The sequence below is a fragment of the Halomicrobium sp. HArcht3-1 genome (genome assembly GCF_058933345.1).
Genome location: NZ_JBZYDM010000002.1, coordinates 389,145 through 433,545, shown reverse-complemented (window position 1 = coordinate 433,545; position 44,401 = coordinate 389,145). Strand labels below are relative to the sequence as shown.

The window sequence follows — 44,401 nt, the reverse complement described above, 5'->3', positions numbered from 1 at the left end:
AAACTACACGAGTCCAGTGGACGCCTGGATCGCACGTACATACGGTGTCATGCACACAGCCGGTGCGAACCGGTCTGCATGTCGACCCTTCCTACTCGCGCTTGCACGGAGTAGTGCACTGGTCTTCCGTATCACGTCCGAGCGCCGTCCCACACTTAAGGGGCACGGTTCGGATGTGATCCGGGGTATGGACCCACTGGGATTTGAACCCAGGGCTTCCTCCTTGCAAAGGAGGTGCTCTGCCGCTGAGCTATGGGCCCGACGCCGAATCCGCAATTGTTAGCCCTAGTAGTTCAAAGGTGCCCGGTCGACGGGTGTCGTCGGACGCTGTGAAAGGTGGGTCAGGCGCGTCGGCCTGATCCCGATCGTTAGGAGGTGATCCAGCCGCAGATTCCCCTACGGCTACCTTGTTACGACTTAAGCCCCCTTGCGAAGCCCAGATTCGACCATCGCATGATGGCCTCATCCGGACCTCACTCGGGTGCTTTGACGGGCGGTGTGTGCAAGGAGCAGGGACGTATTCACCGCGCGCTTATGACACGCGATTACTACCGAATCCAGCTTCATGTGGGCGAGTTTCAGCCCACAATCCGAACTACGACCGAGTTTAGGGGATTAGCGCTACCTCTCGGTATTGCATCCCATTGTCTCGACCATTGTAGCCCGCGTGTTGCCCGGCACATTCGGGGCATACTGACCTACCGTTGCCCGTTCCTTCCTCCAACTTAGCGTTGGCAGTCCTTCTAGTGTACCCAACTACCACAAGGGTATTGCTGGCAACTAGAAGTGCGGGTCTCGCTCGTTGCCTGACTTAACAGGACGCCTCACGGTACGAGCTGACGGCGGCCATGCACCTCCTCTCAGCAGCGTCGAGTAAAGTCGTCAACCTGACTGTCATTACTGCTGTCGGTGCCGGTGAGATGTCCGGCGTTGAGTCCAATTAAACCGCAGGCTCCTCCGGTTGTAGTGCTCCCCCGCCAATTCCTTTAAGTTTCATCCTTGCAGACGTACTTCCCAGGCGGCTCGCTTCTCGGCTTCCCTACGGCACAGCGCAGGCTCGTAGCCTGCGGCACACCTAGCGAGCATCGTTTACAGCTAGGACTACCCGGGTATCTAATCCGGTTCGAGACCCTAGCTTTCGTTCCTCACCGTCGGGTCCGTCTTTCTGAGGCGCTTTCGCCACCGGTGGTCCGTCCAGGATTACGGGATTTCACTCCTACCCCGGACGTACCCCTCAGATCTTCCGGCCCCAAGCCAGTCAGTTTCCGCTGGACGCCGACGTGTTGAGCACGTCGATTTCCCAACAGACTTGACTGGCCGGCTACGAACGCTTTAGGCCCAATAATAGCGGCCATCACTCGTGCTGCCGGTATTACCGCGGCGGCTGGCACCGGTCTTGCCCAGCACTTGTTCCTGTACCACCTTACGGTACAGAAAAGCGAGGGCTATATGCCCTCGCACTCGGAGTCCCCCTATCGCACTGTCGTGCAGTGTAAAGGTTTCGCGCCTGCTGCGCCCCGTAGGGCCCGGTATCTTGTCTCAGATACCGTCTCCGGGCTCTTGCTCTCACAACCCGTACCGATTATCGGCACGGTGGGCCGTTACCCCACCGTCTACCTAATCGGCCGCAGCCACATCCTATGGCGCCGGAGCGTTTCCAGCTCTCGACACTCCAGTCTAAGAGCTGTATCAGGTATTAGCCTCAGTTTCCCGAGGTTATTCCTGTCCATAGGGTAGTTTGGCCACGTGTTACTGAGCTATCTGCCGCGGGTCTAAACCCGCGCGACTAGCATGGCTAAATCGGACTCCGATAGCAATGGCCTCCGGCAGGATCAACCGGAATGTCTCCCCGGAATGGGGAGGGTTAGGCGGGATCACGTCCACTGTTACCCGTGGACGTGGTCGCTATCGAAGAGCGTCCGACGACACTCGTCGACCGAGTGTCACCGAACTACTAGGGCTAACATCAGATCCCATCTTGACGGCGGACCGCAGGGGTGGAATCCTCATTTCTTCGGACCTGAACGTTGACCCGAGGGCATCATAAACCCTTCGAGTTCCGTTGGGCGAGAGGGTCTCGCCGTGTGGTCCAGATGGCCAGGGCGTGTCCCCGGCCGGGCATCGGTTGCATACTGTCCGAGCGCCCTGTTACACTTAAGGGCGTCGGATCCCAACTCGCTCCACTTCGAGGAACGAGTCGGGTGTTCGCATCCAATCCGAACACCCTGTTACACTTAAGGGCGTCGGATGGTGTCGAAGCCCGGCGGGGGCGTGCTGCCCTGCGCCGCTTCGTATTACATCCGATGGGCAGGGATTACTTAAGGGCGTCGAACGAACCCCGCTACGGCATGCGATTACATGGGTACGTGGCATCACTTTGAGTGACAGATAGTCACCACTCGATCACGGTCAGATTCAGGTTTGGCACGGCGTTCGAGCGCGTGCCCGAGAGAGGAATGTTGCGCAGCTGGAGGTCAGTCGATCATCCCGCGCAGTGGGCGTGACGGTCTGACTGAGTGTGGCCGCGCACGTGTACGTGAGCGGGCGAGAGATAAATCAGTCACGACACCGGTCGCGGTCGACCCAAGACACTGTCGGAACTCGAAGGGAGGCAAAAAAGTACAGAAGGTTGGCCGGTGTCAGATCTCGTCGAGGTGTTCGACACCCTGCTTGGAGACGTTCCCCTTCGTGATGTCGCCGGGCATCCAGCCGGGCTTGTCGTCGGGGGCTTCCTCCTCCCAGGCCCACCCTTCGTAGATGTGGACCTTGTGAGTCCCTTTCTCGCGGAGTCTGATCTTTTCGGGATCTGCGTCGTCTTCACTGCTGGCGGGATCGAGTCGTCGCGCAGCCTTGAGTGCTGCCTGACGTGGTGTGCCACCAGAGAAGACGCTCGTTTCGTCACCGTCCTGTGTTCGGAGCGCAAAATTGCGCTTGTCCTTGTCGCGTGCCATGGTTTTGACCGCTCCATGTCAATGGAACACATGACCCACCATAAATATACCCCCCAATTCGGGCAATTGTAGCCGGTAGTTTTATAAGTCCGAATTATCGGTATCGGAGTGATGTGGGGCCGGACCCACTGGACAAGACGGATCGACGAGCGGACCGACGGCCAGCGCTCAGACGAACTTGTAGAGGTAGTTGTCGTAGAGATCGGTCGCCTCTTCCTTGATACAGATCGTCGCGTACACTGCATCGTCGACGACGGCCGCGGGGTACATCGTCCAGAAGTACGCCGATTCCGAATACTGCCACCGAATGGTGCCGTCGCTCGCGTCCATGGCGACGAACGGCGTACTTCCGAAGTACAGCGTTCCGTCGGCGATTGCGGGGTTGGTCGGTGACATATCCGTGCCGACGTGCCAGTTTTGCTGACCGCTCGTAGCGTCGACCGCATAGCAGTTGCCGCGAGCGTCGACGGCATACAGCGTCTCCTCGGCGATCGATGGGGAGTCTGAGACCGTCGAAGCAGTGTCGAACGTCCACTGTTCTTCTCCGGAGGTAGCATCGAGCGCATGGATCTGGCCCGTAGTGTTCGTAACGTAGACCATACCGTTGGCGACGGTGGGTGCAGCGACCGACCGGCCGGGTGCTTTGAATATCCAGTGAGGGTCGTCAGCGCCGATATCGATTGCGTAGGCGAACGTCGTCCGTTCGCCATCGGCAGGGTCGTTGGCTGTCACGTACACCGTTCCGTCGGCGATGGCGGGCATCGCTTCGATCAGGTTCCGCTCCCCGGCTGGGACGACGAACTCCCAGCCGATCTCACCAGCTTCGTCGATTGCACGGACGCGCCCGCGGTCGTCGACGTTCTCTGCGAAATAGACCGTCCCGTCCCAGGCGGTCGGTGAGGGAACGACGTTCAGCTCTCGGGACCAGACACGCTCGCCGGTGTCGCGGTCGAGCGAGTAGAGCTTTGTCTGTTCGGAGTTCGATCCGCCGACGTAGACGCGATCTGCAGTCACCAGCGGGGAGAACGTCGCAACGCTGAGATCGAGTGGCGTCGACCAGTCGCCGTCACCGGTCTCGATGTCGACGGCATCGACGCTGGTTCCGGCTCCGGCATACGCCGTGTCGCCGGAGACCGTCGGTCCGGTGAGCGTATCGTAGCCCAGGGAGTGTTCCCACGCCATCTCCAGATCGGTGCCCGGTCCGCTCTCGACGGGGCTGTAGCGGGTGTTAGCGGGGTTAGCGTTTGCCACCGGCCAATCGACCGGGTCGTCGGCCGACGACGGAGTGTCCGACGATGCAGGCGACGATGCAGAGTCCGACGGGGACGATGCAGTCGGCGCGGTACACCCGGCGAACGCACCACCGAGGAGAGAGAGGACGGCACGGCGATCGAGGGAGGGAAGTTCGCTGTCCATGATGAGCGGTTTCTACGGTGGTAAAGGAATCTATCTATTTAATCTTCGGGGTCTTTGTATGAACAGAGAGTGAATCCTGTGTCAAGCGGATCCCGGCGTCAATCGCCGGTCTGGCCCGGGAACAGGCACGAGAAGGTCGAGACGGTCGTCGGTCCGCGACTCGCACGGTAGACTTAAGTATATCCTACGGCGAAGCACGGAGTAGGATAGCGAGATGGTGCGAAAGAAGAAGCTCAGCCCAAGTGGCGCCAAAGACGAAGATGGCGAGTACCACAACGTTCACATCAACATCCACGAGGACGAACTCGCAGTCGCTGGGATGGAGATCGGCGACGAGGTGTTCGTCCGTGTCAGGGACAACAAGATCATAATCCAGAAAGCAGATCCAGAGGACGTCGAACACGAGTTCTAAAGGCACCATCACAGGGAACGTCCCGCCGTTTCGCGACACGACGCGGAGACACATATGAATCTCTACGACATCGCACGCCCGTTGTTGTTCCAGTTACCAGCAGAGACAGCCCACAGTACAGTCCACGAGATGCTCTCGCTGGCCGATGACACCCCCATCGCATCGGCGATGAGTCGTCACTACGCCGTCGAAGACGACCGCCTCGCGGTCGATGCGTTCGGCCAGCACTTCTCGAACCCGGTCGGCGTGGCGGCGGGCTTCGACAAGAACGCCGAGATTCCCGGCGCACTCGGCGCACTTGGCTTTGGCTTCGTCGAGGTCGGCGGCGTCACGGCGGAGCCACAGACCGGAAACGCACGCCCGCGGATGTTCCGCCTGCGCGAGGACGAGGGGATCATCAACCGGATGGGGCTGAACAACCACGGTGCGGACATCGTCGGCAAGCGTTTGGCAGAGACGGACACCGCAGACCCCGTGGGCGTCAACATCGCCAAGAGCGAACACGTCGGCACCGACGACGCCCCGGCGGACTACCGGTACACCTACGAGCAAGTGGCTGAGGGAGGCGATTTCTTCGTGATCAACATCTCCTGCCCGAACTCACAGGGCTTCGAGGAACTCCAGAACAAGGAGTCGATGGCGGCGATCCTCGGCGAACTGCAGGACGCAGGCGCGGGACCGCTGCTCGTCAAACTCGCCCCGGACCTCCCGGAACCGGCCATCGAAGACGCCCTTTCGATCGTCCGGGACCTCGATCTGGACGGCGTCGTCGCGACCAACACGTCGACCGAACGCCCGGCCTCGCTGCGCAGCAAGAACCGCGTCGAGACAGGTGGGCTGTCGGGCAAGCCCATCGAAGAGCAGGCCACACAGATGGTTCGGTTCGTCGCCGAGCGCGTCGACGTGCCGGTCGTCGGCGTCGGTGGCGTCTCGACGGCCGAGGGAGCCTACCGGAAGATCCGTGCCGGCGCGACGCTCGTCGAACTGTACACCGCGCTGGTCTACGAGGGGCCGTCATTGGCCCGCGAAATCAACGAAGGATTGCTCGAACTGCTCGACGAGGACGGCTTCGACAGCATCGAAGACGCGGTCGGTGCGGACCTGTAGGCGGAGTGCTTATACTGTCAACTGTAATTCTGTGAAGAACTTCGCCACCACGGAGTGGCGAATATCTTGAAATAGTTACAGCCGACAGTATTAGGCGTCGCGCCACCGTCTCTCGGACGAATGGACCCACGTCAAGCAGTGCGAGCGGCAGTGGGGCAGTACTGGAAGCGCGCGCTGGCCGTCGTCCTCGCGGTCGTCGTGGTTGCGACGGCCGGCGGGGCGTTCTACTTCAGTCAGGGATTTCACGGGAGCGACGCGAGTATCGAGCAAGTGCGCTCGAACGGGAACGTCGCCGTCGAGCGAGCCAACGGCGGCTACGTCCTCTCGCCGGCGGGGACAGCGACGGCCCGGACAGCGCTGGTTTTCTACCCGGGCGCACGCGTGGAGCCGGACGCCTACCTGACGACGTTCGCACCGGTCGTCGAACGCGGCGGTGTCACCGTCTACGTTCCAGACCTGCCCCTGAACGTCGGACTGCTGGGTATCGGTACCGCAGGTGAGATCCGAAACGCGAACCCCAGCGTCGAGCAGTGGTACGTCGGCGGTCACTCGCTGGGCGGTGTCGCAGCCTGCCGCCATGGAGCGAACAACGCCGATGCCGTCGCGGGACTGATCCTCTTTGCCTCGTACTGCGATCAGAACGTGAGCGACTCGGGACTGGCCGCACTGAGTGTGACAGGCAGCCGCGACGGTGTGCTCGACCGCGAGGCATACGCGGACGCACGGGCCAGACTCCCGGCGGACGCACGGTACCACGAGATCGAGGGCGCGAACCACACGCAGTTCGGGAGCTATCGGGGCCAGCGTGGGGACCGGTCGGCGACGATCAGCTACGAGGAGGCTCACGATCGAATCGCCGCGGTCGTCGTCGAGTGGTTCGACGAGAACAGCAGTGAGAGAACGGCTGCGACGATCCTACACCAGCGCGTCTAACCGGAACTCGAAGGCCGCAACGGGCACTTCCAGATCGTGCTGCAACCACCTTTTTACTGCACGGGTGTCCTCGCTTCGCTGCGGGCACCCGCTTGTAAAAACGTGGGCGAAAAAGCGCTCGCTCCGCTCACGGGTCACCCCGTTCCCCGTTCGCATTCGAGACCCACCTACGGCGCGCCTCGCTCCGCTCGCGGGCTACTCCAGCGCGTCCAATCTAAATTCGAAGGCCGCAACGGGCACTTCCAGATCGTGTTCGACGAGCACTTCGGGGTGGACTTCGCCGATGACGCCGACTGCCTCGCCGTCGAGTTCGACGGCGGCGGTGCGGCCGTCGATGAACGTCGGGTGGTCCGTGGGTGGCGTCGCCAGTTCTTTGTCGAAGTTCGCTGCGATGGCCTGCAGGCGCGCCTTGGCGTCCTCGTAGGTGGCGTCGTGGCGCGCGACCGCGCCAGCCACGGTGCGGTGTTCGGCGACGTTGGTGTTCTCTGTCTCGTCGACCTCGGCAGCCAGTCCGATTTCGGCGAGGTCCTGGGGATAGGAGCGGTGCGTGTTGTTCTCCAAGACGAGCATGATCGAGGGCAGCGCCCACGAGCGAAGCATCGTGTAGTCTTCGCTGTAGGGTTCCTGGATCGTGACGGGGTCGCCGCCGCCGACCACGTCCGACCCGTGTTCGACGTTGAGTCGCTCGTAGTTCTCTTCCTCGCTGATCATGTAGAAGTTCAGCAGGTCCTCGAAGCCAAGCCCGACGAGCACGTTCCGAGCGGCCCGTTCGAGTTTCGAGCGGTCGCTGCGGCCGCCGACCGTCGACACGTCGGGATAGCGGGGTTCGAGCGTATTGAAGCCGTAGGCCCGTCCGAGGTCGTCGATCACGTCGATCGGGTGGAGCACGTCGACGCGGTACGGTGGCACCTCGATGTCGTAGGCCTCGACCTCGTCGGCGTCCGGGTCAGCGCGGCTGACGCCCAGTCCGGACCGTTCGGCCAGATCGGCCACGTCCCGCTCGTCCAGATCGACGCCGAGGATCGTCTCGATACGGTCGTGATCGACGGTCTTGGTCTTGGTCTGGAAGTCGGGGCGGACGAACGAGCGGCCCGAATACTCGCCGGGCGCGTCGTCGGCATAGCTCACCTCGACGGACTCGATGGTCCCGCCGCGGGCGTCGAGCGCGTAGCAGACGATCGCGAGCATGTGGTCGATCGTCCACTGGTCGGTGCCGGTCATCTCGATGAAGAGATCCCGTGAGTCCGTCGTGACTTCCGTGCGCTTGCCGTTGATGACTGGCGGGAACGAGAACAGGCCGATCGCGTCGTAGATCGCCGGCACGGTGTCCCAGCCCGCGACCAGATCAGCGTACTCGACGCCGATGTGGTGCTCGTCGAGGACTTCGGCGGGCGTCATCGCCGCGTCGCCCTCTAGGGGCACGAACTCCTCGCTCTCGGGGTCGATCCCGGTGTAGCGGATGGACTTCTCGACACCGTCGCCGGACGTGACGCGCGCATCGTCTCGCTCCGCCTCGGTCTGGTCGCCACTGGACGCCGAGCCGCCCTTCAGCATCGTCAGGTCGTGGACGCCGATCGCACCTTTGGCGCGCTGGCGACCCATCGTCGCGTGGAGCTTCTCTTGCAACTGGATCAGCGAGTCCAGGGAATCCTCGTCGAGGTCCAGCCCGCGGACGATGGCACCGGTGACGTAGGGGCGCTCTTCGGGCGTCCCGTCGACTTCGATGGTCCAGTCGGCGTCGTTCGTGGTCGGGACGTAGACGCCCCGGTCGTCGCCGTACTGGTAGCGCAGCGAGCGGGCGATCCCCTCGACGGAGAGTCGGTCGAGACGGTCGGGCGCGAATTCGAGTTCGAAGCCGCCCTCGGCGCTCTCGCCCTCGTATTCGAGGCCGAGGTTGAACAGGTCGTCTTTGAGTTCGTCGTCTGCTTTGTCGGCGTAGCCGGTCAGTTCTCGGAGTTCGTCGGGGTCGATTTCGACAGTTGGCATCAGTAGAGCACCTCCTCGGACCGCAGGAAGTCGAGATCCACGAGCGTGCCGTGCACGTCGCGGATGTCCTCGGCACCGGTCACCAGCATGAGCAGGCGTTCGAGGGCCAGCCCCCAGGCCATCACGTCACACTCGACACCGAGCGGTTCGAGCATCTCCGGGCGGAAGATCCCCGAATTCCCGATCTCGATCAGTTCGCCCGTCTCGGGGTGGCGACCGAACAGCTCGAAGCTCGGTTCGGTGTAGGGGTTGTAGTGGGGTTTGAACTGGATGTCCGTGATGCCGAACTGCTCGTAGAACTCCGTGAACGTGCCCATCAGGTCACGCACCGACAGCTCTTCGGCCATCACCCACCCCTCGATCTGGAAGAACTCCAGCAAGTGGGTGGCATCCAGCGTGTCGTTCCGGTAGGCCTTCTCGATGGAGAAGAACCGCTGGGGCGGTTCAAGATCGCCCATCGCTTCCCCGGAGAGATGACGGGCCGTCAGCGAGGTGGTGTGACCGCGCAGCGCCAGCGCTTTCGCGAAGTCCAGATCCCACGGCGAATGATACCCCTCGCCGTCGGGACCGACCCCGTTGCGGTGGGCGGACTCGACACGTTCGACGAGGTCCTCGGGCAGGTCGTCGATCTGGGCCGGCTGGTCGAGCGCGAAGCGGTCCCAGTGGTTGCGCGCGGGGTGGTCCTGTGGCATGAACAGGCAGTCGTTGATCCAGAAGTCCGCGTCGACGGTCGGTCCCTGCATCTCCTGAAAGCCCATCCCGACGAGCGTGTCTTTGACGTTCTCGGCCTGCTGGCGCAGGACGTGGGTCTTGCCAGTGCGGACCTCGTCGGCGTCGGCTTCGACGTTGTACTCTGCGAACTCCACGTCGGCCCACTCGCCTGAGGTCAGCAGTTCCGGCGTGACCTGTCCGACGGTCTCGGCGACCTCGACGCCCTCCATCAGGGCCGTCACGCCGTCGTCGGTCAGGCGCACGGAGCGCACCGTCGACTCGGCGATCTCGACGAGACCGCGCCGTTCGAGCTGTGAGAGCACGTCCGCGTCGTCGACGGTCTCGCCGTCGGCCAGTGCTTCGAGTGCCGCGGCCTCCGCGTCGGCGTCGGGGTCGGCGTCGGGGTCGGCCGACACCTCGCCGCTGTCGATCTGGCCGTACCCCTTGCGGGCGAAGTTCGAGAGTGCGATGTCGACGGCCGCACCGTCGAGACCGGCACCGCCGATGACCGGTCCCATTCCGGCGGGTTCGTCGGCGGCCCCGGCGTCGATGGCTGCACGATAGAAGCGAACCTCGGGCAAGCCCTCGTCGAGATATTGGCGAGCCTCGTCGGTGAGTTCGGCGGACTCGACGGTCTCCTCGACGAGCGCGACCAGTCCGTCGTCTTCGAGCGCGAAGGCTGCGCCCGTGGCCGTCTCTGATTTCACACCGGCCTCGTCGGCCAGCGCGTCGATCCGTCTGGCGTCGTCTGCGTCGGCAGCCTTCAAGAGGGCCACCTGTGCCTGTGGTAATCGCATCGTGGTCGTTGTCGGATACACTGCGGGTTCGTCAGTTAACGGTTCTCACTTGCCGCCGAACGGTTTCGTCGGGAGTCCTCGCCCGAGTCGTCCCGAGTCCGCCGTCGGTCAGACGTCGAAAAAGAAGTCGAACCCCGACTGCACTGCTGGCTCGCGCGCTGCACGCCGGTTCCGGGATTCGGATGGCATATGCGAACCGTTGCCGTGGCGAGGCAAAAACGTTGTGGCGATGTGAGCGCGTTCGATAACGTCCAGTGGACGGCGCAGTCTCCACACGTTTTTGCCCGCCCGTTCCTAACGACCGTCAATGAGTCGCGCCCGCAAGCCCGACTGGCTGAAGATGCGGCCGCCGTCGGGACAGCGCTTCACGGAGATCAAGCAGTCGCTGCGCGAGCGGGACCTCCACACGGTCTGCGAAGAAGCGAATTGCCCCAATATGGGCGAGTGCTGGAGCGGTGAGGACGGCCCCGGCACGGCGACGTTCATGCTGATGGGCGATCGGTGTTCCCGGGGCTGTAACTTCTGTGACGTGGAGACCGGCGGGATGGAGCCACTCGACCCCGACGAGCCAGCGAACGTCGCCGACGCCGTCGCCGACATCGGTCTCGATTACGTCGTCCTCACGTCGGTCGACCGGGACGACCTGCCCGATCAGGGCGCGGGCCACTTCGCCGAGACGATCCGGGCGATCAAGGATCGGGACCCGTCGATCCTCGTCGAGTGTCTGATCCCCGACTTCCAGGGCGACCCCGACTGTGTCCAGCAGATCATCGATGCCGGCCCGGACGTGATCGCCCACAACATCGAGACCGTCGACCGCCTGCAGTGGCCCGTGCGAGACCGGCGGGCGGGGTACGCACAGTCGCTGTCGGTGCTGGGACAGGTGGCCCGCGAGTCCGAGATACACACGAAAACGAGCCTGATGCTGGGCGTCGGCGAGTACGCCCACGAGATCTATCAGACCCTCTCGGATCTGCGGGAGGTCGGCGTCGACATCGTGACGCTGGGCCAGTATCTCCAGCCCTCCCGCTCGCATCTGGAGGTCAGCGAGTACGTCCACCCCGACGCCTTCGACACGTGGCAGCGGGTCGCCGAGGAGGAACTGGGCTTTACCTACTGTGCGTCGGGGCCGATGGTGCGCTCGTCGTACCGGGCCGGCGAGCTGTTCACCGAGGCGCTACTGGACGGCGTCGACCCCGCAGTGGCTCGCGAGCGAGTGCGGAGCCAGTAGACAGCTACGGGGCGGCGAGAATCGTGGCCGATCCGAGGCCGAGCGATCAGCTGTTGCGGATCTTCTCGCGGACCCAGACGCCGGACTCTTTCAGGTTCTCTTTGGTCCACGGACCGCTGGGCAGCGAGCCTTCCTTCCAGGCGGCACCCGAGCGTTTGTCGTCGGAGTAGTTCCAGTTCGTCCAGCTAATGTCGTACTCGTCCATGAGGTCGACGTACTGCTGGGCCGACTCGAAGTCGTTGTCGCCGTCGCCGGTGTACTCCTGTGCGCCCCACTCCGAGACGAAGACGGGCAAGCGCTGGGCTGCCCATTCGAGTTCGTCGCGGTAGGACTGGCCGTGGGAGGCCGCGTAGAAGTGGAAGGTGTACATGAAGTTCTCGGCGTCGACGGGGTCGTCGACGATGTCCTGTGCGCTGGCACCGTCGGAGACGCCAAGCGACGCCCAGCCGTGGGTGCCACACATGACGACTGCGTCGGCGTCGTGCTCGCGGATCACGGGCACCATCTCCTCGGCGTAGCCCCGGATCCGCGACCACTCCACGTCGTTTGGTTCGTTGGCGATGTCGTAGAGGACGTTGTTCTTGTCGGCGTGTTTCGGGACCACGTCGTTGAAGAACTGCTTGGCGAGGTCGATGTTCTCCCAGGGGTCGCCCGGTGAGAGCTGGTGCCAGTCGACCAGCGCGTACATGCCCCGGTCGGTCGCTTCCTCGACGAAGCGATTGACCTCCTCGGTGAAGCCCTCGGGGTCGGTCTCGTAGCCGCCTTCCTGGACGTACAGCGAGATCCGCAGGACGTCGGCGTTCCAGTCGTCGGCCAGCGCGTCCAGCCCGGCGTCGGTGATGCAGTCCTCCCAGCCGTACCACTGGATGCCGTGCGTGCTCATCCCGGTGAGCTGGACGGGATCGCCCCCTTCGTCGACGAGCTGGGTCCCGTCGACCTGTAGCTGACCGTGGCGCCTGACCGGTGTCGCCTCGTTGCTCTCTTCGGAGACCGAGACGGTCCGGGTCGTCGTCGCGGTCGCGCCGTCGTCGTCCGTGACCGTCAGTTCGACCGGGAAATCACCCTCGGTCTCGTAGACGTGGGTCGCGGTCTCGCCCGTCGCCGTCGCCCCGCCGCCGAAGTCCCACTCGTAGCTGGTGATCGTGCCGTCGGCGTCGCTCGATGGGCTGGCGGCGACGGTGAACTCCTGGCCCGGTCGGATCTCGGAGGGGTAGCCAAAGGCCGCCGAGGGTGGGGTGTTCGGGTTCTCGACACACGATCCGACTTCGGTCCACGGTCCCCAGTCGCTGGCCCCCGGCTCGTCGCCGCTGGTCCACCACGACGCCTCCCAGAGGCTGCCGTCGTGAACCGCCTGATCGCCGCTCTGGTACGTGGCGCTGGCATCCCACGATGCGACAGCCGAACAGTCCGGGCCGCCGGGCGTGCCATCGTCCGGCGTACCGTCGTCCGGCGTTCCGTCGTCGCTCCCCCCACAGGAGCCGACCGTCGTCCAGACGCTCGCACTTTCGGACGGTTCGGTCCCCTTGGTCCACCACTCGGCGGTCCAGAGCGTGCCATCGTAGCGCACGCGGTCACCACCGGTGTAGGTCGCGCTGTCGTCCCACTCGGGGACGCCGGTACAGTCTGTGGCCGATGCGAACCCGGAGACACCGGCAAAGCCGGCGAGTCCGGGGATCGTCTTGAGAAGATTGCGTCGTTTCATGGTTCGAATCCGGTGACACCCATCCCAACACCCACGTGGCCGACACACTCGTGGCGGCCGGGTGGTCGGTGTGTCAGTACCATACATAATTTCCACGATGAAAGTTTCTACGATTTTCTAGATAGGGCATTCACTCATAGCTGGCAGATTCGAAAATAGCCAAAGTGCGAGCCGTCGCCACGGTCGTGGACTGTCGGTGGCAGACACCGGCCACCTCCAGCGATACCAGAACGGAGCCGAGAAACACTGCCAGCACACGATTTATTGTCCGTCACTGCGATGGGCGAGCATCGACAGACGAAGCGCTGACCGACCGGACGAGACGGACGATACGCCGACCGTCGAGGCACTCCTGCGCTCGGCAGATGTCCTCGAAGAGACGCCCGATGGCACCGACGTGCGGCTGACAGACGCCTTCGAGCGGGCGCTCTCCGAGCGGATCGAGCAGTTGCGCGGGGGCGACCGTGCGCTGAAGTGGTTGGCGGCCGCCCGCGGGATCGATCCCGACGAGATCACCGTGCGGAGCGACGCCGACCGCTTCGTCGTCGCTCACGACGGCGAGACGGTCGGTGCGTGGCACTCCGAAGCGGGCTTCGTGGCGGCAATCGCCGCCGAACCGACCGTCAGGGAGTGGGTCGACGAGGAACGACTGGCCGACCTCCCGGAGGAAGCGCGCGCAGAACTGGCACCACGACTGGTGATCTGCCTCGAACGGTGTCCGAGCTGCGACGGCGCGCTGGCGTTCGTCGACCGGACCGACGACGGGACAGCGGGAGTCGCCCTGACCTGTGAGGACTGTGGCGCGGTCGTGGCGACGGTCCCGAGCGTCGAGGCCGACGAATAGGGTATAAACGCTTCGGTGGTCTGCACCGGTTGTCGACTGGCAGCTTGTTTTAGCATGGCTGGCAGCCACGTACAGGGTAGATGCCATTCGACGACCACAGACACACACGTCGGGAACTGCTGCGTTCGGGGGGCACAGCACTCGCGACCGGCGCGCTGGCGCTCTCGGCTGGCTGTTCCGGTCTGCCACCGCTGGGATCGGCGGTCAGGTACGGCGCTGTCGACGCGCCGGACGCGCGAACGCCGACCTATCGGAACTGGCTCCCCGCGCCGTCGGCGTTGCCCGGCAGCGACGGCGATGGAGACGATCCCGCGGGAAACAGCGAGGACGTGATGGTGTACGCGCCGCCACCGGCCGACGCACCGGCGTGGACCAGAGCCAGTATCGCGCGGTCGCTGATCACCGTTCGCGCGGATTACGTGGGCGTCGACATCGACGACGTGGACGTGGCCTTCGCGACCGGCTTCGGCGACGAATCGGGCGGCGCGGTCCTGCTGGGCGACGTGGATCAGCCGGCGGTCAGGGAGACGGTCGAACAGACACCGTACGAACCCGCGGAAAGCGACACACATCCTGCCCTGTACACACGCTCGGACGTTTCCCGCTCGGTCGCCGTGTTCGAGAACGGACTGGTGTTCGCAGACGACCCGCACGCTCGCGAGACCATCGACGCGGTCGTGGCGGCCGGTCGCGGCGAGGCCCCGCGACTCCACGAACGGGACGACGACTTCGCCGCGCTCACCGACAGCGCCGGCCTTCGCCGCTGGGCGTGGCTCTGGCCGAGCGGGGTCGGCCACGCGACCGGTGGCGGCATCCGCGAAGACACCGTCGGCTGGGCGACCAGCTTCGATCACCGCGGAGAGACGGCGTATCTCGTCCAGACGTGGGTGTTTCCGCCGTCGTTCGATCTGACGGCAGGAAAAGTGAAGACGGCGCTCAAAGCCGAAAGCCGGGTGGGGCTACCCAGAGCCTCGGACGCCTCGGCAGTCGACGTGTCGGTCGACGGCCGAGTCGCCACCATCGAGATGCAACTGGGACGGTCGACGTTTCGGTCGGCGACGGAGACGGCGCTCGTGACGCCGTTCGTCACGTGGAGCGCGAGCCACGACGCCACGGCCGAGCGTCTGACCATCCGCCACGAGGCTGGTGATCCAGTCCGAACAGACTGGCTCTGGATCGCCGGCCTGAGCGAAGACCGGCAAAGCGTCGACACACAGGAACTGGGCGACCGCATGGAGCCGGGCGAGTCGCTGACGGTCTCGACGGCAGCGGCCCAGCAGGACGGGACCGTTCGACTCGTCTACAGACACCCAGAGGAAGACGGGAGCAAGACACTGTTTACCTACGATCTCTCATGACCGGATACCACCGCCTGTCGAAGGCTGGCCGTGCGGCCGAACACACCCGAGACGACAGCACACAGATACTTATGCCACAGGCACCCGACGAGACGGGCGTGTCCGACGAGCCGGCGCTTGCGACGCTACTCGATCTCCTCGACGACGCGCACGTCAGGACCATCCTCACGGCGACGAGCGTCGAGCCGCTGAGCGCGAAGGAACTGAGCGACCGCTGTGACGTGTCCCAGGCGACGGTCTATCGTCGCCTCGATCGGCTGACCGACGCCGACCTCGTCGCCGAACGGACGCGCCCCCGCGCCGACGGCCACCACGACACCGTCTACACGGCGACACTCGACGAGGTGTCGATCAGGCTTCGGGACGGCGACCTGACCTTCGACCTCGATCGGCGAGGCGACGACGTGGCCGACCGGCTCACCCGGCTGTGGGAGGAGTTCTGAGATGGAGGTGTTCTCCGGCTTCACGACCGTCGGGCTGGCGGCGACGGCCGCCGCGGCGGTAGCCTCGGCGGTGGGGCTGTACATCGGCTATCAGGCATATCGTGGCCTGCGCCGACACGACAGCGCCCCGATGCGCTATCTCTCCGTCGGGATGGTCCTGCTCTTTGGCGTCGCCTACGTCGTCGCCTTCTCCGGGACCGCACTGTTACGGGTCGGCCGGCTCCCACTACTGTACCAGGACTACTTCCGTCTCGTCGTGCGCCTGCTCCAGCTTTCGGGCCTGCTGTGTATCGCCTACTCCCTGCACCTGACGCGATCGGACAACGGCTCCACGGAGTGACAGGACACCAGCGGGCGGAGCAACGATCGACCCCGTTTCGGGTACATAGCAGTCGGTAGCAGACCAGTCGTCGATATATTCCACTTAGCGAGCTTCTTACACCAGACTGTCGATCGTTCGGTATGAGTGTTCTCGCGAACAGCGAATTCGAATCGACGTTGCTCGAACGGATCATCCCCGCGCGACCCCACATTCCCGAAGACCCTGCCCCGGGGAACTACGTCGTGATCGACGTGGCGCAGTTCTCGACGACGGTCCCCGAACTGTTCGCCAACGGTGCGGAGTACATCTACATCACCGAGGAGCGCGGCAACGAACCGGACTTCAGGGAGGAACACCCGCGAGCGAGGATCGGCGGCGGCTCCGGCGACGACTACGAAGGGTGGGACGACTACGACTTCTTCAACTCCCCGAGCTTCGTCCAGGACGTGGACGTGGCCGGTCGGCCAACAGCGATGACCTCCACCAACGGAGGCAACGCCGTGACGGACCTCCGACTCGCCGGCGGCGACGACGTGGACGTGTACGTCGGCGGCCTCACCAACGGGCAGGCCGTCGCCGAGTACCTCCGGGAGAGCGAGCGCGACACCTACTTCGTCGCCGCGGGGTCGAACGGCAAGCCCTCGCCGGAGGACACGGTCGGCGCGCTGTTTATTGCCCGTCACCTCCATAATCGACCACCGACTGACGAGCGCCGCGAGACCTACCGCGAGGTCGTGACATTCGGCAAGGGGCCCAAATACGAACACAAGCCCCAGATCAAGCGGACGGACCTCTACGAGTATACGCTCGCGTTCGACAGCCGCGACGTGGTCCCCAAACTCGAGGGACAGCGGCTCTACGATGTCAGCGGCGAGACACCCAACTAATGCCGACCGACGTTCACACCCACACGACGTTCTCCGACGGCTCCGACCTCGACACGATGATCGCGGCCGCCGAACGCGCCGACCTCGACGGTCTCGGAATCACCGACCATTGCATCGTCACCGACGACAGTTTCGGCCGACGGGCGCAGTACGATCTGGTCGAGACCTACGAGCGGCGCCGCGACGTGATCGACGCGGCCCGCGAGCAGACCGGCCTGCGACTGTACGACGCCGCCGAGATGAGCTACGTCGCGGACGACGAGGACGCCATCGCCGCCTTCCTCGACGAGGCAGGCTTCGCGTACACCATCGGCAGCGTCCACTTCGCCGGCCCGTACGACTACACGAGCGCCAGCCAGTACGCCGACGCGGACACCGAACAACGGCGAGCGGCCGTCGAACGCTACTACGACGCCGTCGTCGCGCTGATCGAATCCGAGCTGTTCGACGTGCTGGGCCATCTGGATCTGCCCGAGCGGATGGCCCCGCTGCGGCGTCACACCACCCGCACCGATTACGAGCGCGTGGCGGCGGCACTGGCCGATTCGACGACCGTCCCGGAGGTCAACGCCGGCCGCGTCCACCGCTCACTCGGCCGCGTCCACCCCGATCCCGCCATGTTCGACGTGTTCCGTGAGTACGACGTGGGATTCGTGCTGGGCACGGACAGCCACGCACCGATCGAGATCGAGGAGCGCGTGCCAGCGATGCGCGAAGTCGTCACGGAGCGGGATCTCGAAATCGTCGGGATCGACGCGCTTGTCGAGTAACGGGGTCGTTCAGGAGACCGGCGAGACAGCGCCAGTCAGAAGACGATCCAGACCAGCGCGACGAACAGCAACGACCCGAAGACGAACGACACGTCTCTCGGGGCGATCATCATGTGGCCGGTCCGGAGCGCCTGACTCTCCGGATCGCCCAGCGACCGCGAGAACCCCTTGGTCTCCATCGCTTCGACAGTGACGCGGGCCCGCTTGGCGACGTTGAAGATCAGCGGGTAGAACGCCTTCGCCGACAGGACGACGAGGTACTTGTAGTAGCGCCACTTCAGGAACCCCTTCTGTTCGGGGACTTTGCTGCGGAGCCGGAAGGAGTTGATTAGCGCGTGGTACTCCTCGACCAGCAGTGGCATCATCCGATAGCCGTAGGTGATCGCGAAGGTGAGCTGTCGCGGGACCCCGAGTCTGAGCAGGCCCTGGCTGATCTTCTGGGGACTCATCGCCGAGAAGACGGCGAGGCTGATGACCGAAATGATCGTCAGTTTCAGGAAGAAGGGGACGACGGCACCGACGGCGTCGATCCCGACCTCCTGACTCGTCAGGGCCGTCTGGATCCCCTGCCCGGCGGCCGTCCCGACGATGGCGAGGACCTCGCCCAGCACCGACGCGTCCAGCGCGAGCACGCCCTGGATCACACGGTCGGTGTTGGCACCCAGATACCCGAACGCCTCGACGAGTCCGCCCATCAGCGGCACCAGCACGACGAAGAAGCCGACGTTGGTGAGCTGGCCAAAGAGGAGCAGCGCCAGCAAGTACTTGCTGACCTGCGAGAGCGCCGCGAGGACGAACGTAGCCGCCAGCAGGACGGCCAGTGGAGCAGTGTCGTAGAACAGCCAGGGGACGATCATGAAGAGGACGCTCCACAGCAGGACGACCCGTGGGTCGAACGTGTTCAACAGCGCCCGGTCGTTGTCGTAGGCGGTCCGCATCAGATCGACCTTGATGTCGGCGATCGAGATGTTCGTCAACGAATCGACGTAGCTCATCGTGCCTCCGTCAGTCGCTCGACCAGCGCGTCGGTGGTCAGTGCAGGGGACTCGAACCCGAGGCGGTCGCTCAGTTCGACCACCTGAGGCGGTCGCAGATCCGTCCGAGCGAGCAGTTCGGGGTTCGAGAACACCGATCCGGGGGGTTCGTCCGCGATGATCGCGCCACCGTCCATCACGATCACCCGGTCGGCCCACGACGCCACCAGCTGGAGGTCGTGGGACGCGATGACGACCGTCTCGACGTGGCTCTCGGCTTTCCGGAGCATCCCAGTCACCTCTTTGCGGCTCTGGAGATCGAGACTCCCAGTGGGCTCGTCGAGCAACACGACCGTCGGGTCCGTCGCCAGTCCGATCCCCAGGGAGGCCCGACGCTGCTGGCCGAGGCTCAACAGTCGACCGTCCCGGTCGGCGAGGTGTTCGAGATCGAGATACGCGAGAATATCGTCGACACGCTCCCCGACGTTCTCTGCGCCGCGGTTGCGGAGGTAGTAGCCCACATCCTTCCGGACGGTGTCCTCGACGAACATCTCCTCGGGGTTCTGGTGGATGTAGACGGTCTCGTTGGCCAGCTCCTCGGGCAAAGTCGCGCTGGTGTCTCGACCCAGAACAGTTACGCTCCCCTCGTCGGGGGATTCGAGGCCGGTGATCAACCGCAGGAGCGTCGACTTCCCAGCGCCGTTCGCGCCGACGAGCGCGACTCGATCACCCCGATACAGCTCCAGGTCGAGCCCGTCGAGCACCTGTTTGTGCCCCTCGCGTAGTGTCGGGTACCCGTGGCCGACGTTCGACAGTGTGACCAGCGCCTCGTCGGTCGCGGCGCCAGCGCCAGCGCCACGGCCGTCGGCGACCGGCCGGCCATCGTCGATCCGTTTGGTCGATGGGGCGAACGCTTCTGTAGCCTCGTCGACGGTGACGGGATAGCGCCCGTCGGGGAGCGTCCCGCGATCGTCTGGGAGGGCATCGGCGATCTGGGTGACCTGCGGCGGGTGGATGTCGTGGGCCAGCAGGTCGTCGAGTCGATTGAGTCCGACCTCGACCGGTTCTTTCCAGGCGACGCCACCGTCCGAAACCAGCACCATCTCCTCGCAGTAGTCCGCGATGAACTCGGAGTGGTGTTCGATGACGATGACAGTCTTGTCCTGCTCCTCGTGGAGCCACTGGAGTTGCTCGTAGGCCTCGCGGGCGTTGATCGGATCGAGCTGGGCCGCCGGTTCGTCGACGATCACGAACTCGGGGTCCATCGCGAGGACGCTCGCGAGCGCGACGAGGTGTTGCTGGCCGCCGGACAGTTCCCAGATGAATCGGTCGTCGAGGTGTTCGAGACCGACCGTCTCCAAGGCCCGCGTGGCCCGTTCCTCGTAATCGTCGAGCCCGTGGTTCAGCGGGGCGAACTCAACGTCGTCCCGGACTGTCGACTGGACCAGCTGGTTCTCGAAGTCCTGAAACACGTAGCCCACGTGAGTCGACAGTTCCGCCACGTCTGACCCGCGCGTGTCCGTGCCGGTAACGGTCACGGACCCGTCGAACTGACCCTCGAAGAAGTGGGGGATAATACCGTTGAACGCCTTACACAGTGTCGTCTTGCCGCTGCCGTTGCCGCCGACGATCGCCGTGAACTCTCCGGCTTCGATCTCGACCGAGACGTTGCGAAGAACGGCCTCGTCAGTACCGGGGTATCGGAACGTCAACTCGTCGACGGCGATGCGAGTATCACTCATGAAGAATCAGTCGATGATCTCAGGCCTGTGCCTGCTGCTGTCGGTAGTAGACGACGCCAAAGGCAAGAAGCGCGGCGACGACGATCGGCACGAGCAGGAACACTTGCCCGTAGACCTCGACGAACTCGGGTTCGAAGACGACGAGACCACCGCTGGTCTCGCTCAGCGTCTCGAAGCCGAACGCCACCGGCAGCAGTGCGAACCACGCGAGGAGTCGCTTGGCCGCCGACCGATCGAACATCGGCCCGTCCCGTCCCTCGATCGAACTCATCCCGAGCAGCGGTTCGATCTTCCCGCGCAGGCGCGGGTAGAGGTACAGCGTCGGGATCGCACCGAAGATCAGGCCGGCGACGATGATCTGGACGAGCGCGCCCATCCCCTCTGTCGCCCAGACCGTCTCGGGGAGCCACTGGATCGCTTCGAGTTCCTCGACGCCGACGTAGAACTTCCCCACGTCGATAAACCACGCGGCGGTCTCCTCCATCGCCTTCGCGAGAAAGCCCAGCGCCGCGATCTGTTTTGGGTTCTTCGGGTTTGTCACCAGCGCCATGACGAAGAACCACGAGGCTGTGATGACGACGAGACCCTCGATCGCGCCCAGGGCACTGAAGTCGCCGATCAGGATCTCACCGAAGACGATACCACCCATCGGGATCGCCAGACACGCCCAGAACGAGCGAAAGAGCAGGACGACGGACATCGCGACGAACCAGAACGGTCCGATTTCGACGCCGAGTCCCGCCACCGAGAACTCCGGCAAGAGTTCCGTGATCATACTCTGCAGCCCGTGCAGCGACATGATGAGGATAAACGCCATCATGTCCCTGTGGCTGAAACTGAACACACCACCCTCGTTCGCGTCTGCCACTGATGTGGACATACAGGGGATCGAACACTGACAGCCATCATATTCGTTGGTATGAGGGGTCCGTAGCGCCCTGAGCGCCTGTATAGCTGGTCGTAGTACTCTTGCCGAAAAGTAAGTGAACCGAGAGGTACGGACTCGCGGGCGTGGGACCCGGAACGACCAGCGAACGCCGGGCGCTCGTCCAGAGACGATTCCTTCGAGGGCGATGTTTTACAGTAATATCGCCCGGGGCAGTATAACGCCGCAAAAACCCTAAGCCATCGGCGAGCCAAGGACTAACGTATGACACACCAGGGCAGGTGGTCACGCTGAGCGTCCTCCACCGCGACCCGGCCGATCAGGTACAGATACTCGACGAGGACGGGCAGGTCCGTGAGGGCGCGACGGTGCCCGACCTGACCGACGACGAGCTGGTCGCACTCTACCGGGAAATGAAGCTCGGCCGTCACTTCGACCAGCGCGCGGTGAGTCTCCAGCGACAGGGCCGGATGGGAACCTACCCACCGATGGCCGGGCAGGAGGGCGCACAGGTCGCGAGCGCCCACGCACTGGCCGACGACGACTGGATGTTCCCGAGCTATCGGGAACACGCCGCGCTGTACGCCCACGGCTGGCCGCTGGATCAGATCCTCCTGTACTGGATGGGATCGGAAGCCGGCAACGACCCGCCCGAGGGCGTCGCCGCCTTCGCGCTTGCGGTCCCCATCGCGACACAGATCCCCCACGCGACGGGGGCGGCGTGGGCCGACAAACTCCGAGACAAGGAGACGGTCCACCTGACCTACTTCGGCGACGGCGCGACCAGTGAGGGAGACTTCCACGAAGGGCTGAACTTCGCGGGCGTGTTCGACACCCCGACCGTCTTCTTTTGCAACAACAATCAGTGGGCCATCTCGGTGCCCAGAGAGCGCCAGACCGCAAGCGCCACGCTGGCCCAGAAGGCGGAGGGCTACGGCTTCGACGGCGTACAGGTCGACGGGATGGACCCACTGGCGGTGTATCAGGTGACGAGCGAGGCCGTCGCGAAGGCGCGCGATCCCGGCGAGAACGAACTGCGCCCGACGATGATCGAGGCCGTCCAGTATCGCTTTGGCGCACACACGACCGCGGACGACCCGTCCGTGTATCGCACCGAGGAGGAGGTCGAACAGTGGCGGCGGAAAGACCCCATCCCGCGCATGGAGCGGTTCCTCCGTGACCGGGGCCTGCTCGACGACGAACGGGTCGACGCCATCGAACAGTCCATCGCCGACGAAGTCGCAGCGGCCATCGACACGGCCGAGTCCTACGAGCGACCCGACCCCGAGGAGATGTTCGCCCACGTCTACGCGGAGATGCCCCACCGCCTGCACGACCAACTCGACTACCTCGAACGGCTTCGCGACCGCCACGGTGACGAGGTGCTACTGGAATGAGCACCCAGCGCAGTGGCCCCGACACGCAGAGTCTGACGCTCGTGCAGGCGGTCAGAGACGGGCTGTACGGCGAACTCGAACGGGACGAGGACGTGCTCGTCATGGGCGAGGACGTGGGCGAGAACGGCGGCGTGTTCCGGGCTACACAGGGCCTGATCGAGGAGTTCGGACCGGATCGCGTGATCGACACACCACTGGCGGAGTCAGGGATCATCGGCACCGCCGTCGGGATGGCCGCCCACGGCCTGCGACCGGTCCCCGAGATGCAGTTCTCCGGGTTCATGTACCCCGCCTTCGACCAGCTCGTCTCGCACGCCGCCCGCCTACGCACCCGAAGTCGAGGGCGATTCACCTGCTCGATGACCGTCCGCGCGCCCTACGGCGGTGGCATCCGCGCACCGGAACACCACTCCGAGTCCAAGGAGGCCTTCTACGTTCACGAGCCGGGCCTGAAGGTGGTCGTCCCCTCGACGCCCAGCGACGCGAAGGGGCTGCTCGCGGCGGCGATCCGTGACCCCGACCCCGTCGTCTTCCTCGAACCCAAACTGATCTACCGGGCCTTCCGCGACGACGTGCAGTCCGACACCTACACCGTCCCGCTGGGCGAGGCCGCCGTCCGCCGCGAGGGATCGGACGTGACCGTCGTCACGTGGGGCGCGATGACCCGCCCGACCCTCCAAGCGGCCGAGGAACTGGCTCCCGACGTGGACGCGGAGGTGATCGACCTCCGTACGCTCTCGCCGATGGACACCGACACCGTCGTCGAGAGCTTCGAGCAGACAGGGCGGGCCGTCGTCGTCCACGAAGCGCCCAAGACAGGGGGACTCGCCGGCGAAATCGCCGCGACCCTGCAGGAGGAGGCACTGCTGTATCAGAAAGCGCCGATCCAGCGGGTGACCGGCTTCGACACCCCGTTCCCGCTGTACGCGCTGGAGGACTACTACCTCCCCGAACCTGCCCGTATCAAAGACGGTATCACGGACGCCGTCGAGTTTTAGCCCATGTTCGATTTCGAACTCCCCGACCTCGGCGAAGGCGTCGCCGAGGGGGAGATTCTGGAGTGGCACGTCGCCGTCGGCGACCGCGTCGAGGAAGATCAGGTGCTGGCGGAAGTCGAGACCGACAAAGCCGCCGTCGACGTGCCCTCACCGGTCGGCGGCGTCGTCCGCGAACTCCACTACGATCCCGGCGACGTGGTCGAGACCGGCGCGGTGATCGTGAGTATTGCGCCAGATGAGCAGCGCGAATCTGGAGAGAGTGCGAGCGACGACGAAACCGACGTATCGGAGACAGCGGTCGCCGAAGACGACACGGACACGTCCGCGACGGGCGGCCGGGTCTTCGCTCCGCCGACGGTCCGCCGACTGGCCCGCGAACTCGGCGTCGATATCACGACCGTCGCAGGGTCCGGCCCGAGCGGTCGGATCACCGAGGGCGACGTGCGCACGGCGCGTGACGAGCGCAGCGAGGAAGGGGCCGCGAGCCGTGCGGCCGACGAGCAACGAGGCGACGAAAACGAGGACGACGGCGACGAGCCACAGATCAAGTCCGCCGTCTCACGCGTCGGCGACGACGAGAGCGAGTCACAGCTCAAATCCGCCGTCAGCCGCGTCGAGACCGAGGACACGGCCAACTCGGAACCGACAGCCGTCGAATCCGCGGTCTCGACGGTCGACAGCGCGGCCGAGCGCGACCAGACGCTGGCGACGCCGGCAACCAGAAAGCTGGCCGCCGACCTCGGGGTCGACATCGACGCCGTCCCGACCGACGAGATGCGGGACGGTCAGCCGTACGTCGACGAAGCAGCGGTGCGGGCGTTCGCCGATGCACGGGCGGCCGAACCGGGCGACAGCGAGGCCGCCGTCGCCGAGACGACCGAGACCGAGCCGGCGATCACGGACGAGTCGGCCGTCGACGAGTCCGCCGGCCCGCGGCGTGAACCGTACCGGGGCACGCGCCGGACCATCGGCCAGCGGATGGCCCAGTCACGCCGCGAGGTGCCCCACGCGACCCATCACGACCGGGCCGTCGTCGAGGGACTGGTCGCCGCCCACGAGCGCCTCGAACCGCTGGCCGAGGAGCGCGGTGTCGACCTGACCTACACCCCGCTCCTGCTGAAGTGCGTCGCGGCGGCGCTCTCGGAACATCCAATTCTGAACACTGAACTAGACAGCGAGAACGAGGAGATCGTCTACCACGACGACGTGCACATCGGCGTGGCGGCGGCGACCGATCACGGTCTCGTCGTCCCGGTCGTCGAGAACGTCGGCGAGAAAGGGCTACTCGAACTCGCTCGCGAGGTGAACGACCTCGTCGCTCGGGCGCGCGACCGCGACCTCGATCGGTCGGAGATGCAGGGCGGGACCTTCACGCTCACCAACTTCGGCGCGATCGGCGGCGAGTACGCCGACCCGATCATCAACGTCCCCCAGACGGCGATTCTGGGGACCGGCGCGCTGAAAGAGCGTGCGGTAGCGACAGACGGCGAGGTCGTCGCGAAGCAGACCCTCCCGCTGTCGCTTGCGATCGACCACCGCGTGATCGACGGGGCCGACGCCGCCCGATTTGTCAACACGCTCAAGGAGTATCTGGCAGAGCCGAGCCTGCTGTTGCTGGAGTAGGGATCGAGCAGTCCGGTGCTGTCGTCTGGTGATATCTCCGAAACTGATATACTGCAATTTCGTCTCTCTCCGGCCGATGACGGATCGTATCGTCGGCTACGACGTGGCCCGATCAGTGGCAGTCATCGGGATGGTCATCGTCAATTTCGAACTCGTCATGGGCGCAAACGCGAACGGTCCCCACTGGACGCTGACAGTCTCACAGCTGTTTCACGGCCGGGCCGCCGCATTGTTCGTGGTGCTGGCCGGTGCGGGGATCACGCTCTATACGGACAGCGCCCGGGTGCGCGACGATAGCGACCAGTTAGGCGAGAAACGCGCCGTCCTGCTGAAGCGCGCCCTGCTTCTCTTGATCGTCGGGTTGCTGTACACACCGATCTGGCCGGCCGACATCTTGCACTTCTACGCGCTCTACTTCGTCATCGGCGCATTCGTGATCTCGGCTTCGAACCGGTGGCTGTGGGCCATCGCGGCGGTCCTGACGCTCGGGTTCGTGGCCTTGCTGTTCGTCTTCGACTACGAGGCCGGCTGGAATTTCACGACGTTGACGTACTCGGGCTTCTGGACGCCGCGTGGCATGCTACGCCACCTGTTTTTCAACGGCTTCCACCCGGTGTTTCCGTGGGCGGCGTTTCTCGTCTACGGCATGTTTCTGGCGCGGCTAAATCTCCGGGACGCGGCCGTCCGAAGACGCGTCGCGACGTTGGGACTGGGCGTGGCACTGATCACGGAATCGGTCTCGTGGCTCGTCACCGAGGTGCTCGCGGCGCGCCTGTCGCCGACCGCACAGGAAGTCGTTGTCGCCCTCTTGGACACGGAACCCATGCCACCGTCACCACTCTACGTCGTGGCGGGCGCGAGCGTCGCCACCGTCGTCATCGCGGCGTGTATCGGACTCGGCAAGCAATATTCCGATGCGGACTGGCTCCAACCGTTCATCGCGACGGGGCAACTGGCCCTGACGCTGTACGTCGCACACGTCGTCGTCGGGATGGGGACGCTCGAAGTAATCGGGCGACTCACGGATCAGTCACCACAGTTCGCACTGGCGAGCGCGTTGCTGTTCTCGGCGGTCGCAGTGCTCTGTTCCCACTGGTGGCGCCAGCGGTTCCAGCGGGGGCCACTGGAGTGGCTACTGCGGGTGTTCTCGGACATCCGACTGTCCGGCCGGTTCGATAGCGGCAGGTGACGGCCCGTCCAGCGGTCGCCCGTTCCGGCGACCCGCATCGTCATCCGATCCCAAGGTTTTCGGTGGCGATGTCCGACGGTTCGTGCATGACAGGGTCCCCAGCCATCGCCACCGACGGACTGACCAAGCGCTACGGCGAGACGACGGCGGTCGCCGACCTCGCGCTGGCCGTTCCGACCGGCGTCGTCTACGGCTTTCTCGGTCCCAACGGGGCTGGCAAGACCACGACGATGCGGATGCTGACCGGACTCGTCGAACCGAGCGACGGCCACGCCACGGTCGCCGGGGTCGACAGCAGCGACCGGCGCGCACTGGTCGACCAGATCGGCCTGTTGCCCGAGGAGCCACCGCTGTACGAGGAACTGACCGGGCGCGAGCAACTGTCGTTCGCCGCCGACCTGCGAGCGATTCCCTTCGACCAGGTCGCAGACCGGGCACTGGGGCTGTGCGACGACCTCGGACTGACCGAGGACCTGGACCGGCGGATCGACGGCTACTCGAAGGGAATGCGCCAGAAGACCGCCTTCGTGCAGGCCGTCCAGCACGACCCGGCCGTGGTCTTCCTCGACGAACCTACGTCCGGGCTGGACCCCAGAGCGGCCAAGACGCTGCGGGAGTTGATCGTCGATCTGGCGGCCGAGGACACGACGGTCTTCCTCTCGACGCACATCCTCCCCGTCGTCGAGGAGATCGCGGACGAGGTGGGCGTGCTCCACGACGGCAGCCTCGTCGCCGAGGGGCCACCCAGTGATCTGATCGGCTCGGTCGAGGGCGAGGGCGACGCCGACCTCGAAGACGCCTTCCTCGCGCTGACCAGCGACCCAGAGGAGGTCTATGCAGCGGAGTGATCTGCGCGACGGCGCGGTGCTTGCCCACACCGAACTCCGGGCACAGGTCCGCCGGATCGCCGGCAACCGCCGGCAACTGATCGGCGTCGTCGTCGGAATGCTCTCCTTTGGCCTGTTTTTCCCGCTGACCTTCCTCTCGCCGGTGCTTGCCTTCGGCGCGGGTCTCGTCGGCGGCGATCCGCCACTGGCACGCTTCGGGACGGTCCTGATCGGCGCGTTCACGGTCGGCCTGTACTTCGGGGCCGCGACGGCGATCAATCAGACCCGCGTTGGCGCGGTCGGCCCGCTGGTGCGCACGTCGATCCCACCCGAAGCGGTCGTCGTGGGTCGGTTCACCAGCGAGACGCTGCAGGCGGTGGCGTTCGCCCTCCTCCCAGCGGTCGTACTGCTCGGCATGGTGACGTTCGGGGCCGGGTCGCCACTGCCGGCACTGCTCGTCGTCCTGGCGGCGCTCCCACTCGTCCTCGCCGGGCTCCTGATCGGGCGGACGCTCGGTGCGACAATCCGCTATCTCGGCGTGCTCTCGCGACTGTCGGCGTGGGCGAAGGCGGTCGCCATGATCGTCGTCGTCGGGGGCGTCTTCGTCGGCTTTCAGGCCGCCATCCCAGCGCTGGTCGGTGCGAGCGACACACCGTCGGCCTCGCTGTCGGCGCTGCTGCCGGGTGCGCCACTCCAGGCCTACGCCAGCGTCGCCGCCGCACCGCTCGGTGCGACACCGCGACCGCTCGGGATCGTCGTCGTCCTCGGAACGCTCCTGTCGATCCCGGTCGCGCTGGCGGCGACGCTCCGGATCGAGGCCGCGCTGCTGTTCGACGATCGGGGCGACCAGTCCGGTGACCAGCGCACTCGAAGCAAACGCGTCCCGCGACCGCTCACGGCGACGCTCTCGACCCGGATCGCGTGGCGCTACCTCCTGCGGACGCGGCGCAACCCCAAACTCGTCAGCCACCTCACGATGGTGCTGTTCGGCGGCCTCGCCTTCGTGGGCAGTTTCGTCACCCAGCCCAGTCTGCTGACCTCGCTCGGGCCGGGCGCGGCGGTGGTCGCCGGCGCGACGCTGTCGGGTGCGACCTACTGCCTGAATCCGATGGGCGACGACCGTGATCAGTTGCCACTGCTGCTGACGAGTACGGCCTCGACGCGCCACCTCCTGCGCGGGCGGGTGCTGGGCGGCGTCCTGCTTGGCGGCATCGTCGCCGTCGGCATCGGCCTTCCCCTCGGCGTCCTCGGCGATGCACCGCTGCGCGTGCTCGGCCGGACGCTCCTGACGCCCGTCCTCCTGTTTGGGGCCGCCGGGACGGCACTCGGCATCGGCGCAGTCGTCCCGAAGTTCGAACGCAGCGAGTACATGAACGTCGAGCGCGCCCACCCATCGACCATCGCGATGCTTGGCTACTTCTTCGGGACGATGGCCGTCGTCGCCACCGGACTCGTGCTGGTCTGGTTCACCGTCGACAACGGGATTGGGCTGGTGCTTGCCGGCGGGTGGGTCGTCTACCTCGCACTCATCTCGGCGACCGGCATCGGGGGCTACGTCTACGCCGTACGGAAGTTCGACGCGCTGACGATGGACGACGTGTAGGAACGGACAGCCGTCTTTTTCACGGGGCCGACCGAGCCACGAGTATGGTCGTCGGAGACGTGACAACCGGAACAGAACTGTTGGTCGTCGGTGGCGGGCCGGGCGGCTACGTGGCCGCCATTCGGGCCGCCCAGTTAGGTGTCGACACGACGCTGGTCGAACGGGATGCCTACGGCGGGACGTGCCTGAACCACGGCTGTATCCCGTCGAAGGCGTTGATCTCGGGAGCGGACGTGGCCCATCGAGCGGGCGAGGCCGAGCACATGGGCATCTACGCCGACCCGGCCGTGGACATGGCCGGGATGGTCGAGTGGAAAGACGGTATCGTCACCCGGCTCACGCGCGGTGTCGAGTCACTGGCGAAGTCGGCCGGTATCCAGTTGATCGAGGGGGAGGCCACCTTCGCGGGCGAACACGAGGCCCGGATCGCCCACGGCGGCGAGGGGCAAGGCTCCGAATCCATCGAATTCGAGCACGCCATCGTCGCCACGGGCAGCCGTCCGCTGACGGTGCCGGGCTTCGAGTTCGACGGCGAGCACGTCCTCTCCTCGAAGGACGCGCTGGCACTGGAATCGGTGCCCGAGCGCCTGCTCGTCGTCGGCGCGGGCTACATCGGCATGGAACTGTCGACCGTGTTCCAGAAACTGGGGGCGGAGGTCACCGTCGTCGAGATGCTCGACGAGGCGCTACCGGGCTACGAGGACGACATCGCCGAGCTGGTCCGCGAGCGCGCCGAGGACCTTGGGGTCGACTTCTACTTCGGCGAGGCCGCCGACTCGTGGGAGCAGTCGGGCGACGAAATCGTCGTCCACACGAAAAACGAAGACGACGAACTGACCCGCTTCGACGCCGAGAAGGTCCTCGTCGCCGTGGGTCGCGAGGCCGTGACTGACGGGCTTGGTCTCGACGCACTCGGGATCGAGCCAACGGACAACGGCGTCATCGACACGGACGAACAGGCCCGCACCGCGGTCGAGCACGTCTTCGCCGTCGGCGACGTGGCCGGCGAACCGATGTTGGCCCACAAGGCCATGACCGAAGGCGAGGTCGCCGCCGAGGTGATCGCGGGCGAGCCAGCGGCGATGGACCAGCAGGCGATCCCCGCCGCGGTCTTCACCGAACCCGAAATCGGAACGGTCGGCATGACCGAGACCGAGGCCGCCGACGCCGGCTTCGACCCCGTCGTCGGCCAGATGCCGATGCGAGCCAACGGCCGCGCGCTGACGGTCGACGCGAAAGACGGCTTCGTCCGCCTCGTCGCCGACGACGAAACCGGCTTCGTGCTGGGTGCCCAGATCGTCGGTCCCGAAGCCTCGGAGTTGATCGCCGAGGTCGGTCTCGCCATCGAGATGGGCGCGACGCTGGAGGATCTGGGATCGACGATCCACACCCACCCGACGCTTTCCGAAGCCGTCCACGAGGCCGCACTCGACGCACAGGGTGCGGCGATCCACACGCGATAGCGGCGGGACGGCACGCTGGAACCGCCGACCGCAGGTCGCTGGCACGTACTCGGCGACGAACCCGAAACTACCGGCGAATTTTGAAGGGAAATCGTTAAGGGCCGCTTCAAGAAAGGAGTGCCTAACAGGACGATACATGTCGACCGATCAACAGACGAACGACTCGATCACCGATGCCGTGCTGTCGGGGTCGGCCTACGAGCGCCTTCGCGTGTGCCGGCACTCGATGGTCGGCCAGCCACTCACCCGCCTGCTGAGCGTACAGAGTCTCCTGCTGGCGCTACTGGCCGCGACAGTCCCGCTGTACTGGCTCATCCCCGACGGCGTCGCCACCTACCTCCCGACGACCGATCCACTGACCGCCGCGCCCAAGATCTCGATGCTCGGCACGTTCGGCGGTGCGATCGTGTTCCTCTCCGCGATGTTGCTCGTCGGGACCGCACTCTACCGCCTCGAAAACGCACCCCTGAGTGAACGACAGGCCCACGAGGTGCTCGTCGTCGAGGACTTCACCGGCGGCCTCACCGTCGGGATGGGCGGACTCTCCATCCTGCTGACCGTCGCTTGCTTCGGGATGGGCCTGCTGGGCGGCGAGACAGTCGGGGCCTACGTCGCGACGATGGACGGCACCAACCCCTTCGCGGGTTCGCGCTACGCCCTGCCGCTTGGCACGCTCGGGACGGCGGCACTGGCCGCCAGCATCGTCGTCCTCGGTGCGCGGTGGTACGTCGGCCGACGGTTCGAGCAACTGTAGCGAGCGCGAACGACCGCGATTCTTTTCACGACGAGTGCTGTATCGGCGGACATGAAGATGCTCACGCTGGGACCGGCCGGCACCTACTCTCACCGGGCCGCCCGGGCCGTCGCCGACGACGAGGACATCGAGTTCAGGGACTCCCCGACTGCCATCGTCGAGGCCGTCGCCCGCGGCGCGGCCGACCGGGGCGTCGTCGCCGTCGAGAACAGTATCGAAGGCTCCGTCACCGAGAGCTTAGACGCCTTCGCCGACCACGAGGTCGCCGTCGTCAAGGAGATCATCACGCCCATCCGCCACGCGCTGCTGGCCCAGAGCGACGACTTCGACGTTGTCGCCAGCCACGCGCAGGCGCTCGCGCAGTGTCGCTCGTACCTCGACGGCACCTACCCCGACGCCACGCTGGAAGCCGTCGCCTCGACGGCCACGGGCGTCGAACTCGCCACCGAGGACGACAGCGTCGCCGGTATCGGCCATCCGGGCAACGCCGACGACACGTCCCTGCAGGTGGTCGCCGAGGACATTCAGGACCAGTCCTCGAACGCCACGCGCTTCGTCGTCGTCGCGCCGATGGCCGAGCGCTCCGACGCCGGGTCGAAGTCCTCGCTGATCGTCTACCCCAACGTCGATTACCCCGGCCTGCTACTGGAGATGCTCGAACCCTTCGCCGACCGCAACATCAACCTCACCCGCGTCGAATCCCGCCCCAGCGGCGAACGCCTCGGCGACTACGTCTTCCACATCGACGTGGAAGCCGGACTGTACGAAGAACGCACCAAAGAAGCCCTCGCAGACATCGAAGCCATCGCCGAGAAAGGCTGGGTCCGACGACTCGGCTCGTACGACTCCGAAACCGTTCTCGATTAGCGATTGGACGGTCACTGCTGGCTTTCTTGCCGAGACTGAAACAGAGACCCCGAACGCCCTCGTCCGAATCCGGTCTCTGATTCTGACCCGTCCTTTCACCCCACAGGACCCAGACCGTTCGGAAAGCGGCGCTCCTGACCGAGGAACGGGCGAGGACTTTCGAAGTGTGCGAAGAGATCGTATCGTCGTCTCGTGGCCGGCCAACTGTTTTTATGCCAATTGGCGATCTAACAACGAGTATGACAGACAGGGAGCGATCGGACCCGTTCGACGAGATCGAGCGCATGTTCGGGCTGATGGGCGAGCAGTTCGGGACCCACCGCACGTCGGTCCCCGTCGACGTGATCGATACGGGCGCGGCGTTCGTCGTCCACGCGGACCTGCCGGGCGTGGCGACCGACGACATCGAAGTGACCGTCGACGACGACCGCGTGCTGACGATCGCCGCAGCACGCGAGCGCTCTGAGACGGAGGGACGACACGTCAAGCGCGAACGGAGCCAGCAGGCCGTCAAGCGGACGGTCCGCCTACCGGAAGCGGTCGACGCCGAAGCGACCACTGCGAGCTACGACGCCGGGGTCCTCACGGTGGAACTGGGCAAAGCAAGCGACGACGACGGCACGTCGATCCCGGTGAGCTAGTGATGGTGCTCGAAACGGGGTCGGACGCACCACGGATCGCTGCCCGGAATCAGTGGGATGAGCGCGTCGAACCGGACTTTCGCGGTGCGGCGGTCGTCTACTTCTACCCACGGGACGACACCCCGGGCTGTACCACCCAAGCCCGGCAGTTCGACGATCTGTACGACACCGACGCCGAGACTGGCGTCGCCGTCTACGGCGTCTCGACCGACGACGTGGATAGCCACTGTGAGTTCGCCGAGCAACACGACCTCGGCTTCGACCTGCTGGCCGACGAGGACGGTGATATCGCCGCTGCCTTCGACGTGCCGGTCGAGGCGAACCGTGCCCACCGAACGACGTTCGTGATCGCCGGTGGCCGGGTCATCGGCGTCTACGAAGGTGTCAGACCGGACGGCCACGCCCGCGACGTGCTCCGAGATCTGGCCGAGATCGGACTGGTCGAGCCGTAGCGCGTGCCCGTTCCGAGCGCCTCGCGTTCGCTCGTTCCGAGGTCCCTCACTCCGTTCGGGACCCGCTCTCGCGTGTCGCTTTGCTCCCGCTCGCTCTGTTCGAGACCCCTCGCGACGCTCGGGCTCTCGTACCTACCACCCGCGCCAGAACAACAGCGCACCGGCGGTCAACACGAGTAGCTCCATCGAGGCCGCTGGCACGCCGGTGCCACTGGCACGGACGTGCCCGCGGACCCACATCGAAAGCGTTCCGACGTTCGGGAGCGCGAGGACGTGGCCGTCGACGGTCAGGGCCTGTGCGACGATCCGATCGCGCGTGACCGGTGGCTCGCCGGCCTCTTGGTCGGTGATCGGATTGGCATCGCCCTGTGTGACGAAGCCCTCGTCGGTCCGGTCGACGATCCGATGGGTGACCAGCCCGCCGGACTCGATTGCCTTCGATCGGTAGACGATCACGTCGCCACGCTCGGGCGCGTCCGAGACGGCGGCGGGGACCGCGACGAAGGCGTCACCCGTCTGGAGTGCCGGCGTCATGCTCCCGCTGTTGACGTAACTGATCGGCGCGACCTGACCGAGCGTGCTCATCAGGACGAACACGACGAGCACGAGGGCGAGCAAGCGAGAGACAGTCCGAGCGTCGGGTACCAGCGACCGTGATCCGGGGACGTACCGACTGCCCTGATCGTGTCTTGGATGACGATCGCTCACACGGCACTAGTGTGGCGCTATCATCATAATTGTTTGTGAGAGTTTGACACGCAGGGGTGATAGCTGTCGGGAGGCAAAAAGAGAGGAGTCTTTATCAGCGTCGCAAACGAACGTTCGGTCATGGCAGCCGCAAGTGACACCGACGACTCGCTACTGCGAACGGTGACGCCACTGTCCGACGAACACGAGGACAGTCAGATGAACGCCATCGGGTGGATCATCTTCGGTATCCTGGCGATCGTCTTGCTCCCACTGCTTCCGATCGCCCTATTGCTCTGGCTGTTCGATAAACTGCGGCGTTAGCGACCGGTGCCGACGAGGTCGAAGTCGGTTCCAGCCCCGTCTTCCCGTGCTGTCTCGTAGGCGACGTGGGCACACGCCACGTCCTGAATCGCCAGCCCCGTCGAGTCGAAGACAGTGACGCCGTCGATCCCCTCACGGCCGGGTCGGTCGCCGACGACCACGTCACTCAGTTCTGCGTGGATATCGTCCGCGTCGAGGATTCCCTCGCTCCACGGGACGTTGATCTCTCCAGAGTGGGTACACTGCTCCGTGTCGTCGATGACGACCGTCGCCGACTGTAACACGCCGTCTGCGATCTCGTGCTTGCCGGCGGCGTCGGCACCGATGGCGTTGACGTGGGTCTGTTCGCCGACGCTGTGGACGATCGGCTCCTCGACGGGCGTCACCGTCGACAGCACGTCACAGGCCGCCGCGTCCTCGATCGACCCCCGGCGCACCTCGAAGCGGTCGCCGAAGTGATCGAGGAATGCCTGTGCGGCCTCGTCGTTGCGATCTGCGACGACGACCGTCTCGATGTCCCTGACCAGCGAGATGGCCTCTAGCTGGGTGTAGGACTGGACGCCCGCGCCGACCAGTCCCATCGACGAGGCATCGGGTACCGCGAGGTAGTCAGTCGCGACGGCCGCGGCCGCACCGGTACGCTTGCGCGTGAGGTGCGTGCCGTCCATCACCGCAAGCGGGAAGGCGTTCGCCGGATCGGAGTAGATCAGCGTCCCCAGCACCGTCGGGAGGTCGTACTCGCGGGGGTTGTCCGGGTGGACGTTGACCCACTTGACGGCCGCTGCGTCCCAGTCGTCGGTCGCGACGTAGGCCGGCATCGACCTGAAGTCGCCGTTGTACTGTGGCAGATCGACGTAGGACTTGGCTGGCATCACGACATCACCGCGCGCGTACGCGCCGAAAGCCGCTTCGACGGCGTCGATCACGGCCGACAGTGGTGTGTGCTCGTCGACCGCGTCCGGTCCCAAGAGTAAGGTCTGCATACGTCACCCTGCGTCGTCCTCTCACTTAGTCACTGCCCGCCGTCAGCCCAGTCTCACAACGCTGTCGGGTACGCTACTCCTTACTATACCGCCACCGCCCGGAACGTCCGAAGCAGAGTCATGTACCACGTACTCATGCCGATCGACAACGACGAGGACCGTGCGATGGGGCAAGTCGAGGCCGTCCTCGACCTCCCGGCGGCGGACGACGAGGTGACGGCGACGCTACTCCACGTCTTCGACGACGAGAGCGTCGCCGAGAGCACGTCACCGACGCAGATCTCGGCCGGACGACAGGCGCAGAATCGCCTGCAGGATCACGGCATCGCCGTCGAGACGATGAGCACCAGCGGCAATCCACCGAAGGCGATTCTCGACGCCGCCGACGAGACCAGTGCCGACGCCATCGTGCTTGGCGGCCGCAAGCGCTCACCGCTTGGCTCACTGATCTTCGGCAGCGTCAGTCAGGCAGTCATGCTCGATTCGACCATCCCGGTGATGATCACCGGCGGTCTCGAAGCCCAAGAACAGCCAATGCCCGAAGAAGCCAGCGCGACGAGGTGAGCGGTCAGAGTACGACGACCGTTTCCTCGACCGAGCCGTCGACGTCGACCCGCACCGTCGTTCGCTGATAGCCCGGAATATCTGCCTCGTACACCGTCGTCCCGTCGACAGTGAGATCGACGGCACAGGATTCACTCTCCGTCTCGCGCTCGACAATAACGGTCTCGCCTGCCGGGACGGTCCGATCATCGGATCGGCAACCGAGTGACAACACGACAGTCCCCTCGAACTGTGAGGAGACGGTGACCTCGACGATGGTCGTGCCCGCACACATCTCCGGCCAGCACCCCGGTTCTGCTGGGGACGCTGTCGGCGATGGGGTGGGAGTCGCTGTCGGCGTGTCTGTCACGGTCGTCGTTTCGGTATCGGTTCCAGTCTCCGTGGCGGTCGACCCACCCCCAACGCCAGACTCACTCCGGATACACCCCCCGAGTCCAACTGTTGTAAGCGCCAGCGCACAGAAGCGTCGTCGTCGCATACCGACCGCTCCACGGCGGTCTTACAAGTGCTTTGTGAGGGAAGTTACAGGAACGGGTCGGGGACGCGATCGAGAGGACAGTACTGCCCAGAACGAATCCGAAAGCAGTACTGCGAGCATCCGGGCGACCGAGCGGTCCGAAGGACCCGGTAGGTCGCCCGGTTCACCGGACGAGCGAAGCGAGTCCGGCCTTTTTCATCGACGTTTTTGCGCGAGTAGTGCGGGACCGGAGGTCCCGCATACCATGTGAACGGGCGCTTTGCGCCCGTGAACAGATGGTGCGCCGTAGGCGCACCCGAAGCGGAAAAAGGTCGTCTTACATCATGCCGCCCATGCCGCCGCCCATGCCGCCCATACCGCCGGGGGCGCCACCGGGGCCGCCGGGGCCGCCTTCCTCGTCGCCGCCGCTGGTCGAGAGGTCGCCAGCAGCGATGATGTCGTCGATTTTGAGCACGAGGTTCGCCGCCTCTGCGGCAGAGGAGATCGCCTGACGCTTGGCGTGGGCCGGTTCGACGACGCCTTCGTCGAGGGTATTGACCACGTCGCCGGTGTACACGTCGAGACCGGCTTCCACGTCGCCACTCTCGTGGGCGGCGCGCAGGTCGACCAGCGAGTCGATGGAGTCCAGCCCGGCATTCTCTGCGAGCGTGCGCGGGATCAGTTCGAGCGCGTCAGCGAAGGCCTCGACGGCCAGCTGTTCGCGGCCCTCGACGCCGTCGGCGTAGTCACGCAGGCGGGCGGCGAGTTCGACTTCGGGTGCGCCGCCACCGGCGAGGATCTGTCCGTCTGCAACGGTCGAGGCGACCACGTCGAGTGCGTCCTGCACGCCGCGTTCGAGTTCGTCGACGACGTGTTCGGTCGAGGCACGCAGGAGGAGCGTGACGCCGTGGGCGTCGTCGCTCGCACCTTCGACGTAGAACAGGCCCTCGTCGGTGTCGCGGCGGATCGAACCGTGGCCGAGATCGTCGGCACTGGCGTTTGTCACGTCGGAGACGATGGTGGCCCCGAGGACCTCACGCAGGAACTCGATGTCGGATTTCTTGGCGCGACGGACGGCGAGGATACCTTCCTTGGCGAGGTAGTGCTGGGCCATGTCGTCGATGCCCTTCTGACAGAAGACGACATCGGCACCGGAATCAGCGATGGCGTCGACCATCTCTTCGAGCTGTTCTTCCTCCTTGTCCAGGAAGTTCTGGAGCTGGCTCGGGTCGTCGACGGACAGCTGTGCGTCGACTTCGGTCTCGTCGAGTTCGATCGGCGTGTCCAGCAGGAGGACATCGGCGTCGTCGAAGTCGGTCGGCATCTCCTCGTGGACGGGGTCCTTGTCGACGACCGCGCCCTCGATGAGTTCCGACTCCGAGACTGCACGGCCGGTCTGGGTCTCGATGTTGAGGTATTCGAGGTCCGCGATGACCGAGCCGTCCTCGGCCTCGACGGTGACGGCGTTGACCGCGTCGACGATCAGCTGGGCGAGCAGCTCCTTGTTGAGCTCTGCGCCCTTGCCGGTCATCGAAGTCTCGGCGAGTTTCTTCAGGAGTTCCTCGTCGTCGGGATCGACCGAGGTGGCGATGTCGCCGATCTGGTTTTTCGCCTCGGTCGACGCGAGGTCGAAGCCCTTGATGATCGCCGTCGGGTGGATGTCCTGTTCGAGCAGTTCCTCGGCGTTTTTCAGCAGTTCGCCCGCGATAGAGACGGCAGTCGTCGTCCCGTCGCCGGCCTCGTCTTCCTGGGCCTCGGCGACTTCGACGATCATCTCGGCCGTCGGGTTGTCGATGTCCATCTCCGTGAGGATGGTGACGCCGTCGTTCGTGACGGTTACGTCACCGAGCGAGGAGACGAGCATCTTGTCCATGCCCTTCGGGCCGAGTGTCGACCGTACCGATTCGGCGACCGCTCGGGCCGCCGAGATGTTGTGGCTCTGTGCGTCTTTGTCCTTCATCCGCTGGGAGTCCTCCCCCAGGATGATCATCGGCTGACCCTGCATTTGCCGCTGGCTCATAGTCGTCCGAATGATTGAATGTGATTCTATATAAAAGTATGGGTTCTCGCCGATCGTCGTCCGCTCGGAACGCCGTCAGTGTGGGGCCGAAACCGACATATGACGCCCCAACAGCCACCAATCTGTGCGAAGCGTTGTCACAGCCAGACCCCAGCCCGACGCTCAATTTATATACCCCTAGTCGATCGGCTCTTTCCAGTTGACCGTCACCGTCCCGACGACGAAGCTGTCGTCGCTTTCTGTATCCCGACGGAACTGGAGTGTGTTCTCGCCCTCGCGCAGGCGCGCCGACGTAACCGTGTCCATCCAGTACTGCCAGCCGTGCGCCGTCGGCACGTCGAAGCCCGACAGCGCCTCGCCGTTGATGAGGAGTTCGTGGTCGTAACTCCCCACGTCGTACACCTGCATCTGGACGTACGGCTCGACTGGCTCGTCGGTCGGGACCTCGAAGGTGTGCACGTCGGTCTCGTCGCCCGAGAACGTCGCCCACGGCACGTCGAGGTCGGTGCGCTCCTCGCCCAGATGCTCCTGCAACGATACCATGGCGTAGTTCGCCCGATAGTCGGTCATGCATCGAGTGTCGACTGGCGACCACATAGGTGTCGGGGACGCCTCGTGGTCGGACGAGCAGTGCCCGAAAGCAGGCGTGTAGTTAGGCTGCCTATTGAGTGGGTTGTTCGATTTTGTGGCCGGTGAAAGAAAGCAGGCGTAAAGACCACAGCCTGGATCGTGAACTGAACGCCCTCAGCACGCTCCAGCGTCACTGGCAACAATGTCAACTGAACGCCCTCGGCACGCTCGACGGTTCTGTGCGGGATATCCTCCCTTCGGTCGGATAGTGCCCACACAGAACCGCCCAGACGTGCCTCGCCCGTTCATTCCGCCAGGAGAGCATGCTCTCCTGAGCCTGCGTTCACTTCGTTCACGCAGACGCCAGGACCGCACTGTACAGTACCGCAGCCACATACCTCCCCAGCCGACTCACGCGCTTCGCTCCCGCTCGCATCGTGGTTCTCGCTTCGCTCCGAACCACGCACCGCTTGACTCCCGAGCCATTCGCTCGCCGATTGCTCGCGAAGACCTCGCACAGTTCCGTCGCGCCACGAGGGCGCGACAGCGCGCGCCACCGCCGTTTGCTGGGTGGTTAGATTGTTTTGAGCGGTTAGCATCCGGGCGACCGAGCGGTCCGTCAGGACCCGGCAGGTCGCCCGGTTCTCCGCGAGCGCGCCGAAGGCGCGACTCGCGGCCTTTTTCGCCCACGTTTTTGCGCGAGTGGTGCGCGTAGCGCACCCGAAGCGGAAAAAGGTGGGACGCCAGGACTGGGATTTGAACCCAGAGGAAGACGGTCCGGGGTGCTCGCTCCGCTGTGCTCCCGGGGCTGCGACTACTGTCAGAGCACGCTCTGACAACGTCTTGCTCGCTACACTCGCAAGACTTCCAGGGGTTAAAATCCAGTTGTCACCGTCTTCGCCGCTCACGGAAGCCGAGAACACGCTACGCGGTTCTCGGCGATGTGTTCGCGGCAGAAGACGCCAGGACTGGGATTTGAACCCAGAATCCCGAAAGGGAACACGCTTTCCAGGCGTGCGCCTTACCGTTCGGCCATCCTGGCACGCGTCAAAACGTCGGCGGGCGTGTGATTAAGGACTTTCGTTCTCGGTCGGCCGAACCGATCCCGGAATCCAAGGGAGCACGCGTTCCAGGCGTGCGCCTTCTGCTCTCGACTGCGAGTCGGAAGTGATGTCCACGGTTACGACGGTCAGAACAGCACCCCGATCAGGAGAGACCCCATCTGGATGTCGGTGAAAAACACGAAGACGGCGTACACGGCGACGGGGACCCACAGCGAGCGGGTGCGCTCGGAGCCGACACAGGCAGCAGCGCCGGCGACAGCATAGCCGATGCCCCAGGCGAGTCGTGACGGGCCGACGAGTCCGGTTCCGACAGCGATGACGACGGCGAGAGCAAGGACGAGGACGACGCTGACGCCGGCCGTGAGCGGTCGCCAGTCGAGATGAAGCAGCTCCACGCCGAGTCGGACACCCCGAGCGACCACGGGCGCGAGTACCAGCGAGAGGAGCACGACACCGGTCAGGACGAGGGTCATTGCAAACGGCACCTGCGTGGCCGAGGGTCCCAGCCAGTAGAGCAGGCTGACCAGCATCGTCAGTGCTGCGACGGTGCCGGCGGGGCCGAGGCGCTCGCGCAACTGGGGCTGGATCACACCGTGGTACAGGACGCCCCAGCCTGTCGCGACGAAGAGGGCCGGGAGCACGACCTCTGAGAGCACGTCCGCCGCCGAAAGCGGACCGAGAGCGGTCGTCACATCGGGTATCGGGGCCACCAGTGACGCGATGGGCCACACCGCGGCGCTTCCGAGTGCGACCACGACGAGAGTCGCGGCGGCCACGTGCCAGTCGTCACGCGCCGGGAGCACAGTACGGATCTCGATCCCGTACGCCGCCGCGTAGACGACAGCGGGGATTCCGAGTGCGACCGGTCCAAACAGGAACGTTCTGACGGTCGCCTCGGGAAACGTCGGCAGGTGCACGACACCGTGGAGCAGATACGCGCCAAGCAGCACGAGCAGCGCCGTGATCGCGCCCACGGACCGCCGTTCGAACGTGTCGAACCGAGCCGTCGACGGCCACAATTGGCGACGAATGGCGTCGGCGACCAGCAGCGCCAGCAATGCCAGCGTCGCATAGACGACGGTCCCGACCAGCCGCGGATGGAGCGTCTCGGGAATCGACGACGAGAGTATCTGGACGGTCACGGTCGCGATTCGTTGCAGGAGGATCGTTGCGACCAGTAACACGAACAGCGATCCGGAGGTGCGGATCATGGGGTCGTCGGGGACGGACTCGGACCGCCGGAGGGACTGTCGAACCATATCAGAAGAGGACAGTTGTGACCTGAAAGTTTTCCTATTTTTACTGACACTGTTGGGGTGATCGGGGGGTGGGTCGACGACTGGGAGTCATACTGCCGGCTGTAACTGTTTCAAGATGTTTGTGATTCGGGGTCGCGAAATGCTTCACAGACAGACAGCCGGCAGTGTCAGCAGGGGACAGCCAGCGGGATCAGACAGGGTCGTTTTCCAGTAGCTGATCTCGCGCGAGGAGAGTTACGGCGGCGGCCCCACCCCCGACGAGCACGGCGACGCCGGCCTTCACGCCGACGGTCACGGTCGCGGGGGTGAGCAGTTCGTACCCCTGAATGAGGACGAGAAAGGAGAGCGCGCCGACGACGCCCCACAGCAGGCTCTCTTTCGTTCGCGGGTGCATACCGGAACCGAGGAGTCGAGGGCCTTCACTTCGTCGCTATGGCCTCGATTTCGACGCCGACGCCCTTGGGGAGGTCGTCGACGCCGACGGCGCTGCGGGCCGGTGGCTCGATTTCGAAGTAGGTCTGGTACGTCTCGTTCATCGCCTCGAAGTCGTCGATGTCGTCGAGGTACACCGTCACCTTCAGCACGTCCTCCAAACTCGCGCCCGACTCGGTGAGGATGGCTGCGACGTTGTCCAGGGCCTGTTCGGTCTGCTCGGCGATGGGCGCGTCGTCGAGCAGTTCGCCCTCGGGTGTGAGTGGAATCTGACCGGCGGTGAAGACGAGGTCGTCCGTCGCGGTGGCCTGACTGTACGCTCCGACCGCCTCGGGTGCCGCGTTGGTGCTGACAATGCGCTTCATACCTGACGTGGTGCGCGCAGCGGGAATAAAGGTGGGCGCTGGCTACACCAAGACTTCCACTTCGTATCCCGCATCTTCGAGCGCGGCGAGCAGTTCGGCGACGTGTTCCTCGCCACGCGTTTCGAGGTCCAGTTCGACCTCGGCGTCGTTCATCGCGATGTCTCGCGAGGTACGGTCGTGCTCGATGCCGTAGATGTTGACCTTCGCCGCCGAGAGCACCTCGACCAGTTCCTCCAGTGACCCGGGGCGGTCTTCGAGGACGGTCTTGATCTTGCAGTAGCGGCCCGTCTCGACGAGGCCGCGCATGACGACGTTGGTCAGTGTGTTCAGGTCGATGTTGCCCCCACAGAGCGTCGGGACGATGGTCTCGCCCTCGTCGTAGTCGAACTTCCCTTCGATCAGGGCCGCCAGTGGGACCGCACCAGCGCCCTCAGCGAGGGTCTTCGAGCGTTCCAGTAGCGTCGTCAGCGCGACGGCGATCTCGGGGTCGGTGACGGTGACGACCTCGTCGACGCGATCCTTGATCACTTCGAAAGTGCGCTCGCCGACGGTGCGCGTTGCGATGCCATCGGCGATCGTCTGGACCGAGTCGCGTTCGATCCGGTGGCCCTTCTGGAGAGACTGGGCGACGCTCGATGCCCCTTCGGCCTGAACGCCGATCACGCGCACGTCCTCGTCTTGCCCTTTGAGTGCCGTTGCGATACCGCTGATGAGGCCGCCCCCACCGATGGGGACGACGACGGTGTCGACGCCCGGCAGGTCCTCGTAGATCTCCAGTCCGATCGTCCCCTGTCCGGCCATGATCATGTCGTCGTCGAAGGCGTGGACGTAGGTGCGACCCTCCTCGCGTTCGATCTCGTGGGCCTTCTCGGCGGCCTCGTCGTAGTCTCGACCGTGCAAGACGACCCGCCCGCCGTAGCTCTCGGTGGCCTGCACCTTCGAGACGGGGGCGCGCTCGGGCATGACGATAGTCGAGTCGACGCCGATCCGGGTCGCCGCCAGCGCGACGCCCTGCGCGTGGTTGCCGGCGCTCGCGGTGACGACACCGGCCTCGCGTTCGGCATCCGAGAGTGTCGCGATCCGATTGGTCGCGCCGCGGATCTTGAACGCGCCCGTGCGCTGGAACAGTTCGAGTTTGAGATGCACGTCCGCGCCGGTCATCGCAGAGAAGGTGTGTGAGTAGTCCAGTGGCGTGTGCCGGGCGGTCTCGGCTACCCGGTCTCGGGCCGCCAGTACGTCCTCGAAGGCGAGCATACCAGTCGTTGGACGTGAGTACTTTTTATTCTCCCGCCCACGCGAACGGACTGACGACCAGCGCCACCGCTCACAGTCGTTTTCGGGAAGGGGAACGGAGAGATGATAACCACCCACCAGTGGAGGGTGTGACAGCAATCGGTGCAATGCGAGGGTGGCTATTAAACGCGAGGATAGCGAAGTGAAAGTGAAAGTGCCGGACGGAACGGTGACGCGAGAGGCAGACGACGTGCGTCGGACGGATGTCAGTCGCCGTCGTCTGGACAGTGCCGGCGGGGACTACGCCGGCAAGGGAACCGTTTTTACCGAGGTCGGCCACGTAGGTGATAGATGGACACCTGGCAGCGCCGGACGGGGCTGTACGTCCTCGGACTGGTCGCGGTCATTTTCGCGTTCACCGTCGCGTACGACTACGGGATGAGCGTCTTCGAGGGCGAGCCAAAGACGTTCGTCCACTCGTTGCGGATCGTCATCGAGACGGTGACGACGACCGGGTTTGGCTCCGATGCCGACTGGCAGTCTGCCGAGATGAACCTCTTGATGAGCGTCATGGCCACGACCGGCGTCGTCCTGATCTTCCTCGCACTGCCGGTCCTCCTGTTTCCCCTGTTCGAGGAAGCCATGTCGACGACGGTGCCCACGGCCGTCGAGGAGAGTCTCGAAGACCACGTCGTCATCTGTTCGTTCACGCCGCGTGGCGAGACGCTCGTGGGCGAACTCGACACGTGGGGCGTCGAGCACGTGATCGTCGCCCCGGATCGGGACCGTGCGACCGGACTCTACGAGGACGGCCACCGCGTCATCCACGCCGACCCACAGTCAGTCGAGGGACTGGAGGCAGCGGGCCTGTCACGGGCGCGCGCACTCGTCGCCGACGCCGCCGACGAGGTCAACACCAGTATCATCCTCACCGCGGGCGAGGTCGACGACAGCGTGCCCACAGTCAGTGTCGTCGAAGAACCCGACCGCGAGCGGTATCACGAACTCGCCGGTGCCAATCACGTGGTCTCGCCGCGTCGCCTGCTGGGTGAGAGCCTCGCAGGAAAGGTGACGACGCGCGTCTCGACGGCCGTCGGCGAGTCGATCGAGATCGGACAGGACTTCGACATCGCTGAGTTGCCGATCCACCGTGGGAG

General features: G+C 65.1%; 41 protein-coding genes, 2 tRNA genes and 1 rRNA gene (1 of these 44 running past the window's edge). 24 read left to right on the top strand and 20 right to left on the bottom strand.

Annotated elements, in window-relative coordinates; genetic code table 11:
- Nucleotides 1–188: 188 nt before the first annotated feature.
- From AC5FRW_RS05255 to AC5FRW_RS05240, 4 genes are all read right to left on the bottom strand, one after another.
- A tRNA-Ala gene (locus AC5FRW_RS05255) sits at nucleotides 189–260 on the bottom strand.
- Between the two features lie 110 nt (nucleotides 261–370).
- Nucleotides 371–1,843: ribosomal RNA gene (locus AC5FRW_RS05250) — 16S ribosomal RNA — on the bottom strand.
- 796 nt (nucleotides 1,844–2,639) lie between these two features.
- The gene (locus AC5FRW_RS05245; protein WP_493567371.1) at nucleotides 2,640–2,951 is read right to left on the bottom strand and encodes a non-histone chromosomal MC1 family protein; all 312 of its coding nucleotides are present in this window, start codon (nucleotides 2,949–2,951) and stop codon (nucleotides 2,640–2,642) included.
- Between the two features lie 168 nt (nucleotides 2,952–3,119).
- Entirely contained in the window at nucleotides 3,120–4,367 is a 1,248-nt protein-coding gene (locus AC5FRW_RS05240; RefSeq protein WP_493567370.1) for an outer membrane protein assembly factor BamB family protein, read from the bottom strand.
- A gap of 214 nt (nucleotides 4,368–4,581) precedes the next feature.
- Here AC5FRW_RS05240 and AC5FRW_RS05235 point away from each other — a divergent pair, with 214 nt between their 5' ends.
- The 3 genes from AC5FRW_RS05235 (at nucleotide 4,582) to AC5FRW_RS05225 (ending at nucleotide 6,819) form a co-directional block, all read left to right on the top strand.
- Nucleotides 4,582–4,779 carry a hypothetical protein gene (locus AC5FRW_RS05235; RefSeq protein WP_247005722.1) on the top strand — a complete coding sequence of 66 codons (198 nt, stop codon included), beginning with the start codon at nucleotides 4,582–4,584 and terminating at the stop codon, nucleotides 4,777–4,779.
- Between the two features lie 54 nt (nucleotides 4,780–4,833).
- A complete protein-coding gene (locus AC5FRW_RS05230; protein WP_493567369.1) occupies nucleotides 4,834–5,886 on the top strand; it encodes a quinone-dependent dihydroorotate dehydrogenase in 1,053 nt (350 codons plus the stop codon).
- Between the two features lie 120 nt (nucleotides 5,887–6,006).
- Entirely contained in the window at nucleotides 6,007–6,819 is an 813-nt protein-coding gene (locus AC5FRW_RS05225) for an alpha/beta hydrolase (protein WP_493567368.1), read from the top strand.
- 195 nt (nucleotides 6,820–7,014) lie between these two features.
- Here the strand turns inward: AC5FRW_RS05225 and pheT are convergent, their stop codons facing one another.
- A complete protein-coding gene (pheT, locus tag AC5FRW_RS05220; protein ID WP_493567367.1) occupies nucleotides 7,015–8,805 on the bottom strand; it encodes a phenylalanine--tRNA ligase subunit beta in 1,791 nt (596 codons plus the stop codon).
- Complete coding sequence (gene pheS, locus AC5FRW_RS05215) at nucleotides 8,805–10,313, bottom strand: phenylalanine--tRNA ligase subunit alpha (RefSeq protein ID WP_493567366.1); 1,509 nt, start codon at nucleotides 10,311–10,313, stop codon at nucleotides 8,805–8,807. Before pheS ends, pheT begins: the two co-directional genes overlap by 1 nt.
- Nucleotides 10,314–10,620: 307 nt before the next feature.
- Between pheS and lipA the strand changes: the two genes are divergently transcribed.
- The gene (lipA, locus tag AC5FRW_RS05210; RefSeq protein WP_493567365.1) at nucleotides 10,621–11,544 is read left to right on the top strand and encodes a lipoyl synthase; all 924 of its coding nucleotides are present in this window, start codon (nucleotides 10,621–10,623) and stop codon (nucleotides 11,542–11,544) included.
- A gap of 46 nt (nucleotides 11,545–11,590) precedes the next feature.
- On the opposite strand, the gene AC5FRW_RS05205 is transcribed toward lipA, so the two are convergent.
- Nucleotides 11,591–13,246 (bottom strand): cellulase family glycosylhydrolase, encoded by a 1,656-nt coding sequence (locus AC5FRW_RS05205; protein WP_493567364.1) that lies wholly within the window; start codon nucleotides 13,244–13,246, stop codon nucleotides 11,591–11,593.
- Between the two features lie 196 nt (nucleotides 13,247–13,442).
- Here AC5FRW_RS05205 and AC5FRW_RS05200 point away from each other — a divergent pair, with 196 nt between their 5' ends.
- The 6 genes from AC5FRW_RS05200 to AC5FRW_RS05175 all read left to right on the top strand — a co-directional run bounded on the left by AC5FRW_RS05200 (nucleotide 13,443) and on the right by AC5FRW_RS05175 (nucleotide 17,870).
- Complete coding sequence (locus tag AC5FRW_RS05200; RefSeq protein WP_493567363.1) at nucleotides 13,443–14,090, top strand: DUF8054 domain-containing protein; 648 nt, start codon at nucleotides 13,443–13,445, stop codon at nucleotides 14,088–14,090.
- Nucleotides 14,091–14,170: 80 nt separating this feature from the next.
- A complete protein-coding gene (locus AC5FRW_RS05195) occupies nucleotides 14,171–15,448 on the top strand; it encodes a hypothetical protein (protein ID WP_493567362.1) in 1,278 nt (425 codons plus the stop codon).
- Between the two features lie 98 nt (nucleotides 15,449–15,546).
- Nucleotides 15,547–15,891 (top strand): helix-turn-helix domain-containing protein, encoded by a 345-nt coding sequence (locus AC5FRW_RS05190; protein ID WP_493567361.1) that lies wholly within the window; start codon nucleotides 15,547–15,549, stop codon nucleotides 15,889–15,891.
- Nucleotide 15,892: 1 nt separating this feature from the next.
- Entirely contained in the window at nucleotides 15,893–16,231 is a 339-nt protein-coding gene (locus tag AC5FRW_RS05185) for a DUF7521 family protein (RefSeq protein WP_493567360.1), read from the top strand.
- Between the two features lie 122 nt (nucleotides 16,232–16,353).
- Nucleotides 16,354–17,100 (top strand): 2-phosphosulfolactate phosphatase, encoded by a 747-nt coding sequence (locus AC5FRW_RS05180; RefSeq protein WP_493567359.1) that lies wholly within the window; start codon nucleotides 16,354–16,356, stop codon nucleotides 17,098–17,100.
- Nucleotides 17,100–17,870 (top strand): PHP domain-containing protein, encoded by a 771-nt coding sequence (locus tag AC5FRW_RS05175; RefSeq protein ID WP_493567358.1) that lies wholly within the window; start codon nucleotides 17,100–17,102, stop codon nucleotides 17,868–17,870. The genes AC5FRW_RS05180 and AC5FRW_RS05175 overlap by 1 nt, the downstream gene beginning before the upstream one ends.
- 35 nt (nucleotides 17,871–17,905) lie before the next feature.
- On the opposite strand, the gene AC5FRW_RS05170 is transcribed toward AC5FRW_RS05175, so the two are convergent.
- From AC5FRW_RS05170 to AC5FRW_RS05160, 3 genes are read right to left on the bottom strand one after another with little or no spacing between them, the layout of a single operon-like run.
- Nucleotides 17,906–18,865 carry an energy-coupling factor transporter transmembrane component T family protein gene (locus AC5FRW_RS05170; RefSeq protein ID WP_493567357.1) on the bottom strand — a complete coding sequence of 320 codons (960 nt, stop codon included), beginning with the start codon at nucleotides 18,863–18,865 and terminating at the stop codon, nucleotides 17,906–17,908.
- On the bottom strand, nucleotides 18,862–20,586 hold the full coding sequence (locus tag AC5FRW_RS05165) for an ABC transporter ATP-binding protein (RefSeq protein ID WP_493567356.1): 1,725 nt from the start codon (nucleotides 20,584–20,586) through the stop codon (nucleotides 18,862–18,864). Before AC5FRW_RS05165 ends, AC5FRW_RS05170 begins: the two co-directional genes overlap by 4 nt.
- Before the next feature lie 19 nt (nucleotides 20,587–20,605).
- On the bottom strand, nucleotides 20,606–21,466 hold the full coding sequence (locus AC5FRW_RS05160; RefSeq protein WP_493567355.1) for a DUF8171 family membrane protein: 861 nt from the start codon (nucleotides 21,464–21,466) through the stop codon (nucleotides 20,606–20,608).
- A gap of 296 nt (nucleotides 21,467–21,762) precedes the next feature.
- Between AC5FRW_RS05160 and pdhA the strand changes: the two genes are divergently transcribed.
- The 11 genes from pdhA to AC5FRW_RS05105 all read left to right on the top strand — a co-directional run bounded on the left by pdhA (nucleotide 21,763) and on the right by AC5FRW_RS05105 (nucleotide 33,286).
- Nucleotides 21,763–22,869: a pyruvate dehydrogenase (acetyl-transferring) E1 component subunit alpha gene (pdhA, locus tag AC5FRW_RS05155; protein WP_493567384.1), complete on the top strand. Its 1,107-nt coding sequence runs from the start codon at nucleotides 21,763–21,765 to the stop codon at nucleotides 22,867–22,869.
- On the top strand, nucleotides 22,866–23,867 hold the full coding sequence (locus AC5FRW_RS05150) for an alpha-ketoacid dehydrogenase subunit beta (protein ID WP_493567354.1): 1,002 nt from the start codon (nucleotides 22,866–22,868) through the stop codon (nucleotides 23,865–23,867). Before pdhA ends, AC5FRW_RS05150 begins: the two co-directional genes overlap by 4 nt.
- 3 nt (nucleotides 23,868–23,870) lie before the next feature.
- Nucleotides 23,871–25,490, top strand: coding sequence for a dihydrolipoamide acetyltransferase family protein (locus AC5FRW_RS05145; protein ID WP_493567353.1), 1,620 nt, complete (start codon nucleotides 23,871–23,873; stop codon nucleotides 25,488–25,490).
- A 76-nt stretch (nucleotides 25,491–25,566) separates the two neighbouring features.
- Nucleotides 25,567–26,679, top strand: coding sequence for a DUF418 domain-containing protein (locus tag AC5FRW_RS05140; RefSeq protein ID WP_493567352.1), 1,113 nt, complete (start codon nucleotides 25,567–25,569; stop codon nucleotides 26,677–26,679).
- 86 nt (nucleotides 26,680–26,765) lie between these two features.
- A complete protein-coding gene (locus tag AC5FRW_RS05135) occupies nucleotides 26,766–27,527 on the top strand; it encodes an ABC transporter ATP-binding protein (protein WP_493567351.1) in 762 nt (253 codons plus the stop codon).
- A complete protein-coding gene (locus AC5FRW_RS05130) occupies nucleotides 27,514–29,109 on the top strand; it encodes a hypothetical protein (protein ID WP_493567350.1) in 1,596 nt (531 codons plus the stop codon). The genes AC5FRW_RS05135 and AC5FRW_RS05130 overlap by 14 nt, the downstream gene beginning before the upstream one ends.
- Before the next feature lie 44 nt (nucleotides 29,110–29,153).
- A complete protein-coding gene (lpdA, locus tag AC5FRW_RS05125) occupies nucleotides 29,154–30,572 on the top strand; it encodes a dihydrolipoyl dehydrogenase (RefSeq protein ID WP_493567349.1) in 1,419 nt (472 codons plus the stop codon).
- A gap of 136 nt (nucleotides 30,573–30,708) precedes the next feature.
- Complete coding sequence (locus tag AC5FRW_RS05120; RefSeq protein WP_493567348.1) at nucleotides 30,709–31,326, top strand: hypothetical protein; 618 nt, start codon at nucleotides 30,709–30,711, stop codon at nucleotides 31,324–31,326.
- Between the two features lie 51 nt (nucleotides 31,327–31,377).
- Nucleotides 31,378–32,193: a prephenate dehydratase gene (gene pheA / locus AC5FRW_RS05115; protein WP_493567347.1), complete on the top strand. Its 816-nt coding sequence runs from the start codon at nucleotides 31,378–31,380 to the stop codon at nucleotides 32,191–32,193.
- Nucleotides 32,194–32,432: 239 nt separating this feature from the next.
- Nucleotides 32,433–32,834, top strand: coding sequence for an Hsp20/alpha crystallin family protein (locus AC5FRW_RS05110; RefSeq protein ID WP_493567346.1), 402 nt, complete (start codon nucleotides 32,433–32,435; stop codon nucleotides 32,832–32,834).
- Between the two features lie 2 nt (nucleotides 32,835–32,836).
- The gene (locus AC5FRW_RS05105) at nucleotides 32,837–33,286 is read left to right on the top strand and encodes a peroxiredoxin (protein WP_493567345.1); all 450 of its coding nucleotides are present in this window, start codon (nucleotides 32,837–32,839) and stop codon (nucleotides 33,284–33,286) included.
- 132 nt (nucleotides 33,287–33,418) lie between these two features.
- On the opposite strand, the gene AC5FRW_RS05100 is transcribed toward AC5FRW_RS05105, so the two are convergent.
- Nucleotides 33,419–33,994 carry a signal peptidase I gene (locus AC5FRW_RS05100; protein WP_493567344.1) on the bottom strand — a complete coding sequence of 192 codons (576 nt, stop codon included), beginning with the start codon at nucleotides 33,992–33,994 and terminating at the stop codon, nucleotides 33,419–33,421.
- Between the two features lie 120 nt (nucleotides 33,995–34,114).
- Here AC5FRW_RS05100 and AC5FRW_RS05095 point away from each other — a divergent pair, with 120 nt between their 5' ends.
- Entirely contained in the window at nucleotides 34,115–34,297 is a 183-nt protein-coding gene (locus AC5FRW_RS05095) for a DUF7535 family protein (protein WP_493567343.1), read from the top strand.
- Here AC5FRW_RS05095 and AC5FRW_RS05090 read toward each other — a convergent pair.
- The gene (locus AC5FRW_RS05090) at nucleotides 34,294–35,280 is read right to left on the bottom strand and encodes an ornithine cyclodeaminase family protein (protein WP_493567342.1); all 987 of its coding nucleotides are present in this window, start codon (nucleotides 35,278–35,280) and stop codon (nucleotides 34,294–34,296) included. The genes AC5FRW_RS05095 and AC5FRW_RS05090 overlap by 4 nt on opposite strands.
- Nucleotides 35,281–35,400: 120 nt before the next feature.
- On the opposite strand from AC5FRW_RS05090, the gene AC5FRW_RS05085 reads away from it, so the two are divergent.
- Nucleotides 35,401–35,844, top strand: a complete 444-nt coding sequence (locus tag AC5FRW_RS05085; protein WP_493567341.1) for a universal stress protein — start codon at nucleotides 35,401–35,403, stop codon at nucleotides 35,842–35,844.
- Between the two features lie 4 nt (nucleotides 35,845–35,848).
- Here the strand turns inward: AC5FRW_RS05085 and AC5FRW_RS05080 are convergent, their stop codons facing one another.
- The 8 genes from AC5FRW_RS05080 to ilvA all read right to left on the bottom strand — a co-directional run bounded on the left by AC5FRW_RS05080 (nucleotide 35,849) and on the right by ilvA (nucleotide 43,265).
- Nucleotides 35,849–36,118 (bottom strand): hypothetical protein, encoded by a 270-nt coding sequence (locus AC5FRW_RS05080; RefSeq protein ID WP_493567340.1) that lies wholly within the window; start codon nucleotides 36,116–36,118, stop codon nucleotides 35,849–35,851.
- A gap of 520 nt (nucleotides 36,119–36,638) precedes the next feature.
- Nucleotides 36,639–38,321, bottom strand: coding sequence for a thermosome subunit beta (gene thsB, locus AC5FRW_RS05075; protein WP_493567339.1), 1,683 nt, complete (start codon nucleotides 38,319–38,321; stop codon nucleotides 36,639–36,641).
- 177 nt (nucleotides 38,322–38,498) lie between these two features.
- On the bottom strand, nucleotides 38,499–38,891 hold the full coding sequence (locus AC5FRW_RS05070) for a DUF7383 domain-containing protein (RefSeq protein ID WP_493567338.1): 393 nt from the start codon (nucleotides 38,889–38,891) through the stop codon (nucleotides 38,499–38,501).
- A gap of 960 nt (nucleotides 38,892–39,851) precedes the next feature.
- Nucleotides 39,852–39,933 (bottom strand) — tRNA-Ser (locus tag AC5FRW_RS05065).
- 147 nt (nucleotides 39,934–40,080) lie between these two features.
- Nucleotides 40,081–41,214, bottom strand: a complete 1,134-nt coding sequence (locus AC5FRW_RS05060; RefSeq protein WP_493567337.1) for a hypothetical protein — start codon at nucleotides 41,212–41,214, stop codon at nucleotides 40,081–40,083.
- 190 nt (nucleotides 41,215–41,404) lie between these two features.
- Nucleotides 41,405–41,608, bottom strand: coding sequence for a DUF7981 family protein (locus tag AC5FRW_RS05055; RefSeq protein WP_493567336.1), 204 nt, complete (start codon nucleotides 41,606–41,608; stop codon nucleotides 41,405–41,407).
- A 25-nt stretch (nucleotides 41,609–41,633) separates the two neighbouring features.
- Nucleotides 41,634–42,011: a Rid family detoxifying hydrolase gene (locus AC5FRW_RS05050; protein ID WP_493567335.1), complete on the bottom strand. Its 378-nt coding sequence runs from the start codon at nucleotides 42,009–42,011 to the stop codon at nucleotides 41,634–41,636.
- A 42-nt stretch (nucleotides 42,012–42,053) separates the two neighbouring features.
- A complete protein-coding gene (ilvA, locus tag AC5FRW_RS05045) occupies nucleotides 42,054–43,265 on the bottom strand; it encodes a threonine ammonia-lyase (RefSeq protein WP_493567334.1) in 1,212 nt (403 codons plus the stop codon).
- Between the two features lie 330 nt (nucleotides 43,266–43,595).
- Here ilvA and AC5FRW_RS05040 point away from each other — a divergent pair, with 330 nt between their 5' ends.
- Nucleotides 43,596–44,401, top strand: the 5' portion of a protein-coding gene (locus tag AC5FRW_RS05040) for a potassium channel family protein (protein WP_493567333.1). The gene runs 829 nt beyond the window's last position; 806 of the gene's 1,635 nt are visible here — the first part of the coding sequence; its start codon is at nucleotides 43,596–43,598; the stop codon falls past the right edge of the window.

Excerpts from the sequence above, each read along its gene's own strand:
- AC5FRW_RS05245 (WP_493567371.1), bottom strand. The coding sequence starts at position 2,951 with ATGGCACGCGACAAGGACAAGCGCAATTTTGCGCTCCGAACACAGGAC.
- AC5FRW_RS05240 (WP_493567370.1), bottom strand. The coding sequence starts at position 4,367 with ATGGACAGCGAACTTCCCTCCCTCGATCGCCGTGCCGTCCTCTCTCTC.
- AC5FRW_RS05235 (WP_247005722.1), top strand. The coding sequence starts at position 4,582 with ATGGTGCGAAAGAAGAAGCTCAGCCCAAGTGGCGCCAAAGACGAAGAT.
- AC5FRW_RS05230 (WP_493567369.1), top strand. The coding sequence starts at position 4,834 with ATGAATCTCTACGACATCGCACGCCCGTTGTTGTTCCAGTTACCAGCA.
- AC5FRW_RS05225 (WP_493567368.1), top strand. The coding sequence starts at position 6,007 with ATGGACCCACGTCAAGCAGTGCGAGCGGCAGTGGGGCAGTACTGGAAG.
- pheT (WP_493567367.1), bottom strand. The coding sequence starts at position 8,805 with ATGCCAACTGTCGAAATCGACCCCGACGAACTCCGAGAACTGACCGGC.
- pheS (WP_493567366.1), bottom strand. The coding sequence starts at position 10,313 with ATGCGATTACCACAGGCACAGGTGGCCCTCTTGAAGGCTGCCGACGCA.
- lipA (WP_493567365.1), top strand. The coding sequence starts at position 10,621 with ATGAGTCGCGCCCGCAAGCCCGACTGGCTGAAGATGCGGCCGCCGTCG.
- AC5FRW_RS05205 (WP_493567364.1), bottom strand. The coding sequence starts at position 13,246 with ATGAAACGACGCAATCTTCTCAAGACGATCCCCGGACTCGCCGGCTTT.
- AC5FRW_RS05195 (WP_493567362.1), top strand. The coding sequence starts at position 14,171 with ATGCCATTCGACGACCACAGACACACACGTCGGGAACTGCTGCGTTCG.
- AC5FRW_RS05185 (WP_493567360.1), top strand. The coding sequence starts at position 15,893 with ATGGAGGTGTTCTCCGGCTTCACGACCGTCGGGCTGGCGGCGACGGCC.
- AC5FRW_RS05180 (WP_493567359.1), top strand. The coding sequence starts at position 16,354 with ATGAGTGTTCTCGCGAACAGCGAATTCGAATCGACGTTGCTCGAACGG.
- AC5FRW_RS05175 (WP_493567358.1), top strand. The coding sequence starts at position 17,100 with ATGCCGACCGACGTTCACACCCACACGACGTTCTCCGACGGCTCCGAC.
- AC5FRW_RS05170 (WP_493567357.1), bottom strand. The coding sequence starts at position 18,865 with ATGAGCTACGTCGATTCGTTGACGAACATCTCGATCGCCGACATCAAG.
- AC5FRW_RS05165 (WP_493567356.1), bottom strand. The coding sequence starts at position 20,586 with ATGAGTGATACTCGCATCGCCGTCGACGAGTTGACGTTCCGATACCCC.
- AC5FRW_RS05160 (WP_493567355.1), bottom strand. The coding sequence starts at position 21,466 with ATGTCCACATCAGTGGCAGACGCGAACGAGGGTGGTGTGTTCAGTTTC.
- AC5FRW_RS05150 (WP_493567354.1), top strand. The coding sequence starts at position 22,866 with ATGAGCACCCAGCGCAGTGGCCCCGACACGCAGAGTCTGACGCTCGTG.
- AC5FRW_RS05145 (WP_493567353.1), top strand. The coding sequence starts at position 23,871 with ATGTTCGATTTCGAACTCCCCGACCTCGGCGAAGGCGTCGCCGAGGGG.
- AC5FRW_RS05140 (WP_493567352.1), top strand. The coding sequence starts at position 25,567 with ATGACGGATCGTATCGTCGGCTACGACGTGGCCCGATCAGTGGCAGTC.
- AC5FRW_RS05135 (WP_493567351.1), top strand. The coding sequence starts at position 26,766 with ATGACAGGGTCCCCAGCCATCGCCACCGACGGACTGACCAAGCGCTAC.
- AC5FRW_RS05130 (WP_493567350.1), top strand. The coding sequence starts at position 27,514 with ATGCAGCGGAGTGATCTGCGCGACGGCGCGGTGCTTGCCCACACCGAA.
- lpdA (WP_493567349.1), top strand. The coding sequence starts at position 29,154 with ATGGTCGTCGGAGACGTGACAACCGGAACAGAACTGTTGGTCGTCGGT.
- AC5FRW_RS05120 (WP_493567348.1), top strand. The coding sequence starts at position 30,709 with ATGTCGACCGATCAACAGACGAACGACTCGATCACCGATGCCGTGCTG.
- pheA (WP_493567347.1), top strand. The coding sequence starts at position 31,378 with ATGAAGATGCTCACGCTGGGACCGGCCGGCACCTACTCTCACCGGGCC.
- AC5FRW_RS05110 (WP_493567346.1), top strand. The coding sequence starts at position 32,433 with ATGACAGACAGGGAGCGATCGGACCCGTTCGACGAGATCGAGCGCATG.
- AC5FRW_RS05105 (WP_493567345.1), top strand. The coding sequence starts at position 32,837 with ATGGTGCTCGAAACGGGGTCGGACGCACCACGGATCGCTGCCCGGAAT.
- AC5FRW_RS05095 (WP_493567343.1), top strand. The coding sequence starts at position 34,115 with ATGGCAGCCGCAAGTGACACCGACGACTCGCTACTGCGAACGGTGACG.
- AC5FRW_RS05090 (WP_493567342.1), bottom strand. The coding sequence starts at position 35,280 with ATGCAGACCTTACTCTTGGGACCGGACGCGGTCGACGAGCACACACCA.
- AC5FRW_RS05085 (WP_493567341.1), top strand. The coding sequence starts at position 35,401 with ATGTACCACGTACTCATGCCGATCGACAACGACGAGGACCGTGCGATG.
- AC5FRW_RS05080 (WP_493567340.1), bottom strand. The coding sequence starts at position 36,118 with ATGTGTGCGGGCACGACCATCGTCGAGGTCACCGTCTCCTCACAGTTC.
- thsB (WP_493567339.1), bottom strand. The coding sequence starts at position 38,321 with ATGAGCCAGCGGCAAATGCAGGGTCAGCCGATGATCATCCTGGGGGAG.
- AC5FRW_RS05070 (WP_493567338.1), bottom strand. The coding sequence starts at position 38,891 with ATGACCGACTATCGGGCGAACTACGCCATGGTATCGTTGCAGGAGCAT.
- AC5FRW_RS05060 (WP_493567337.1), bottom strand. The coding sequence starts at position 41,214 with ATGGTTCGACAGTCCCTCCGGCGGTCCGAGTCCGTCCCCGACGACCCC.
- AC5FRW_RS05055 (WP_493567336.1), bottom strand. The coding sequence starts at position 41,608 with ATGCACCCGCGAACGAAAGAGAGCCTGCTGTGGGGCGTCGTCGGCGCG.
- AC5FRW_RS05050 (WP_493567335.1), bottom strand. The coding sequence starts at position 42,011 with ATGAAGCGCATTGTCAGCACCAACGCGGCACCCGAGGCGGTCGGAGCG.
- ilvA (WP_493567334.1), bottom strand. The coding sequence starts at position 43,265 with ATGCTCGCCTTCGAGGACGTACTGGCGGCCCGAGACCGGGTAGCCGAG.